The sequence below is a fragment of the Amycolatopsis thermophila genome (assembly GCF_030814215.1).
Lineage (GTDB): Bacteria > Actinomycetota > Actinomycetes > Mycobacteriales > Pseudonocardiaceae > Amycolatopsis_E > Amycolatopsis_E thermophila.
Genome location: NZ_JAUSUT010000001.1, coordinates 674289 through 729925 on the forward strand (window position 1 = coordinate 674289; position 55637 = coordinate 729925).

The window sequence follows — 55637 nt, forward strand, 5'->3', positions numbered from 1 at the left end:
CTGCTCGCGATCGGGCGCCGGCCGAACTCCGATCTGCTCGACGTGGCCGCGACGGGCGTGACGACGACCGAGGACGGGCACGTGATCGTCGACGACCACCAGGAGACGGCGGTCGAGGGCATCTACGCGCTGGGCGACATCTCCTCGCCGTACGAGCTGAAGCACGTCGCCAACCACGAGGCGCGCGTGGTGCAGCACAACCTGCTGAACCCCGACTCCCCGATGACGGCCGACCACCGGTTCGTGCCGCACGCGGTGTTCACGTCGCCGCAGATCGCCTCGGTCGGGCTGACCGAGCAGGAGGCGCGCTCGCGGGGCGTGACGTACGTTTCGTCCACACAGGACTACGCGGGGATCGCCTACGGCTGGGCGATGGAGGACACCAGCGGGTTCGCGAAGCTGCTGGCCGACCCGGACACCGGGCAGCTGATCGGCGCGCACATCATCGGACCGCAGGCCTCGACCGTCATCCAGCCGCTGATCCAGGCGATGAGCTTCGGCCTCGACGCGAAGTCCATGGCGCGCGGGCAGTACTGGATCCACCCGGCGATGCCCGAGCTGATCGAGAACGCGCTGCTCAACCTGCCACTGTGACGAGCGGCGCGGTCCGCTGCACGCGCGCCGCCGGGCCGCTGTGGGGAGCCCGGCGTGGCCGCGGCGGACTCCCCGGTACGGCAAGCCGCCGTCGCGGTCAGACGTAGCGTGGCCGGCCCGCGAAGAAGCCGAACACCATCTGCCCGACCACCACCGCGAGCAGCATCGCGAACGGCACGGTCCACCCGCCGGTCACGTCGTGCAGGAATCCGAACAGGAACGGGCCCACCGCGGCGAGCAGGTAGCCGATCCCCTGCGCCATGGCGGACAGCTTCGCCGTGTCCGCGCCCGTGCGGGCCCGCAACGCGATCGTCGTCAGCGCCAGCGAGAACACGGCCATCCCGATCCCCAGGAAGATCGACCACAGCAGCGGCGCGGCCCCCGGCGCGACCATCAGCCCGGTCACACCGGCGATCCCGAACACGCCGAGCAGCAGGATCCACCCGCTCTGGCTCCCGCTCTTCGCGGCCAGCGGTGGCACGATCAGGCTCACCGGCAGGCCCAGCAGCGACACCAGGCCGAGCAGCAGGCCCGCGTCGCCCCGGCTGACGCCGGCGTCCATCAGCACCTGCGGCAACCAGCCCATCACGATGTAGGCGAGACAGGCCTGCATGCCGAAGAAGACCGTCACGATCCACGCCAGCGGGCTGCGGAACAGCGAACGGCCCTCGGTCGCGTTCTGAGCCGACGTCACCGAGCCGGGGCGGGTGCGTGCGGCGGACAGCCACAGCACGAGCGCCAGCACGGAGAGCAGCGCCCAGCTGCCGAGCCCCGGGCGCCAGCCGCCGAACGCGCTGTCCAGCGGCGGCGTCAGCGCCGACCCGAGCGCACCCCCGGCCTGCAGCGCACCGGTGTACAGACCGGTCATCAGCCCGATCCGCGTCGCGAACGACTCCTTGACCACGACCGGGATCAGGACGTTGGCGAGCGCGATCCCGGCGGTCCCGATGAGCGTGCCGCCGAGCACGACCAGCTGGCCGTCGAGCACCCGCAGCACCAGGCCACCGGAGAGCAGGGCGAGCGCGACTCCCACCGCCGCCGCGACGCCCAGCCGCCGCGCGACGACCGGCGCGGTCAGGCCGGCGAACGCGAAGCACAGGCCCGGAACCGTGGTCAGCGCCCCGGCCCACGTCGCGGACGCGCCCAGCGTGTCGCGCATCTCGTCGAGCACCGAGCCGACGCTGGTCACCGCCGGGCGCAGGTTCAGCGCCGCCAGCAGGACCGCCGCACCGAGCAGCCCGGTGCCGATGAGCACGCGGGGCGCGGGGGTTCGCGTCTTTTCCTGCACCGATGCCTCATCATTGACCGTCACACAGGCTAGTATGACAAACATAGGATGATCGGGTGAAGGGACTATCCGGTGCCACTTGCCACCACTCGCCGGACCGGCCTCGTCGACCAGGTGATCGGACAGCTCAGGGACGCCATCGCGGAGGGCGAATGGCCGATCGGGCAGCGGATACCCACTGAGGCGGCGCTCGCCGAGAGCCTCGGCGTCGGGCGCAACACCGTGCGCGAGGCCGTACGCGCGCTCGCGCACGGCGGTCTGCTCGAAGTCCGCCAGGGCGACGGCACGTACGTGCGCGCCACGAGCGAGGTGTCCGGCGCGATCCGCCGGTTGTGCGGGTCGGAGCTGCGCGAGGTGCTGGGCGTGCGCCGGGCGCTCGAGGTGGAGGCGGCGCGCCTGGCGGCGACCGTTCGCACCGACGAAGAGGTGGCGACGATCAGGGAACTGCTGGACCGGCGCGACGCGGCCTACCGCGACGAGGATCTGGCGACCTACGTGCGGGCGGACACCGAGTTCCACCTGGCGGTCGTCCGGGCCGCGCACAACGCCCTGCTGACCGAGCTCTACCGCGGGATCCTGGAGGCCGTGACGGCGAGCGTCGCGGCCACGACGGACACCCGCCTGCCGGAGACCGAGGCGATCGGCCACCGCGGCCTGCTGGAGGCGATCGAGGCCCGCGACACCGAGCGAGCCATGGCCGAGGCTGCGGGCTTCCTGGACGACCTCATCGACGAGACCTGACCCGCCGCGGGCACGTCAGGGCAGCGTCAGGATCTCCGCGCCGTCGGCGGTCACCACCAGCGTGTGCTCGAACTGGGCGGTCCAGCTCTTGTCCTTGGTGGTGACGGTCCAGTCGTCGTCCCAGATGTCGTAGTCGATCGAGCCCAGGGTGATCATCGGCTCGATCGTGAAGGTCATGCCCTCCTCGATGACCGTCGTCACGGACGGGTCCTCGTAGTGCAGCACCGTCGGCGCCGTGTGGAAGGACGGGCCGACGCCGTGGCCGGTGAAGTCGCGCACCACGCCGTAGCCGAACCGCTTCGCGTAGGACTCGATCACGCGGCCGATCACGTTCAGCTGCCGTCCGGGGCGCACGGCCTTGATCGCCCGCATCGTCGCCTCGTGGGTGCGCTCCACCAGCAGCCGCACCTCCTCCGACACGTCACCCGCGCAGAACGTCGCGTTCGTGTCGCCGTGCACACCGCCGATGAAGGCCGTCACGTCGATGTTGCAGATGTCGCCGTCCTCGATCACCGTCGAGTCCGGGATGCCGTGGCAGATGACCTCGTTCAGCGACGTGCAGCACGACTTCGGGAAGCCGCGGTAACCCAGCGTCGAGGGGTAGGCGTGGTGGTCGAGCAGGAACTCGTGCACCACCTTGTCGACGTCGTCGGTGGTGTTGCCGGGCTTGACGGCTTTGCCGCCCTCCTCCAGCGCCTGCGCGGCGATCCGGCTCGCCACGCGCATGGCCTCGATGACCTCCGGCGTGCGGACCCCGTTGCCGTTGTCCCGCTTCGGCGCCGGCTTGTCCACGTATTCGGGACGCGGGATGCTGGCGGGCACGGGGCGGCGCGGCGTCTGGACGCCAGGGGTCAACGGAGCGCGGTGGGACATGGCTCCACCCTACGACGCGCGCGCGGACCGCGGCCGTGAGCCCGGTCAGAACAGCACGGTCGCGTACCGGCCGACCTGGTTGAACCCGATCCGCCGGTACGCCGCCAGTGCGGGGCTGTTGAAGCTGTTCACGTAGAGGCTGGCCGTGCGGCCCAGACCGTTGACCAGATGGCTCACCACGGCCGCGGTACCCGTCGTGCCGAGCCCGTGCCCGCGGCGGTCCGGCCGCACCCACACGCCCTGGATCTGGCCGACGCTGCGGGACAGCGCCCCGATCTCGGCCTTGAACACGACCTCGCCGTTCTCGAACCGGGCGAACGCGCGCCCGCCGGCGATCAGCTCCGCGACGCGGGCGCGGTAGCTGGCGCCGCCGTCCCCGGCGCGCGGGTCGACGCCGACCTCCTCGATGAACATCGCGATCGCGGCCGGCAGGTACCGTTCGAGCTCGTCCGGCCGGACCGGGCGCACCATCGGGTCGGGCCGGACGGACGGCTGCGCTTCCATCGCCATCAGCGGCTGGTCGTCGCGGACCTCGCGGGCCGGGCCCCACTCGCCCGCCAGCTCGTCCCACAGCCCGAGGACCTGCTCCGCCGGGCCCACCAGTGACGAGCAGACCCGCTGCTTGCGCAGGGCGCGGTCGGCGAACGACCGCAGCGCCGCCGCGTTGCCGCGCAACGGGATCAGGTTCGGGCCGGAGAAGCACAGCCCGGGCAGGCGCCCGCCGCGGGAACCGCGGTAGTCGGCCGCCCACAGCTCACCGCCGAGCCGCCACGGGTCCAGACCCGCCACCTCGACGCGCGCGCTGACCATGCAGCTGGCCACCGGGTCCGCCGCGAGCACGGCGCGGACCACGGGATGATCCCGATCACTGAGCAGCCGTGCACCGGCAAGCCGCAACACATCCACCAGATTGCCAGATGGAGTGGTGGAACGGGAAATCGTGGGCGATCAAGCAGCCCCTCGATAGGTCCCGAAGGTCCACAGGTTGCCCTCGGGATCGCGGGCGGTGAAGGTGTGCGAGCCGAAGTCGGTGTCGTGCGGGGGCGCGACGACCTCGGCGCCGGCGGCGCGGACGCGCTCGTGGATCTCGTCTACGTGATCAGTGACGACGTAGGCCGAGCCGGCGTTCTTCGCGTCGCCGTGGACGCCGTCGACGCGGCTGGTGCTGCCGAACATGAAGCCGCCGCCTTCGGGCCAGCGCAGCTCGCCGTGCACGATCTGCCCGTCCTCGCCGGGTACGACGAGCGCCTCGCGGAAGCCGAACACCTCGGTGAGGAACGTCAGCGCGGCGCGGGCGTCGTCGTAGCGGAAGGCGGGCCAGACGGTGGGTGGGTTCTCGGTCATGCTCGTCAGTCTGTGCCCGCGGCGGTGCCCGGGTCTTGGAGGAATGGGAGCTCCTCGGCGATCCAGGTGCGCGGCGAGCAGCCGGCGAGGGCGCGCCACTCGTTGGACAGGTGGGCCTGGTCGTAGAAGCCGCAGTCGGCGGCGAGGGTGGCCAGCGCGGTCGGGGCCCGCCGCAACCGGTCGGCAGCGCGCTCGAACCGCAGCACGCGGGCGGCCTGCTTGGGCGACAGGCCCAGCTCGCGGCGGAAGCGCTCGGCGAACTGGCGCCGGCTCCAGCCGATCTCGCGGGCGAGCGCCTCGACGCGGACCAGACCACCGGACCGGGCCAGGCGGCGCCAGGCCCAGGTGACCTCGCGGGACGGTTCGTGGTCGGCCAGCCCGCGGCGGAAGACGTCGTCCAGGACGGCGAACCGGTCGTCCCAAGTCGGTGATTCGGCGAGGCGTTCCGGGAGCTGGGCCGGGCCCAGCTCGGCGAGATCGACGACGTAGCCGGACAACTCGGCGGTGGGGACACCGAAGAGTGCGGGCACCCCGAGCGGGTCGATCTCGACCTGGACGCCGGACTGGAACTCCTCCTGCGCGATGAGGGCGGGCGCGGTGTGCAGGCCGCCGAGCGCGGCCGGCAGGCGCGCCGGGGACTGCCCCAGGGGCATTCCGGTGAACCGGATCGGCTCGGCGAGGCTGATGGCGAGTGTGACGTGGCGCGAGGGCAACCCGCGGTGGGTGGCGAGGGGCAGACCGTGCTGGGTGTAGCCGACGTACCGCGCGATCAGCCGCCGCAACTGCGGATGCGGCTCACGGACGGCCCACTCCGCGCCGGACACGGTCAGAGCCCGCAACCGTTCGCGGAACCGGCGAACACGGTGCTCATCGGCCTAGCTCACCGTGACAACCGGCTGGCCGCTTCCTTCCGCGTCACCCGACTCCTCGGCGATGCGCATCGCCTCTTCGATCAGCGTTTCGACGATCTGGTGCTCCGGCACGGTCTTGATGACCTGGCCCTTGACGAAGATCTGCCCCTTGCCGTTGCCGCTCGCCACGCCGAGGTCGGCCTCGCGCGCCTCGCCGGGGCCGTTCACCACGCAGCCCATCACCGCGACGCGCAGCGGGACCTCCATGCCCTCCAGGCCCGCGGTGACCTCGTCGGCGAGCTTGTAGACGTCGACCTGCGCCCGGCCGCACGACGGGCACGACACGATCTCCAGCTTGCGCGGCCGCAGGTTCAGCGACTGCAGGATCTGCTGCCCGACCTTGACCTCTTCGACGGGCGGCGCGGACAGCGACACGCGGATGGTGTCGCCGATGCCCTGCCGCAGCAGCGCGCCGAACGCGACCGCCGACTTGATCGTGCCCTGGAACGCCGGGCCCGCCTCGGTCACACCCAGGTGCAGGGGGTAGTCGCACTGCTCGGCCAGGAGCTCGTACGCCCGCACCATGATCACCGGGTCGTTGTGCTTGACCGAGATCTTGATGTCGTGGAAGTCGTGCTCGGCGAACAGCGACGCCTCCCACAGCGCGGACTCCGCCAGCGCCTCCGGCGTCGCCTTGCCGTACTTCTTCAGCAGCCGCGGGTCGAGCGAGCCGGCGTTGACGCCGATCCGGATCGGGGTGCCGTGGTCCTTCGCCGCCTGGGCGATCTCCTTGACCTTGTCGTCGAACTTCTTGATGTTGCCCGGGTTCACCCGCACCGCGGCGCAGCCGGCCTCGATCGCGGCGAACACGTACTTGGGCTGGAAGTGGATGTCGGCGATGACCGGGATCTGCGACTTCTGCGCGATCGCGGGCAGCGCGGCCGCGTCGTCGGCCGACGGGCACGCCACGCGGACGATGTCGCATCCGGCCGCGGTCAGCTCGGCGATCTGCTGCAGCGTGGCGTTCACGTCCGCGGTCAGGGTGGTGGTCATGGACTGAACCGAGATCGGGTGCTCACTGCCGACCCCGACCGATCCCACCATGAGTTGACGCGTCTTGCGGCGCTCGGCGAGCACCGGGGGCGGGAGGGCGGGCATACCAAGCTCGACGCTCATCGAATCCTCTGCGGCGTGAGACGGGCTGCTGACAAGACCAGCTTACCCACAGGCCGGGCCGCCCACGGTGGCGCCCGGCCGGAGCCGGTGTCCCCGGTCGCCGCCCTGACCTGCCCAAACGCCGGGTTATTGCAGCCTGATCGGGTTGACGATGTCCGCCGTGACGGTGAGCAGTGTTACGGCACCGCCGATCAGCACCAGCACCACGGTGACCGCGGAGAGCTTCGAGTAGTCGACCGGGCCACCGGCCGCCTTGCCACGCAGCTTGCGCACCCAGTCGCGCACCCGCTCGTACCAGACGATCGCGATGTGGCCGCCGTCCAGCGGCAGCAGCGGCAGCAGGTTGAACACGCCGACGAAGAAGTTCAGGCTCGCCAGCAGCAGCAGGAACAGCGACCACAGCCCCTGCTCGACGGCCTCACCGCCGATCCGGCTCGCGCCGACCACGCTGACCGGCGTGTTCGGGTCGCGCTCGCCGCCGAAGATCGACGACACCACGGCCGGGATGCGCTCGGGGAACTCCAGCAGCCGCTGCCAGGTCTGCACGAACATGTCGCCGGTGAAGGTGGCCGCGCCGCCGACGGCGGTGACCGCGTTGTACTGCAGCGTGCTCGGGAAGGTGACACCGATCGAACCCACCGAGACGATCTTCTGCGGGGCGTTCGGGTTGGCCGGATCGGTGACCGGACGGTCGACCCGCACCACGTCGACGGTCAGCGGCACGATCTGCCCGTTGCGCTCGACCTCGAAGCGGGTCGGGCCGGACAGGCCCTGGATGAGCGCGGTGACGTCGGCGTAGGTCTCGGTGCGCGTGCCGTTGACCGACACGATCTCGTCGCCCGGCTGGATCCCGCCCGTCTTCGCGGGAGCGGCGTCGCCCGGCCGGCAGACGGGATTGGCGAACTCCTGGTCGGTCTGCGCGCTGCGCACGCAGTCGGCGACCTGGGAGATCTCCGGCTTGCCGACGACCGCGTTGGGCAGGCCCATCGTGGTGGCCATCAGGTAGAGCACGACGAAACCGAGGATGAAGTGGGTGACCGACCCGGCGGCCAGCACGACGGTGCGCTTCCACGTCTTGAACCGCCACATCGCGCGCGGCGCCTCGTCCGGGGTCACCTCGTCGAGCGCGGTCATGCCGGCGATGTCGCAGAACCCGCCGAGCGGGATCCACTTCAGGCCGTACTCGGTCTCGCCGCGTCGGAAGGAGAAGACCTTCGGGCCGAACCCGATGAAGTAGCGGCGAACCTTCATGCCGAACGCCTTGGCGGTGAGCATGTGCCCCGCCTCGTGCAGCGCGACGGACACGCAGATGCCCAGCGCGAACAGCACGACTCCGAAAATGTAGGCGAGCACCCCGCTACTTCCCTCCGGTCACGATCTGCGCGGCCCTGGCGCGCGCCCACTCCTCGGCCGCCAGGACCTCCGCGACGTCGCTCGGCTCGCGACGCCACTCGTCGGCGGCCTCCACCACCTCGGTAACAGTGTCCACAATCGCCGTGAAGCCCGCGTTCTGCGCCAGGAACGCCTCGACGCACACCTCGTTCGCCGCGTTGTAGACCGCGGGCAGGCAGCCGCCTGCCGTGCCGACCTGCCTGGCCAGCTCGACCGCCGGGAAGGCCTCGTTGTCCAGCGGTTCGAACGTCCACGCGCTCGCCTCGTCCCACCGGCAGGCCGGGGCCGCGCCGGCTACCCGGTCCGGCCAGTTCAGCGCGAGCGCGATCGGCAGCCGCATGTCCGGCGGGCTGGCCTGGGCCAGGGTCGAGCCGTCGGTGAAGGTGATCATCGAGTGCACGATCGACTGCGGGTGGACGACCACGTCGATCTTCTCGCACGCGACGCCGAACAGCAGGCTCGCCTCGATCAGCTCCAGGCCCTTGTTGACCAGCGTCGCGGAGTTGATGGTGACGAGCCGGCCCATCGACCAGGTGGGGTGGGCCAGCGCGTCGGCGACCGTCACGTGCGCGAGGTCGGCGCGCTTGCGGCCGCGGAACGGGCCGCCGGAGGCGGTGAGCACGAACCGGTCGACCTCCTCCGCCCGGCCGCCGCGCAGGGCCTGGGCCATCGCCGAGTGCTCGGAGTCGACCGGGACCAGCTGGCCGGGTTTCGCCTGCTTGAGCACCAGCGGCCCGCCGGCGATGAGCGACTCCTTGTTCGCCAGGGCCAGGATCGCGCCGGTTTCGAGGGCGTGGAGGGTCGGTTCGAGACCCTGGGAGCCGGGCAGGCCGTTGAGGACGACGTCGACCCGCACCGCGTCGATCAGCTCGACCACGGCGCGGGGGCCCGCGAAGATGCGCGGCAGCTTGAACTCGCCCCGCGAGTAGCCGCGCTTCTGCGCCTCGGCGTACAGCGCGAGCTGCAGGTCCTCGACCACGGTGGGCTTCGTCACCGCGACCGCGTCCACCCCGTGGGCCAGCGCCTGCGCGGCGAGCAGCGCCGGGTCCGATCCGCCGGCGGCGAGGCCCGCGATGCGGAAAAGGTGCTGGTTGCGGGCGGCGACGTCGAGGGCCTGGGTGCCGATCGAGCCGGTCGAGCCGAGCACGAGGACGGTGCGGGGTGCGTTCATCGGGGACATTGTCCCGAACGCGTGTGACCGGGTCATCGGCGCGGGGCCGGTCGCGGTGTGGAATCATCCGGTTGGACGTTTGTGCAGGGCCTCAGAGGAGTGATCGTGGCGAGCAAGGCGGTCGAGAAGCGGCAGCAGGCCGCGCCGGCGAAGGTGGATCCCCGCGACGAGCCGTCGGCCGAGTGGGGCTGGCACGGCGGGTTCCCGAAGGGGTCGCGCATCGCCGGCTGGGTCACGGTCATCGTGCTGCTGGCGATGATCCACAACAACCATGAGAACAACACCGAGAACGTGTGGCTGGTCGGCCTCGCGATCGCCATCGTGATCGGGCTGCTCGTGGACATCAGGAAGAGGCGCACCGCCTGGCGCCGCTGACCCACCCGACGAAAAAAGGGGCCCCCGCCGAGGGGCCCCTTTTTCGTGCGCGTCAGCCTTCGGCGGCGAGCTGGCCGCACGCGGCGGCGATCTCCTGCCCCCGGGTGTCGCGCACGGTGCAGGCCACGCCGCCCTCGTTGACGCGCCGCACGAACTCGCGTTCGACCGGCTTCGGCGAGGCGTCCCACTTCGAGCCGGGCGTCGGGTTCAGCGGGATCACGTTGACGTGCACCAGCTGGTTCAGGTGCTTGCGCAGCCGCTTCGCCAGCAGGTCGGCCCGCCACGGCTGGTCGTTCACGTCGCGGATCAGGGCGTACTCGATCGACACGCGCCGGCCCGTGGTGTCGGCGTAGTAGCGCGCCGCCTCCAGCACCTCGTCCACCGACCAGCGGTTGTTGACCGGAACCAGCGTGTCGCGCAGCTCGTCGTCCGGCGTGTGCAGCGACACCGCCAGCCGGACCTGCATCTTCTCGTCCGCGAGCCGCCGGATCGCCGGCGCCAGCCCGACCGTCGACACCGTCACCGAACGCTGCGAGATGCCCAGGCCGTTCGGCGCCGGGTCGGTGATGCGGCGCACGGCCGCGACCACCCGCTTGTAGTTCGCCAGCGGCTCGCCCATGCCCATGAACACGATGTTCGACAGCCGCCCCGGGCCGCCGGGCATGAGGCCGTCGCGCATGACCGCGGCCGCCGACCGCACCTGGTCCACGATCTCCGCGGTCGACAGGTTCCGGGTCAGCCCGGCCTGCCCGGTCGCGCAGAACGGGCACGCCATCCCGCAGCCGGCCTGGCTGGAGATGCACAGCGTCGCCCGGTCCGGGTAGCGCATCAGGACGCTCTCCAGCAGCGTGCCGTCGTGCGCGCGCCACAGCGTCTTGCGGGTGGTGCCGTCGTCGCAGGCCAGCGCGCGCACCTCGGTCAGCAGCGGCGGCATCAGCTCGGACACCAGCCGCTCGCGCGAGGTGGCCGGGATGTCGGTCATCGCCTGCGGGTCGGCGGTCAGGCGGGCGAAGTAGTGGTTCGACAGCTGCTTGGCGCGGAACGGCTTCTCACCGAGTTCGCTCACGGCCGCCGCGCGTTCGGCGGCGGTCAGGTCGGCGAGGTGGCGAGGCGGCAGGCCGCGCCGGGGCGCGTCGAAGACCAGGGGGAGGGCAGTCATAGCCCTTCCATTGTTCCACGACCTGGGCAGTTGCCTTCCGACTGTTTCCGATATATCGTGAACATGTCGGAACACAACGGAAGGAGAACCGACATGAGGCACCACCCATTCCCCCCGCACCACGAGCGCCCGGCCTTCGGCCCGTTCGCCCGTGGTGGATTCGGGGACTTCCCCCCGGGCTGGGGCCCGGGCGGCCCGCGTGGCGAGTTCCGGGGGCGCGGCCCCCGCGGCCCGCACCGCGGACGGCGAGGACGCCGGGGCGACGTGCGCGCCGCGATCCTCGCCCTGCTGGCCGAACAGCCCCGGCACGGTTACGAGATCATCAGTGAGATCGCCGAACGCAGTGGCGGCTTCTGGCGGCCGAGCCCCGGCTCGGTCTACCCGACCCTGCAGCTGATGGCCGACGAAGACCTGGTCGTGGCCCGCGAGGACGGCGGCAAGCGCCTGTTCGAGCTGACCGACGCCGGTCGCGAAGCGGCCGCGAAGCAGGATTCGGCGCCGCCGTGGGAGCAGATCGCCCACGACGTCGACCCCACCGAGGTCGACCTGCGCAAGGCCGGCGCGATGCTGGCCGCCGCCGCCGTTCAGGTGTCCCAGGCCGGAACGCCGGGACAGAAGCGCCGCGCGGCCGAGATCCTCAACGAAGCCCGGCGCTCGATCTACGCCGTGCTCGGCGAGATCGAGACGGACGACGACGAGGACGACGACGAGTGACCAGGCAGCACGAGGCCGGCGGGCTTCTCGCGAACCAGAACGCGATAGCCCACCGGCACCGTGAAGCCCGCCGTGCCGGAGTGCCGGCCGTGCGATCCATTGTCCCGTAGGACATCCGCGATCGCCCGGTCGGCCACCGGTGGGCTGAATTCGATGCGCAGCACCGCCGCGACGCTTTCGGCGTCGGGGAACCACCACCGCGCCGTCACGCGGCGGCAGCGGAACCCCTGTGCCGCGAAGAAGGAATCGACCGCGGCCGGGTCGTAGTCGGGCAGATCGGCCCGCATCCACCGGCCGTACGGCTCACTGGACACGTCGAGGTCGACGATCGCCAGCGCTCCTCCCGGCCGCAGCACGCGATCCACCTCGCGCAGACCGGGTTCACAGCCCGGACCGAAGAAGTACGCCGTGCGCGCGTGCACCAGGTCGGCACTCGCGTCCGGCACCGGGATCGCCTGCGCGGAGCCCGGCAGCACCCGCACCGCGGGCAGCTCCGCGACGCGGCGTTCGGCCCGCCGCACCAACGGTTCGTGGGGTTCGACACCGATCACGGACTTCGCGGTCGTGGCGAAGCGGGGCAGGTGAAAACCGTCTCCGCAGCCGACGTCCAGCACGTCCCCGCCCGCCCAGTCGCACTCCTGCTCGAGAACCCGCCACAGGTCGCCGTCGACGTCCTGCGCGCGGTTCTCCAGCTCGTAGGTGTCGGGGTGGTACCAGATGTTCGGGCTCGGCAGGACCTCCGCCCGTGACGCGGAGCGCTGCCCACGCCGGGCGATCTTCCACACGCGGCAAGGATAGACGAGAGGGCGCCCGGAAAGCGCTTCGAATTCGGCTTAGACTGCTGCCCTCCCCACCGATCGGAGGCGGTATGTCCGTCGGACCTTCGGTCCCGTCCGCGCTCCCGTCCGGCGTGCCGTGCTGGGTCGAACTGGCCAGCGTCGACGAGGCGGCTTCACACCGGTTCTACGAAGGGCTCTTCGGCTGGACGTTCCTGCTCAGCCGCGATCCCGCGACCCGCACCGGCCGGTACCTGATCGGCACCCTCGACGGCGTGCCCGCCGGGGGGCTCTACCAGGCGGCGCCGGGACAGGCGAGCGCCTGGATGATCAACATCTCGGTGCACAACGCCCAGACGGCGGCGAACTGGGTGCAGCGGCTCGGCGGGGTCGTCACGCTCGAACCGACCGTGCTGCCCCACCGCGGCTGCATCGTGCACGGCATCGAGCCGTCCGGCGCGCCGTTCGTGCTGTGGCAGCCGCCGCCGGACTGGGCGTTCGCCACGGGGTACCCGAACACCTACTCAGGCGCCGACCTGAACACGCGCGACGGCGAGGCCGCGGACGGCTTCTTCTGCCGGCTCTTCCAGTACACGAGCCTGCAGGTGGGCGACAACCACGGCATCGACTACGCGGAATGGCGGCTGGACCAGGAGCCGGTGCTGTACCGGTACGTGATGGGGCCGGAGTATCCGCCGGAGGCGCCGCCGCACTGGATGGTGTACTTCAGCGTCGACCCGGCCCGCGGAACCGACGCCACGGCCGGGCACGCGCTCATGCTCGGCGGCACCGTGCTGGTCGAGCCGTACGACACGCCGCGCGGCCGGATCGCGATCCTCGCCGACCCGGCGGGGGCGGTGTTCTCGGTGATCGACCACTCGCGCGTGACCGAAGGCTGGGGCCGCGCCGAAGTGGACGACCCCTACGACGACTGAGCCGTCGCTCTCCCGAGCGTGCGATAGGTTCGCCGCCATGTTCGACACCTGGCCACCTGCTCCGATCAAGACCGAGCGGCTCGTGCTCCGCGAATCCGAGGCGCGGGACCGGGCGGCGTTCGTCGAGCTGTTCGCCTCGCCGGAGGTGGGCACCTACCTCGGTGGCTCACGAGCACGGGACGAGCTGGAGCGCACGGTGCCGGAGGTGCCCGGGCGGCGCCCCGGCCTGTTCGTGGCCGATCTCGACGGCGCGATGATCGGCATGGTCACGCTCGACCGCCACGACGCGGAGCGCCCGGGTCACGTCCGTCCGGAGGCGGGGGAGGCCGAACTCGGCTACCTGTTTCTGCCCCAGGCGTGGGGACACGGGTACGCCGCCGAGGCTTGCGCGGCGGTGCTCGGCTGGTTCGCTGGCACGGTTCCCGGCGAACCGGTGGTGCTGTGCACCCAGACCGCCAACGACCGCGCGATGCGTCTCGCGGCGAAGCTGGGCTTCACCGAGGTGGCGCGGTTCGAGGAGTACGGCGCCGAGCAGTGGTTCGGCGTGTGGTCGCGCTAGTTCAGGAACGCCGACAGCAGCAGGAACGACACCACGGCGGACGGCAGGAGCGAGTCGAGCCGGTCCATCAGGCCGCCGTGGCCCGGCAGCAACGTGCCCATGTCCTTGATCCCCAGGTCCCGCTTCATCAGCGACTCGACGAGGTCGCCGAGGGTCGCGGTGAGCACGATCGCGATGCCGAACACCACGCCCTGCCAGACGTGCCCGTCCAGCAGCAGCGTCATCGTCAGCGAACCGGCGACCACACCCGCGACGAGCGAGCCGCTGAAGCCCTCCCACGTCTTCTTCGGGCTGATCGACGGCGCCATCGGGTGTTTGCCCTTGAGCACACCCGCGATGTAGCCGCCGGTGTCGGACGCGACGACGCCGATCAGGAACGCGAGCACCCGGCCCACGCCGTCCGCGGGCGGCACCAGCATCGCCGCGAACGCGCCGAACAACGGCAGGTACGCGGCGGTGAACACGGACGCGCTGATGTCGCGCAGGTACCCGTCGGCCCCGCCGGGCAGCCGCCACAGCAGGCAGGCCAGGACGGTGAGCGCGAACGCGATCAGGGCGCCCCGGTAGCCGAACGGCCAGGCCAGCCAGATCATCGCCTGACCGCCCACCAGCAGCGGGACCAGCGCGAGGCGGATCTTCGCGGCACGCTGCAGCGCCTGCGCGAACTCGTAAGTACCGACCGCGATCGCCGCCGCGATGATCCCGATGAACAGGTACCGCACGGTCAGCAGCGACACGAGGATCGCCGCACCGAGCAGCAGCCCGACACCGATCGCCGCGGGAAGGTTCCGTCCCGCCCGCGACGTTTTCTTGGCCGGTTCGGCCGGCTCCGCAGAAGCCACGGGGGCCTTCTCGCGTTCTTCGCTCACCTGGGGCATCAGACCTCGAGAAGCTCGGCTTCCTTGTGTTTGACGAGCTCGTCGACCTTCGCCACGTAGTTGTCGGTCAGGTGCTGCAGTTCCTTCTCCGCGCGCGCGACCTCGTCCTCGCCGGCCTCGCCGTCCTTGGCGATGCGGTCGAGCTCCTCCTTGGACTTGCGGCGCACACCGCGGATGTGGACCTTGGCGTCCTCGCCCTTGGACTTGACCATCTTCACCATCTCCTTGCGCCGCTCCTCGGTGAGCTGCGGGATGGTGATGCGGATGATCTGGCCGTCGTTGGACGGGTTGACGCCCAGGTCGGACTCGCGGATGGCCTTCTCGATCGCGCCGAGCTGGCTCTGGTCGTAGGGCTTGACGATGACCATGCGGGCTTCGGGGATGTTGACGCCGGCCACCTGGTTCAGCGGCATGGTCGACCCGTAGGCCTCGACCGTGATGCGGGCGAACATGCCCGGGTTGGCCCGGCCGGTGCGCACCGACGACAGATCCTCCTTGGCGAAGGACACCGCTTTTTCCATCTTCTCCTCGGCCTCGAGGAGGGTCTCGTCGATCACGGCTACTCCCGTTGTCTGTGCTGTTGTTCCCGGTCCGTTCGGGGTCAGGCGCTCTGCCCGGCCCCGGGGGTGCTCACCAACGTGCCGATCCTCTCACCACGCACCGCCCTGGCGATGTTCCCCTCGGTGAGGAGGTTGAACACGATGATCGGCATGTTGTTGTCCATGCAGAGGCTGAAGGCGGTGGCGTCGGCGACCTTGAGCCCGCGCTCGAGCACCTCGCGGTGGCTGATCTCGTCGAACATCTTGGCGCTCGGGTCGCTCTTCGGGTCCGCGGTGAACACCCCGTCCACGGCCTTGGCCATGAGCACGGCCTCGCAGCCGATCTCCAGCGAGCGCTGGGCGGCCGCGGTGTCGGTGGAGAAGTAGGGCATGCCGGTGCCGGCGCCGAAGATCACGACGCGGCCCTTCTCGAGGTGCCGCTCGGCACGCCGCGGGATGTAGGGTTCGGCGACCTGGCCCATGGTGATGGCGGTCTGCACGCGGGTCGGCACGCCTTCCTTCTCCAGGAAGTCCTGCAGGGCGAGCGAGTTCATGACGGTGCCGAGCATGGCCATGTAGTCGGCCCGGTCGCGGTCCATGCCGCGCTGGGACAGCTCGGCGCCGCGGAAGTAGTTGCCGCCGCCGATGACGACGGCCATCTGCACCCCGGTGCGGACGACGTCGGCGATCTGCGCGGCCACGGAGTGCACGACGTCCGGGTCGAGGCCGAGCGCTCCCCCGCCGAACATCTCGCCACCCAGTTTCAGCAGCACCCGCCGGTAACCACCGTCGGCTCGTTTCGCCTCGCCCATGTCCGCCTCCGCCCGCTCGGGTGCCGTCTGTGAAGACCCTGCCTTCGCGAGTGTGCCCCGTCCCCGTGACCACGGAGACGGGGCACTCTCACGTCATGCCGTCGTGTTACGGCTGGCCGACCTCGAACCGGGCGAACCGGGTGACGGTCACGCCGGCCGCGTCGAGCAGCGCCTTGACGTTCTTCTTGTTGTCGAGGACCGACGGCTGCTCCAGCAGCACGGTGTCCTTGTAGAACGCGTTGACCTTGCCCTCGATGATCTTGGGCAGGGCCTGCTCGGGCTTGCCCTCGGCCCGGGCGGTCTCCTCGGCGATGCGGCGCTCGTTGTCGACCAGCTCGGCCGGCACCTCGTCGCGGGTCAGGTACTTCGGCTTGAGGGCCGCGATCTGCAGCGCCGCGTTGCGGGCCGCCTCGGCGGCGCCGTCGCCCTCACCGGTGTACTCGACCAGCACGCCGACCGCCGGGGGCAGGTCGGTGCCGCGGCGGTGCAGGTAGGTCGCGACCTGGCCGTCGAAGGCCACCACGCGGCGCAGGACGAGCTTCTCGCCGATCTTGGCGGCTAGCTCCTGGACGGCGTCGCCGACGGACTTGCCGCCCTCGAGCTCGGCCGCGGCCAGCTTCTCGACGTCGTCGGTCTGCAGGGTCTGCGCGACCTTGACGATCTTGTTGGCCAGCTCCTGGAACTGCTCGTTCTTCGCGACGAAGTCGGTCTCGGAGTTGATCTCGACCAGCACGCCGCCGTCGCCGGCGACGAGGCCCTCGGCGGTGGCGCGCTCGGCACGCTTGCCGACGTCCTTGGCGCCCTTGATGCGCAGGAACTCAACGGCCTTGTCGAAGTCGCCGTCGCTCTCCTCGAGCGCCTTCTTGCAGTCCATCATGCCGGAGCCGGTGAGCTCGCGGAGGCGCTTGACGTCCGCCGCGGTGTAGTTCGCCATCGTGCGTTGTCCGTTCCTCTCGGAAAGTCGTGGGTGGCCGCGCTCGGAAGCGCGGCCGTGCCGGAAAGATCAGGAGGCGGTGGTCTGCTCGGCCGGGGCCTCGCTGCCCTTGAGCAGGTCCTGCTCCCACTCGGCCAGCGGCTCGTCCGCGGCCGGCTCGGGCTTGTCCTGACCGTCGGCGGCCGGGGCGGCGCCGTTGCGGCTGCTGCGGGCCATCAGGCCGGCGGCGGCGGCCTCGGCGACCACCTTGGTGAGCAGCGCGGCGGAGCGGATCGCGTCGTCGTTGCCCGGGATCGGGTAGTCGACCTCGTCCGGGTCGCAGTTGGTGTCCAGGACCGCGACGACCGGGATGTTCAGCTTGCGCGCCTCGCCGACGGCGATGTGCTCCTTCTTGGTGTCCACGATCCAGACGGCGCTGGGCACCTTCTGCATGTCGCGGATACCGCCGAGGGTGCGCTCCAGCTTCTCCTTCTCGCGGGTCAGCGTGAGGATCTCACGCTTGGTCAGTCCCTGGAAGCCGCCGGTCTGCTCCTGGGCCTCGAGCTCCTTGAGGCGCAGCAGCCGCTTGTGGACGGTCTGGAAGTTGGTCAGCATGCCGCCGAGCCAGCGCTGGTTGACGAAGGGCATGCCCACGCGCTGCGCCTCGCGGGCGATCGCCTCCTGGGCCTGCTTCTTCGTGCCGACGAACATGATGGTGCCGCCGTGCGCGACGGTCTCCTTGATGAACTCGAAGGCACGGTCGATGTAGCTCAGCGTCTGCTGCAGGTCGATGATGTAGATGCCGTTGCGCTCGGTGAGGATGTAGCGCTTCATCTTCGGGTTCCAGCGGCGGGTCTGGTGCCCGAAGTGCACGCCGGAATCGAGCAGCTGCTTCATGGTGACGACGGCCATGGCCGGATTCGCACCTCTTCTGTGTTGTGCGTGCCCGCCGGGGGCACGCTGGCCGGTTCGTGTCGCCGTCGGCCGGGTGGCCGGCGACCCTGGTGCCGTGCCGGTGCCCGGACCTCGGGGATCGCTCCTCGGGGACCGCCGGGCGCCGTGGTGCTCCGCTCCCTGGGCCAGCGCTTCGGGAGGGAGACGTGCACGTACACGCGAAGTCGACCTGTCGGGACAGGCCGCGCGAACAGTGTACGCCCTGGCCGCGTGTGGTTCACCACGGGCAGCTGTCGCCTGCCTTGGTCACGGTGGAGTTGTCCACAGGCGGCGGAGTTGTCCACAGATTTCGTCGAGGCCCGTTCGCGGTCGTGGTTGTGGGCCAGGCTGGGGTGATGATCGTGAGGATGCGCCGCGTGGTGGGGATCGTGCTGGTCAGCGCTGGGGTGGCGGCCGGAACGCCGCTCGCGTCGGCGAGCGGGGTGGCGGCGTGGTGGGCACCGCGTCCGCCCGCGGCCCTGGGAGCCGAAGCGGGCGCGGCAACGCTCGTGGCGGGCCGGCTCGCCGGTGGACCCGTCGACGCGATGGCCGGGAGAACCGGGCCCCGAACGGACGCACCGCCCGCAGCCGCGCTTGGCGGGGAACAGCACGATGGGGCCGCCGGGACAAACAGCCCCCTCGGCGACGCACCACCCGCAACCACACCCGCCCGGGCGCAGCATGACGCGGCGGCCGCGGTAATCGGGCCCCTCAGCGACACGCCACCCCCCACCACACCTGCCAGGCCCCAGCATGACCCGGCCGCCGGGACAAACAGGCCCCTCGGCGACGCACCACCCGCCATCACACCCGCCAGAGCCCAGCACGACGGAGCGGCCGCGGCAATCGGGTCCCTCAGCGACGCACCGCCCGTCACCACGGGTGCCACGCCACTGCCCAGCAGGGCGGCCATCACCACAGGTGCCACGCCACTGCCCAGCCCGACGGCCACCCCACGCGTGCCCCGTTCAGACGCACCGCCCGCAGCCGCGCTCGCCGCAGCGTTGCCCGGCGGAGCGGGCGGGCCGAGTGGACCGCCCGCTCCGCCGGGATCCGGGCCGCGCCTGGTGGCGCTGGGAAGCGGGCCGGCGGGGCGGGATGGGCTGGAGCCGCGGTTCGGCTGGCCGTTGTCGCCGCGGCCGGTGGTCGTCCGGCCGTTCGAGGCGCCGTTGGGGCCCTACGGGCCGGGGCATCGCGGTGTCGACCTCGCCGCCACGCCCGGGCAACAGGTCCTCGCCGCGGGGCCGGGCGTGGTGGTCTTCGCGGGCCTGGTCGCCGGGCGGCCGGTCATCTCGATCGACCACGACGGCGGCCTGCGCACGACCTACGAGCCGGTCACGCCGACGGTTCCGGCAGGTACGCAGGTCTGGCAGGGCCAGCCGATCGGGCTCGTCCTGCCCGGGCACCCGGGCTGCCCGGTGGAGGCGTGCCTGCACTGGGGCGTCCGGCGCGGTGAGGAGTACCTGAACCCGCTCCCCCTGATCCAGACCGAGTCGAGGATCCGGTTGAAGCCGTGGACAGGGTGAACGGGCCCGGTCGCCGCTGGGCCCAGCCGCGGGGCGCCCCGTCGGACAGCTGCCGGCCTCCTCGGGAGACGGCATCCGCCCCTCGCCCGGCACAGGACGAGCCGGTCCGTCAACAACGGCCTGGTCGGCGGCCGATCCGCCAACCCCCGGGTCGGCCGCAGCGCGAAGCCGCGGCCCGGCTCGGCGGACACCAGCGCGCCCGGTCCAACCGAGCCGGCTCAGACACCGGCTTGCTCGGTCAACCGGGCACGCAGCCGGAGCACCGCCCGGGTGTGCAGTTGGCTCACCCGCGACTCCGTCACGCCCAGCACCCGGCCGATCTCGGCGAGGGTCAGCCGCTCGAAGTAGTAAAGGCTGACCACGATCCGGTCGCGCTCGGTGAGCTGCGCGATGGCCTCGGCGAGCTGACGCCGGTTGTCCCGGTCGACGAGGACGGCCACCGGGTCGACGGCGTCGTCGTCGGGCAGCGTGTCGACCAGCGAACCGCTCTCGCGGCCCGCCGCCATCAGGTCCTCGAGCGCGACGACGCTGGTCAGCTGGAGCTGGCTGTACAGGTCACGGAGCTCGTCGAGGGTGATGCCGAGTTCAGTGGCCACCTCGGTGTCGGTCGGCGTCCGGCGCAGGCGGCCACCGAGTCGCTCGAGCGCACGCTCGACCTCGCGGGCGCGGCTGCGCACGACGCGGGGCACCCAGTCCTGCGAGCGCAGGTCGTCGAGGATCGCGCCCCGGATGCGCTGCATCGCGTAGGTCTCGAAGCGCAGCCCGCGCTCGGGCTCGAACTTCTCGATGGCGTCGATCAGGCCGAAGATGCCCGACTGGATGAGGTCGCTGACGTCGACGTGCGTCGGCAACCCGGTGCCGACCCGGCCGGCCACGTACTTCACCAGCGGGGCGTAGTGCAGGACGAGCCGCTCCCGGAGTCGCTGCTCAGGACGATCTCGGAACTCGCGCCACACGGCCTGGATAGCGGCGTCGACGTCGCCATTCCGCGCTCCGGACGCCCCCGTCCCGGGCCGGGCGCCCTGGGCATCGCCGGACAACCTCGGTTCGGCGGCCGTCGATGCTGGAGGGCGGGGGCTCTCCGAGGAGGAAGCACTGCCGTTGGCGGTCGCCTCCCCCTCTGCGGTGCTGGAGAGCCCGTGGCCGTGCGCAGTGGTGTGCGGCGTGAGCCCGGTGGTCGCGGGCGGACCGGCCTTCGCCGCTGGTCCGGGCATGGGCAGGGCCGACCGTCCGTCCGGGGCGGGACCGGTCGGGCTGATTCGCGGATCGGCCTTCACACGGGAACCGTTCTCGGCAGCGGGCTCAGATCGTTCTCCGGGCGCGTACGGGGCGTGCGGTCTCCGCGATCCAGCCTGCCGTCCTCCGAGGTCATCGGGATCGGGGGTGGGCTTGGTCATGGATCGCCTTCAACCGCTCGACGGTCACGTGGGTGTAGAGCTGTGTCGTGGCAAGCGTAGCGTGACCGAGTAGCTCCTGAACGCTGCGAAGGTCGGCACCGCCCTCCAGCAGGTGCGTTGCCGCGGTGTGCCGTAACCCGTGCGGGCCCATGTCGCTCGCCGAGGGCACCGCGTCCAGGGCTTCGTGCACCACCCGGCGCACGGTGCGCGGGTCCACCCGCCCACCGCGCACCCCCAGGAACAGCGCGCTCGAATCCGGCTTCGTCGCCGCTGCGGCCACGGCCGGGCGTCCGTGGTCGAGCCAGGTTCGCAGCGCTCGATCCGCGGGCACGCCGAACGGCACCATGCGCTCCTTGCCGCCCTTGCCGAGCACGCGGACCAGCCGCCGTCCGAAGTCGACGTCGTCCACATCGAGCCCGCACAGCTCGGACACCCGCACCCCAGTGGCGTACAGGACTTCGAGCACCGCGTGATCCCGGAGTGCGACCGGCTCCTGCTGGGCGGCCCCGCTCCCGGCGGCTCCGAGCAGGTCCTCCGCCTCGTCGGGCCGCAACACCGGCGGCAGGGTCCGGTGCACCCGCGGCGCGACGAGCTTCGCCCCCGGATCGTGGTCCAGCGAGCCCCGTCGGCGGGCCCAGGCGGTGAACGTGCGCGCCGAGGCCGCACGGCGCGCCAGCGTGGTCCGGCCCGCTCCGCCGTTGCGCTGCTCGGCGAGCCACGACCGGAGCACCCCGATGTCCAGTCCCTCCAGCGCAGGCCTGTCCGGCGGCGCCTCCTCACCGTGCAGGAACGCCAGGAGCGACACGACATCACCCACGTAGGCCCGGACGGTGTGCGGGGACACGCCCCGTTCGAGTCCCAGGTGCCGTTCGTAGTCGCCGACCAGGCTCGCGGCGGCGCGCGGCAGGGCTTCCCGGAGGGCGTGCAGGTCGGTTCGGCGACCCCGAGATTCCCGTGCGGACATGGTTGTTCACGCTGCGCGAAGGGCGGCGCGTGGTCAAGCATCGCCACACCGGCGACAGATGACGATCACATCACCTCCGTACCTTGGCGCGCCAGCCGCTGTCGCAGCGCTCGGCGAACTCGTCGAGCTCGAGGGCGGGCAGCAGCGCCCGGACCCGGGCGACCGGCACCCCGGACTCGGCCGAGATCTGCTCCGCGGACTTGCCCTCCCGCCGGTGGAGCGCCTCGTGTACGCGCAGGGCGTCCGGGCCGAGGCCGTCGGTCGGCCGTTTCGAGCGCACCTTCTCGGGCCGGGACGTGCCCAGCCTGCCGACGGTTTCGACGACGTCGTCGACCGACGCGACGAGCGTCGCGCCCGCTTCGCGGATCAGCTCGTGACAGCCGATCGACATCCCCGAGCTGACGGGACCGGGAACGGCCATCACGACCTTGCCCAGCGCACCCGCCGTCGTCGCAGTGTTGCGCGCGCCGCTGCGATGGCCCGCCTCCACCACGATGGTGCCCTCGCTGAGCGCGGCGATCAGGCGGTTGCGGACCAGGAACCGGTGGCGGGCGGGAGGTGTGCCCGGCGGGTACTCGCTGACCACGAGGCCGCCGTGCTCGGCGATCTTGTCGAGGAGCACGACATGACCGGCTGGGTAGCCAGCGTCGAGGCCGCAGCCGAGCAGCGCGACCGTGGTGCCGCTGGCCGCGAGGGCACCCCGGTGGGCCGCGCCGTCGATGCCGTAAGCGGCGCCGGAGAAGATCGGCACCATCTGGGAGGCGAGCGCGTAGGCGAGTTCGCCGGCGACGTGCTCGCCGTACGTGGTGGCCGATCTGGCGCCGACGATCGCGACAGCCTGTGTGGTGGCGTCATCGAGCCGGGCCGCGCCGCGCACCCAGAGCGCGAGGGGCGGCGCGACGCCTGGCACGCCGCGGCTGCCGGCGAGTTCGAGGGACAGCAGGGCCCAGCCGGGCCAGTCGTCGTCCTCGGGGATGAGCAGGCGCATGCCGAGGCGGGCGCCTTCGTCGAGGTCACGCTGGGACAGGTCGTGGCTGCGGCGGGCGTCGGTCTCGTCCTGCACCCGCTTGGGGCAATCGCCGGCGCGAATCGCTTCGGCAGCCGCAACGGGACCGTGAGCGGCGACGAACTCGGCCACCGCGGGCGCCGGCGGTTCCGCGACGCGGAGGAGGTAGGCGCGGGCCAGGCGTTCGGCTTCGAGGTCAGCCATGGCTCGCTCCTTGGACGAGGTGGTGAGTGGCGCGAGGGGCGGCGGCCGGCGTTGCCAGCGTGCCGATACGGGGTGGGGAGGCGGGAGTAAGGCACCTGGCTTCGATGTCAACCATGGCTCGCTCCGGGCGGGACGTGGTGAGTGGGCGCGATCGCCGCTGCGATGGGAGGCCGCAGGTGGATTCCGATCGGAGTCGGCCCGCGCACCGGCCGTCCGACAGGGAGGTCAGCCCTCGCAGGGCGTGGGTGGCGGGCCGGCTGAGGTGGGAGGTGAGCGGCGTTGGTGCCTGCTCGATGTGCCGCAGGCGGTTGGCGTCGAGGGCGGCTTGATGCGCTCCGGGCCGGATGTGGTGAGCGGGTGCCGCGGAAGACCGCCGTTGGCTACCCGGTCGAAGCCTGTGCACGTGCCAGCCGCTCGCCTGCAAAGTCGTTCCTCGCGGGAGGTCCTGAACCGCGCACGGGGAGGTGAGAGGCGTTGGTGACTCTGCAACGTGCAGCCGGTCGGCCCGGCTCACTCCGTGCGGGCGCTCTGGGATGGAAGGCTGTGGGTCAGGTGGGGTGGGGGCGGTCATGCTGCTCTCCGGTCGCGGAACTCGAGGGCGGCGGCCACGTGGTCGGCGTCGGGCTCGTCGGTTTCGGCTAGGTCGGCCAGGGTCCAGGCGATGCGGAGACAGCGGTCGGCACCGCGGGCTGTCACCGTGCCGCGTTCGAGGCTGCGGTCGAGCAGTGCGGTCGTCGTGCGGGGGAGGGCGAACTCGCGGCGCAGCGCGGGACCCGGGACCTCCGCGTTGGTCTTCCACCCCTGCGCACTCCAGCGGGCGGCGGCGCGGTCACGGGCGGCCAGCACACGCTTGCGCACCACCTCGGTCGGCTCCGGCTCACCGGACTCGTGATTGCTCATCGCGGTCATCGGGCGCAGGCGGACGCGGAGATCCACGCGGTCCAGCAGCGGACCGGACAACCGGCTGAGGTAGCGGCGGCGCTCGGTCGGGGAACAGGAACAGTCGGCCTCCCGCGGCGGCGCACACGGGCACGGGTTGGTGGCCATGACCAGCTGGAACCGCGCCGGGTAGCAGACCGAGCCGCGAGCGCGGGCAATGCGCACCTCGCCCTCCTCCAGGACGGTGCGCAGGGAGTCCAGCCGCTGCGCCCCGAACTCGGGCGCCTCGTCCAGGAACAGCACCCCGCGGTGGGCACGGCTGACCAGACCGGGCGCCGCGATGCCCGCGCCGCCGCCGATCAGGGCCGCTTCGGACACCGAATGGTGCGGCGCGATGAACGGCGGGACCTTGATCAGCGGCGCCGACGGTGACAACGCTCCGTGCACCGAGTGCACGGCTGTGACCTCCAGGGACTCTTCGGTGCCGAGCATCGGCAGGAGCCCGGGCAGGCGTTTGGCCAGCATCGTCTTGCCCACGCCCGGCGGTCCGGACAGCAGCAGGTGGTGACCACCGGCGGCCGCGACTTCGAGAGCCCAGCGCGCTTCTGGTTGGCCGATGACGTCCGCCAGATCGGGCACTTCGGGTGGTTCCTGCTCGACGGGTGGGTCCGGCCGGGTGAGGGCGTTCTCGCCCTCGAGCCAGGCGACCACGTCCCGCAGACGCGCCGCGCCGTAGACCTCCAGGCCGTCCACCAGTGCCGCCTCGACCAGCGAGTGCGACGGGACGATGGCTCGTTTGACCCCGGCCTTGCGCGCCGCGAGCAGGCCGGGCAGGACGCCGCGGATCTCGCGGACCCGGCCGTCGAGCGCGAGCTCGCCCAGCAGCACGGTGCCGAGCAGGCGGGTGGCCGGAACCTTGCCCGCCGAGGCGAGGACGGCCACCGCGATCGCCAGGTCGTAGCCCGATCCCAGCTTGGGCAGGTTCGCAGGGAACAGGCCGAGGGTGAGCTTGTCCTCGGGCCAGTGCTGACCGGAGTTGCGGATGGCCGAGCGGACCCTGTCCTTGGCTTCGCGCAGGCCGGCGTCGGGCAGCCCGACGAGCTTGATGCCGGGCAGGCCGCCGCCCAGATCGGCCTCGACCTCGACCAGCCGGCCGTCCAGTCCGAGCAGGGCCACGGACCAGGCGCGTCCGATGGGCATCAGAACGCCCCCGGAATGTGCCGGACGCGGATCTCGCCACCCGGTTCGGCGTACACGGCGATGACGTCGAAGCGGATCCGGCACCAGCCGACGCGGTGGATGCTGAGCCACTGTCCGGTGAGGCGCCGGATGCGGGCGATCTTGTCCTCGGTGACGGCCTCGGCCGGGTCGCCGAAGCTCTCCCGGGTGCGGGTCTTGACCTCACAGATGACCAGGGTGCGCCCGTCGGTGGCGACGAGGTCGAGCTCGCCCTGGCGGCAGCGCCAATTGCGGGACAGCACGACGAAACCGAGCCGCTGCAGGTGGCGGGCGGCGACGTCCTCGCCCTTGCGGCCGAGCGTCAGGTGGCGGGCAGGTCTTGCCGCGGTGGTCATGGCTGGTCCCCCAGGTCGGTCGATCACGTGCCATCGACAGTGCCAGGACCTGCGGTTTCGCCGACAGATGCAGTTGCCGGGCCTGTGGACAAGTGGGGTGTTGTGGACAACCGCGGCGGATCGCGATGCGGGGCGGCGGGATTGTCGGCCCCCTCTGGTAGGGGCCGCGTTCGGGACCTCGGGGCCTGCGGTGCAGGTCGCGCAGCGCGGTGGGACAGCCCTGGACGCGGTGGCGCGACGAGGGGCGGGCCTTGGGGAACCGAAATGAGGGACGCCGTGGCCTGGGCGGCGGAGGCCGGGGACGGTGGAAAACGCTCGGGGAAGGTGCCCCGCGGTAGGGGCCGGCGGGGCTGCCGTGGAAGGAGCGCTTCGAGGCGCAAGCGTGGAGATCGCGGATGTGGGCGCGGAATGCGGGACCCCTCCGGCACCCGCGCGGGCGTCGGTGGGGGAAGAGGGCTGCCAGCGGTCCACGGGTTAGGCAGTGGTTTCGAGCCGAACGGGCGACGGAGACGACGGGCGTCGCGAACCACGGCGGGTGCAAGGCGCGGGACCGGTGGAACGCGCACGGATAAAAGGTGCCCCGTGAAGAGGGCCGGGGGTGCGATGGGAGGAGCGCTTCAAGGGCGCAAGCGTGGTAATCGCGGCGGGAAGGCCAGGAGCGGCGGCGGACACGGCGCGGCGGTGGCAGCGACAGCGGCGCGGCAGCGACGGGAGCGGCGCTGCGGCAGCGGCACGGCAGCAGCAGCGGGCGGCAGGAGCAGCGGCGGGAGGGACCCGCGGGCGAAGACTCCGCGGGCACAAAGACGAGGGACGTCCCCCGGCTGGAGGACGTCCCCGGCGAGACTGGCGAGCGCCTCAGCCCGAGAAGGGGCCCTCCTCGGGCAGGCGCAGCTCGGGCTTTTCCAGCTCCTCCACGTTCACGTCCTTGAACGTGATGACCCGGACGTTCTTGACGAAGCGGGCCGGCCGGTACATGTCCCACACCCAGGCGTCGGACATGCGGACCTCGAAGTAGACGTCTCCCCCGCTGTCCCTGACCTGCACGTCCACCGCGTTGGCCAGGTAGAACCGCCGCTCGGTCTCCACCACGTACGAGAACTGGCTGACGATGTCGCGGTACTCGCGGTACAGCGACAGCTCCATCTCGGTCTCGTACTTCTCGAGATCCTCTGCGCTCATGAAATCCGCGCCCCTCCTCGCGAGTTCGACCGGTCTCCGGCGGCGGAACTCCCATTCTGGACCACTGCGCCCTCCAGAGCACGCACCGGAGCATCGGACTGCCCCAACGCAGCAGCGGTGAGCATGACCTTCCGCGGCGGTCGCATGCCGTGCGCGGCGGCCGCCGCCGCCACGTTGGTGTACGACCACCGGTGTACCTCACACGGCCCGTGTTCGACGAGCGCCGCGCCGTGGTCCACGGTCGTGTACCCCTTGTGCACATCGAATCCGTACACCGGGAACTTCCCGTGCATCTCGGCCATGATGCGGTCCCGCGTCACCTTCGCCAGCACCGACGCGGCCGCCACGCACGCGACCGCCCGGTCCCCCTTGATCACCGGCACGCTCGGCGCCGGCAGACCCGGCACCTTGAAACCGTCCGTCAGCACGTAGCCCGGACACTCCCGCAACCCCGCCACCGCCCGGCGCATGCCCTCGATGTTGGTGACGTGGATACCGAGCTGGTCCACCTCTTCAGGTGAGATGACGACGATCGAGTAGTCCAGAGCCCGCACGAGGAGCCGCTCGTACACCCGGTCCCGGGCCAGCGGCGTGAGCAGCTTCGAATCGTTGAGCTCGGTCAGCCGGGCGGCGTCCCCCGGCCGGAGCACGCACGAGGCCACCACCAGCGGGCCCGCGCAGGCCCCGCGGCCCGCCTCGTCGACCCCGGCCACCGGGCCGAGACCGCGGCGGTCGAGAGCCGACTGCAGACTCCACGCCGTCTCGCCCCGGACGATCGCCCTGGGCGGGCGGAACGAGGTCGAGAACACCGTGGCCGAAGACCTACCCAACCTGGTTACCGCTTTCGCTCGACCGCCTCGCGCACCTTCGAGCCCAGCCGCCGCCCGCCCCGCACCACGGGCCACGCGGCGACGAAACCGAACCCGAGCGGGACGCCTTCCTGCCACGACGGAGCGCTCATCCCGAGCGCCACCGGCTGGGCGTCGGCCTGCGGGTTGTGGTCGCTGACCCCACCCCACCGGCTCGGCGGCAGCACGATGATCCTGGCCTTGCCGATGATGTTGTCGACCGGCACAGCCCCGCGGACACCGCCGCCGCCCTGGCAGCGCGAGTCACACGAGTCGTTGCGGTTGTCGCCCATCACCCAGACGTAGCCCTCCGGCACCGTCACCGGATCGAAGGAATCCTGCCGGTCCTCAGCGGGATTCTCCCAGTGGATGTAGGGCTCGTCCAGGGCCTTGCCGTCCACGACGACCCGGTTCTGGGCGTCACAGCACTGCACGGTCTGGCCGCCGGTCGCGATGATCCGCTTGACGAAGTCACGCTCGTCCGGCGGGGCCAGACCGAAGACCGATCCGACGTCCTGGAAGAAGCGCACCACGGCGTTGCCCGAGCGCTCGGTCGGAGCCTCGTTCTCGACCCACGGCTCGGGGCCCTTGAACACCACGACGTCACCCGGTCCCGGATCGGTGAAGTCGTAGGTGACCTTGTCGACGAGAACCTTGTCGCCGTAGCACCCGGTGCAGCCGTGCAGCGTCGTTTCCATCGATCCCGAGGGAATCGTGTAGACCCGCGCCAGGAAATGCTGGAACACGAATGCCAGCGCCAGCGCGACGACGATCAGAATCGGCAGTTCGACCCAGAACGAGCGCTGTTTCTTGGGTTTGCGGCGGCGCCGTTTCCCCTTTGCGCCGGCATCGGCACTCTCGTCCGGATTCGGGCGTTCGGGCTCGTCCTCAGCGGCGCTGGAAGGCACAGGTTCGACCACTTCGCCAGGCTATCGGAGAACGTCCGAGCCCTCAGGACGCGGTCGGGGCCTCGCGGCGCTCCTTGATCTTGGCGGCCTTGCCGCGCAGCTCACGCAGGTAGTAGAGCTTGGCGCGACGCACGTCACCGCGCTTGTGCACCTCGATCTTCGAGATGTTCGGGCTGTGCACCGGGAAAGTGCGCTCCACGCCCACACCGAACGAAACCTTGCGCACGGTGAAGGTCTCGCGAATACCGCCGCCCTGGCGGCGGATCACGACGCCCTGGAAAACCTGAACACGCTCACGGTTTCCCTCGATGACGCGAACGTGCACCTTCAGCGTGTCACCCGGGCGGAAGTGCGGAATGTCGGAACGCAGCGACTGAGCGTCCAGGGCGTCCAGGGTGTTCATCGGGAGTCCGTCCTCGTCCTTCGTCTGTCTGGCAGTCATCCGAGCACGCGCACACTCACTAGGCAGGCGACCCGGGGGCTTGTGGCAGGCACGCACCACTGGTACGGCCAACCTGTCAAGTATTGCAGACGCGTCCCCGGCCGGATCACCCGGCCTGCCGCTGCCCGGACCGGACACGGTCGAGCACGGCGAGATCGCGCTCGTCCAGCGTACCGTCCGGCAGCCGGTCGAGGAGATCGGGGCGGCGCAGCAGGGTGCGTTCCAGCGCCTGGTCGCGCCGCCAGCGGTCGATCAGCGCGTGGTTGCCCGAGCGCAGCACCTCGGGCACGGACAGGTCGCGCCAGACCTCGGGGCGCGTGTAACTGGGTCCCTCGAGCAACCCGTCGGAGAAGGAGTCCTGCTCGGCCGACACGGGGTTGCCCAGCACACCGGGCAGCAGCCGGACGGTGGCCTCGACCATGACCAGCACCGCGGCCTCGCCGCCGACCAGGACGTAGTCGCCGATGGACACCTCGTCGACCGGCATCCGGCGCGCGGCGTCGTCGATGACCCGCTGGTCGATGCCCTCGTAGCGGCCGCAGGCGAACACCAGGTGCTTCTCGCGGGCGTACGAATGTGCCACGTCCTGTGTGAACGGCCGGCCCGCCGGTGTGGGCACGACCAGGCGGGTGTCCGGTCCGCAGACCGCGTCCAGGGCGTCGCCCCACACCTGCGGCTTCATGACCATGCCGGGGCCGCCGCCGTAGGGGGCGTCGTCGACCGCGCGGTGCACGTCGTGGGTCCAGTCCCGCAGATCGTGCACCCCGACCTCGATCAGCCCGCGCTCGATGGCGCGGCCCAGCAGCGCGGCCCGCAGCGGGTCCAGGTACTCGGGGAAGATGGTGACGACGTCGATCCGCACGGCGCGAGGGTAACCAGCCCGTCAGCCGGCGTCGTCGAGCAGGCCCTCGGGCGGTTCGATGACGACGCGTCCGCCGGCGACGTCCACCACGGGCACGATCGCCTGCACGAACGGCACGAGCACGGTGCGGCCGTCGCGGTCGATCGCGAGCAGTTCCCCGTGCGGGGCGTGCACGACCTCCTGCACGGTGCCGACGACCTCGCCGTCGCCCAGCTCGGCACGCAGACCCTCGAGTTCGTGGTCGTAGAACTCGTCCGGGTCGTCGGTGGGCGGCAGGTCGGCGGTGTCGGCGAGCAGCAGGGCGCCGCGCAGGGCCTCGGCGGCCTCGCGCGTGACGACCTGCTCGAAGGTGACCAGCAGCCGCCCGCCGTGGGGGCGGGCGGCTGCGATGGTCAGCGGGCGCGTGGTGCCGTCGCGGAAGCGGGCGGTCACCGTCGCGCCGTCGCGGAAGCGTTCCTCGGGCGAGTCGGTCCGGATGTCCACGGCGAGTTCACCGCGGACCCCATGGGCCTTCGCGACCCGCCCGACGACGACGTCCACGGATGGGTCAGCGGTCGGTGTCGACGACATCCACGCGGACGCCGCGGCCACCGATGCCGCCCATGACGGTGCGCAGCGCGGTCGCGGTCCGGCCGCCACGGCCGATGACCTTGCCGAGGTCGTCCGGGTGGACGTGGACCTCGAGCGTGCGACCGCGGCGGGTGGTGATCAGGTCGACCCGGACCTCGTCCGGGTTGTCCACGATCCCGCGCACCAGGTGTTCGAGGGAGTCGGCGAGGAAGCTCACGCCTCGTCCTTGGCCGCCTCGTCGTCGGCCTTGCGGGCCGGCTTCTTCTTCGGCGTGGTGGCCTCGTTGGAGGGCTCGTCACCGGCCGCCGCGAGGGCCTGGTTGAACAGCTCCTCCTTGGTCGGCTTCGGCGGAGCGGTCTTCAGCGTGCCCTCGGCGCCCGGCAGGCCCTTGAACTTCTGCCAGTCACCGGTGATCTCCAGGATGCGCTGCACCGGCTCGGTCGGCAGGGCGCCGACGCCCAGCCAGTACTGGGCGCGCTCGGAGTCGACCTCGATGAAGCTCGGCTCCGACTTCGGGTGGTACTTGCCGATCGTCTCGATGGCCTTGCCGTCCCGGCGGGTGCGCGCGTCGGCGACGATGATGCGGTAGTACGGCGCACGGATCTTGCCGAGGCGCTGGAGCTTGATCTTGACGGCCACGGTGTGTGGGTACTCCTTGGTTCTCTGCTGTGCTCGCGGGTGTCGGGTCACGATCCGTGTGGGGACACCGGACGAGTACCCGAAGCTTTTCGGTCGCCACGGCACGGTGAGAGGGCCCGGCCGCAGCAGGCAAGCGACTATTCTGCCAGACCCGCTCGCGTGCCCTGCGACCGGCGTCTAGATGGACATCACGCCCAGGGCGGTCAGCAGCATCGCGACCGCGGGCAGGAAGTTGTTCATCTGGTGCGCGACGATGCTGCCCAGCAGGCGGCCGGTGAACAGCCGGGCCAGGCCGATCGGGATGGCGATGACCAGCAGCAGCGTGGTGCGCAGCGGCTCCAGGTGGCTGGCCGCGAAGACCGCAGTGGACAGCAGGAACGCCGCCAGCCGGGCCCACTTCTCCTGGCCCCAGTGCAGCCGTTCGACCGCGTTCCACAGCAGGCCGCGGTAGATGATCTCCTCGCAGATCGGCCCGAGCAGCCACAGGTAGGCGAACATCACGACCGCGGCGCTCACCGACATGGGTTGCTCCTCGACCAGCGCGCTGATCGCCGACCCGGCGTTGGCCTCGCCGACCACCTGGGTCCAGACGAACGCGCTGACCGTGGTCAGCACCAGGCCGAACGTGCCGAGCTTGAGCCCGAGCTTCACGTCGTCCCAGCGCCAGGACAGCCGCAGGTCGACCAGCGGCCCGTTGCCGCGCACCTTGGTGATCAGGATCGCGACCAGCGCGGCGAGGACGGTCGGGGCCATGGTGCCGATCAGGACGTCCCGCGCGGGCAGCGGCTGACCGGGCGGCGCCGGCCCGAGCAGGACGCTGACGAACGCGGCGGAGGCCAGCAGCACGGCCTCGACGACGAGGAACGCGCCGAACCCCCAGCGGTGCCCGGGGTGGGACGCGGCCTCCGCGGCGGGCAGATCAGGCTGATCCAGCTCGCCCGGGTGTGCCGTCACGGCGTGCCTCCCTCTCCACCTAGCCCAGCACCTCCCGAGCCTAGTCGCCATGGTCGTTCCGCTCAGGACCCGGTGAACAGCATCAACGCCGGGGCCAGGTTGTTCGCCGCGTGCGCGACGAAACTCGCCCCCACCCGCCCGGTGCGCAGCCGGGCCGCGCCGATCACCAGGCCCTGCGCGAGCAGGGCCAGCGTGCGCGTCGGCTCGCCGTGCAGGTACGCGAACACGACCGCGGTGAGCACGAGGATCACCCACCGCGGGATGCGGTGGTGCTCGAGCGCGCCCCACAGGGCGCCGCGCATGAGCAGTTCCTCGGCCATGGGGGTGGCGACCACGACGACGAGCGCGGCGAGCGCGAGCCACAGGACCTCGTCGGAGCCACCGTCCTCGGCGAGGTCGGTGAGGGGGCTGTCGGTGACGCGGTCGGTGCCGTAGATGCCCAGCAGCACGAGGTTGACCAGGTAGCCGGCGAGCAGGGCGAGGACACCGCAGGCCAGGCCCACCTTCACGTCCCGCAGGTCGGGCAGCCAGCCGAAGTCGGCCCGCGGACCGTTGCCCCAGCGGCGTGACGCGACCAGCGGGGCGAGACCGAGCAGCAGGCTGGGCACGAACGCGAGCAGCAGCACCGGGCCGACGTCGAGCAGTTCGAGCGGGTCGACGCTGGCGTGGCCGGACCGCATCGCGGTCATCACGACGGTGACGAGGTGGTAGACCCCGAGCCCGGCGAAGAACGCGAGGAACCCCCAGTGGGCACCGAGGACCGGCCGGGTGCGCGACGCCTCCCCGACGCCCTGGTTCACGGATCCCATGGAGCCAGGCTATGTGGCTGGGCGCGAGCATTCGACCCCGGGGCGTGAGCGGTGTCACCGGAACGGGGCGCCGGACGGGCCCGCCGGCAGCGTCCGCGCCTCAGCGGACGATCGCGCCGCGCAGGACGATGTGCCGTGGGTTGCGCAGGGCGGACAGGTCCTCGCGCGGGTCGGGGTCGAGGACCAGGAAATCGGCCGGCGCGCCCTCGGTCAGCCCGGGGTGGCCGAGCCAGTCGCGGGCCGCCCACGAACCGGCCGCCAGCGCCTGCTCGGCGGTCATCCCCGCGCGGTGCAACGCTTCCAGCTCGTCCACCAGGCGCCCGTGGGCGATCATGCCGCCCGCGTCGCTGCCCGCGTAGACCGCCACACCGGCGTCGAGCGCGTTGCCGACCAGATCGCCGACGCGGGCGTGCAGCGCGCGCATGTGGTCCGCGTACACCGGGTACTTGCCGGCCGAGTCGGCGATGCCCGGGAAGTTCTCGATGTTGATCAGCGTCGGCACCAGCGCCGTGCCGCGGCGGGCCATCTCGGCCAGCAGCGAGGTGTCCAGACCGGTGCCGTGCTCGAGGCAGTCGATGCCGGCGTTGATCAGTCCGGGCAGGGCGTCCTCGCCGAAGACGTGCGCCGTGACGCGGGCGCCGGCCTCGTGCGCGACCTTGATCGCCTCGGCAAGCACGTCGTCCGGCCACAGTGGAGCGAGGTCGCCGGCGGACCGGTCGATCCAGTCGCCGACCAGCTTGACCCAGCCGTCGCCGTCGGCGGCCTGCTCGGCGACCGCGGCGGGCAGCTGGTCCGGGTCCTCCAGGTCGAGGCCCAGGTTCGGGATGTACCGCTTGGGCCGCGCCAGGTGCTTGCCCGAGCGGATGATCCGCGGCAGGTCGGCGCGTTCCTGCAGGGGACGCGTGTCGATCGGCTGACCGCAGTCGCGGATCAGCAGCGTGCCCGCGTCCCGGTCGGCCAGCGCGTTCGCCACCGCGCCGTCGAGGCCGGTGGGACCGCCGGGACCGATCGCCGGGTGGCAGTGGGCGTCCACCAGTCCGGGCACCAGGAAACCGTCCTCGACGAGCGTGGCCGCGCCCGCCACCGGGGAGAACGTGACCCTGCCGTCGCCGACCCAGACGTCGCGCTGCTCACCGTCGGGCAGCACCACCGCGCGCAGGTGCATCTACTTGTTCTTCGGCAGCTTGAACTTCGACGGGTCGAAGCCGGGCACGTCGTTCATGCCACCGCCGAGCTGGGAGAGGTCGGGCATGCCACCACCGGCGCCGCCGGGCGGGAGCATCGGCATTCCGCCGGGGAACCCGCCGCGCACCTTGGGCTGCGTCGGGCCCTTGCCCTTCTTCCCCTTCTTGCCCTTCTTGCGCTTGGTCGCGCTGCCGCCGCCGAAACCGAAGCGCCCGGCCATCTGCTGCATCATCTTGCGGGCTTCGAAGAACCGGTTGACCAGGTCGTTGACCTCGCGCACCGTCACGCCCGAACCCTGCGCGATGCGCTGGCGGCGGGAGCCGTTGATCATCTTCGGATCGGCCCGCTCGGCGGGGGTCATGCCGCGGATGATCGCCTGCAGCCGGTCCAGGTGCTTGTCGTCGACCTGGGCGAGCTGGTCCTTCATCTGCCCGGCGCCGGGCAGCATGCCGAGCAGGTTGCCGATCGGGCCCATCTTGCGGACCGCGAGCATCTGCTCCAGGAAGTCCTCGAGGGTGAGCTGGCCGGTGCCCAGCTTCGCCGCGGCCTTCTCGGCCTGCTCCTGGTCGAAGGCCTGCTCGGCCTGCTCGATCAGGGTGAGCAGGTCGCCCATGCCCAGGATCCGGCTGGCCATCCGGTCCGGGTGGAAGGTGTCGAAGTCCTCGAGCTTCTCACCGTTGGAGGCGAACAGGATCGGCTGACCGGTGACCTGCCGCACGGACAGCGCCGCACCACCGCGGGCGTCACCGTCGAGCTTGGTCAGGACCACGCCGGTGAAGCCGACGCCGTCGCGGAACGCCTCGGCCGTGGTGACCGCGTCCTGACCGATCATCGCGTCGACGACGAAGAGGATCTCGTCCGGCTCGACCGCGTCGCGGATGTCCGCGGCCTGCTTCATCAGCTCCTCGTCGACACCGAGCCGCCCGGCGGTGTCGACGATGACGATGTCGTGCTGCGCGTGCCTGGCCTCGTCGATGCCGCGGCGGGCGACGTCGACCGGGTCGCCGACACCGTTGCCCGGCTCGGGCGCGAACGTCTGCACCCCGGCGCGCTCACCGACGACCTGCAGCTGCGTGACCGCGTTCGGGCGCTGGAGGTCGCACGCGACCAGCAGCGGCGCGTGCCCCTGCTTCTTGAGGAACAGCGCGAGCTTGCCGGCCAGCGTCGTCTTACCGGAACCCTGCAGACCGGCGAGCATGATCACCGTCGGCGGGTTCTTGGCCAGGCTCAGGCGGCGGGTCTCGCCACCGAGGATGCCGACCAGCTCCTCGTTGACGATCTTGATGACCTGCTGCGCCGGGTTGAGGGCCTCGGAGACCTCCGCACCCTTCGCGCGTTCCTTGACGTGCGCGATGAACTCCCGGACGACGGGCAGCGCGACGTCCGCCTCCAGCAGCGCGATACGGATCTCGCGCGCGGTGGCGTCGATGTCGGCGTCGGTCAGCTTCCCCTTGCCCCGCAGGTTCTGCAGGACCGAAGTGAGCCGGTCGGAGAGGGTGTCGAACACGGGTGTGCACGCTCCAGCTGGTCGTGGTTGTCCGCCTGCGGCGTCTCTCCAGGGTAGCCGCTGCGACCGGGCAGGCTGTCAGGCCCGCCGTTCGGCCAGCAGCCGCATCCCGCCGGGCTCCAGCAGCACCACGCACGGCACCAGCTCGGTGGTGTCGTACTCCGAGCCCAGCACCTGTTCGTGGATCACCTCGGCCCAACCGGAGTCCGCGCCCGCCACGACCAGCTCGTCCGGGCAGGGCAGGCCGACCACCAGCCGCTCCTCGCCGAGGTTGCGGGCCATCTGCTCGCCGAAGTCGTCCAGCGCGAGCGCCGAACCGGCCAGCCAGTCCTCCCGGGTCAGGTGCAGCAGGTCGCCGCGCTCGCCGCGGTGACCGGTGACGCGCAGACCGCGCTTGAGGTTCGCACCCGCCTCGGCCATCAGCTCCGCGAACGGCGGCGAGCCCGCCTCCTGGTAGCCGTGCGTGGTGAGATGGTTCATACCGAGCGTGCCGCGCGGGGTGGGCCCGACGTGGGCCAGGCCGACCGACAGCCGGCCGGGCACCAGCGGGTGGTGCGGGATCGAGCCGAGCAACTCGGCCCGCGGCGACGACGCGCTCCACAGCACCGGCAGCAGCACCGGCGCGGGCGCGGCCTGTTCCGCCAGCACGCGCTCGGCCTCGGCGAACGCGGCCGCCCAGCCGTCCGGGCCGGGGCGGTCGAAGCTGTAGGTGTGCCGGGCGCCGGGGAACATCAGGGCCACGAACCCGAGGTCTTCGGCGGAGGGTTCCCACTCGCTGTAGACGGCGGTGACGTCCGCGGGCTGGACCTGACGTTCGGCGCGCACCTGGGCCCACGCCTGCCGCAGGGCGTCGTCGGCCACGGTCGGGGCACTCGCGACGACCGGATCGTCCAAGCCGTGCGCCTGGAAGGCGACGAGGTTCTGCGTCACGTCCGTGTTCACGCCGCGCTCACCAGCCATGCCGGCGCCGGGTGGGCCGCCGCCTCGCTCGTCAGGCAGCTCGGAATCAGCAGATGCAGCATGCGCGACATCCAACCGCGCGGGGGGAAGCGCGGGTGGCCCGCCCCCTCGCCGGGCCACCCGCACACGCACGCCGCGGGCGCCGGTCCCCCGTGCTCGCCGAACCCCCAGTACCAGCGAGAGCCCCTCGGACATCCGTGGCGTGATGTCCTCAAGACTGCCGGTCCCACGAGGGCCGGGGCAGCGTGAAGACCCCCAAGTAGCCCTAGGTAGGTCTACTCAGGAACCGTGTGTGCGCAGGGGTGTGACCCACCTCGGCCGGGAGCGTGACGCGGGTTCGCGAAGAATTTTTCGGCGCCTCGACCGTGCCGCCGGCCTTGGTTCGCCAGGCGGCTACAGACGCGTGCTCTCGCCGGCGTTCACGGCGATGTAGGCGGCCAGCGGCTCGCTCTCGCCGAGCGCGTCGGCCGAATAGCCGAACGCCGCGCCCGCCGCCTGGAGGATCTCCACCAGCGCGGCCATTTCGGCCGGCGGCATCGCGGCCAGCGCGCCGTGACGCGCCTCGCCGAGCCGGCCGGCGAGCCCGGTGAGCGCGCCGGACAGGTGCCGCTGACCGGCGACGAGGTGCCTGAGGACGGCGACGATCTCGCCGAGGTCGGTTTCCGGCGCCCGGTCCAGCTCGGCGGCGCAGGCCTCCAGGTGGGCCGCGGCGACCGTGAGCGGCAGGATCGTCGACTCGGGCACGACAGCCATCCTGCCACCACCGATCGGGAAAACCGCGGCGACACCCCGCGGCGGATCATGACGCGGCGGTGAGCACCGCCTGCTCGACCCGCTGCCGCCACGCCGGGTCCACCCGGCCTTCGCGCGGCGAGACCGCGAACGAGTCGACGACCGCGGCGCCCAGGGTCGCCACCTTGGCCCACTTCACCTCGGCGCCGCAGGACTGCAGCGCACCGGCCACCCGGTAGAGCAGCCCGATCCGGTCGGTGGCCCGCAGCTCCAGCACGACGGTGCTGGGCCCGCTGGTCTCGTCGTCGAACCACAGCACCTTCGGCTTGGCCGCCACCCGGGTCGGCTGGTAGTCGCGTTCCTTCGCGGCGAGCTTCGCCTCGAGCGCGAGCCCGCCGGCGACCGCCCGCGCGAACTGTTCGCGCAGCAGCGACGGATCGGGCAGGGACCCGAACTTCGGGGACGCGGTGAAGATCCCTGCCCGGCCGCCGTCGTGGCCACGCAGCACGGCCGTGTGGACCTCCAGCGAGTGGAGGGCGAGCACCCCGGCCGCCGGGGCGAGCAGGTCGGTGCGGGCCGGCGCGGCGACCACGACCGTGGCCATCTTGCCGTCGTGGGTGATCAGCACCTCGCTGCGACCGGAGGCGACGGCCGCCGCGACCAGCTCGCGCCGTCGCGCGTCGAGCGGTTCGGGCGGGCTGAACCCCTTGCCCTGCACCACCTGACGGCAGCGGTTGACCAGGCCGGCGACCAGCCCGGCCTTCCAATCGGTCCACATGCCCGGCCCGGTGGCCAGCGAGTCGGCCAGCGTCAGCGCGTGCAGCAGCTCGAGCAGGACCACGTCGTGGTCGACGGTCTTCACCACGCGCGCCACCGTGGCCGGTTCCTCGATGTCGCGGCGGGTCGCGGTGTGCGCCAGCAACAGGTGGTGCCGGACCGCGGCCGAGACGAGCGCCGCGTCGGCGGCGGGCAGACCGATCCGCTCGGCCACCTGCAGCGAGATCGCCGCACCCAGTTCGGAGTGGTCGGCCTCGCGGCCCTTGCCGATGTCGTGCAGCAGCGCGGCCAGCAGCAGCAGGTCGGGCCGGGACACCGTGGTGGTGAGCTTCGCGGCCTCGACCGCGGTCTGCACGAGGTGCCGGTCGACGGTCCACGAGTGCACCGGCTCGCGCGGCGGCAGGTCCCGCACCGCGCCCCACTCCGGGAACAGCCGTGCCCACAAGCCGGTGCGGTCCAGCGCCTCGACCGCGTCGATCAGGCCCTCGCCCGCGCCCAGCAGCTCGGTGAGCGAGTCCCGCGCGTCAGCGGGCCACGGCGTGCGCAGCTCCGGCGCGGAATCGGCCAGGGTGCGCAGGGTGCCGTGCGAGATCGGCGTGCGGGTGCGGGCGGAGGCGGCCGCGACGCGCAGCAGCAGCGCCGGGTCCTTCGCCGGCACCGCGTCACGGGCCAGCGCGACTTCGGTGCCGTGCAGGACAACGCCGTCGTCCAGCGGGGTCCGGCTCGGCCGCCGCCCGAACCGCCCGCGTGGCGGCTCGGCGGTGGCGCGCAACGCGACGTCCACCGCGTACCCGACCGCACGGCCGGCGCCGGACAGCTTGCGCGCCAAGGTGAACCGGTCGCCGAAGCCGAGTTCGGCGGACACCAGTTCGGCGTCCACACCGGACAGCACGTCCCGGTCGCGCCGCAGTTCGCGGCGCATCTCGGTGCGGACGTCCAGCAGCAGCTCGCGCGCGTCCCGCAGCTCCTCCCCCGGGCGGTCGGTGAGCTGGGCCGCGGCGAGCGCCTCCAGCACCCCGAGGTCACGCAGACCGCCCCGGCCGTGCTTCAGGTCCGGCTCGGCGGACTGGGCGATCTCCCCGCTGCGCTGCCAGCGCCGGCGGGTCGACTCGGCCAGTTCCGGCAGGCGTTTGCGGGCCGTGCGGCGCCACTGGTCGCGCGCCGCGGTGGCGAGCCTGCCGGTCAGCTCGGCGTCCCCGGCGATGTGCCGGGCGTCGAGCAGACCCATCGCGGTCCGCAGGTCCTCCGAGGCGACCTGGAGGGCCTCCCCGGGTGTGCGGACCGAGTGGTCGAGGCCGATGCGCGCGTCCCACAGCGGGTACCACAGCGCATCGGCGATTTCGGCGATCCCCGGGTGCTGGTTGTGGACCAGAACGAGGTCCAGGTCCGAGAACGGCACGAGCTCGCGGCGGCCGAGACCGCCGACGGCGACCAGCGCGACACCGGGTTCGGCGGTGTCCACGCCGGCCGCCGCGGCGGCCTTGCCGAGCCAGAACTCGTACAGGTCCACCAGCGCGGCGCGCAGTGCGGACGCACCGAGCCTGCCGTGCCGGCCTTCCAGCAACCGGTTCGCCGCCTCGGCGAGTTGCCCCCCGACGACCATGTGGTGCGTCCCTACAGCGCGTCCGTACCGCGTTCGCCGGTACGGACCCGGACCACGGTCTCCACCGGGGTCACCCACACCTTGCCGTCACCGATCTTGCCGGTGTGCGCGGCGTTGACGATGGCCTCGATGACCTTTTCGACGTTCGAGTCGTCGGTGAGGACCTCGACCCGCAGCTTGGCCACGAAGTCGACGGCGTACTCGGCGCCGCGGTAGACCTCGGTGTGGCCCTTCTGGCGGCCGTAGCCCTGCACCTCGCTGACGGTCATGCCGAGCGTGCCCAGCTGTTCCAGGGCGGCGCGGATGTCGTCGAGGGTGAACGGCTTGACGATCGCGGTGATCAGCTTCATGCCTTGCTCCCTTCCAGTGCCGCGCCGTCCTTCGAGGGCAGCGAAGCGGGGATCGATCCACTGTGGCCGCCGATGCTGCCGCCCGCGAAGTCGTACGCGCTCTCCGCGTGCTGGGCCTCGTCGATGCCGGTGACCTCGTCCTCCTTGCTGACCCGGAAACCGCCGAGGAGCTTGATGACGCCACCGATGATGAAGGTCAGCACGAACGAGTACCCCATCACCGCGAAGGCCGCCGCGGCCTGCTTGCCCAGCTGGGTGAAGCCGCCGCCGTAGAAGAGGCCGTCCGCGCCGAGGGAGTTGACGCTGGTGGTGCCGAAGAAGCCGATCAGCAGCGTGCCGACCAGACCGCCGACCAGGTGGACGCCCACCACGTCGAGCGAGTCGTCGAAGCCCAGCTTGAACTTCAGGCTCACGGCGAGCGCGCAGATCGCACCGGCGATGACACCGATCGCGATCGAGCCGAGCGGCGTCACGAAACCGGCGGCCGGGGTGATGGCCACCAGTCCGGCCACCGCGCCGGAAGCCGCGCCGAGGGTGGTCGGCTTGCCGAAGCGCAGCTGCTCGACGATCAGCCAGCCCAGCACCGCGGCGGCGGTGGCGACGGTGGTGTTGGCGAAGGCGACACCGGCCAGGTCACCGGCGCTGAGCGCGGAACCGGCGTTGAAGCCGTACCAGCCGAACCACAGCAGACCCGCGCCCAGCAGGACGAACGGGACGTTGTGCGGGCGGCCGGTCTCGCGCGGCCAGCCGCGCCGCTTGCCGAGGACGAGGGCGAGCGCGAGGCCCGCGGCACCGGCGTTGATGTGGACCGCGGTGCCACCGGCGAAGTCGAGCGCCTTGAGCTTGTTGGCGATCCAGCCGCCGACGGCGTCCGGGCTCAGGAAACCGTCGAAGGCGAACACCCAGTGCGCCACCGGGAAGTACACGATCGTGACCCAGACGACGACGAACAGGGCCCAGCCCCAGAACTTGGCGCGGTCGGCGATCGCGCCGGAGATCAGCGCCGGGGTGATGATCGCGAACATGAGCTGGAACATGGCGAACACGAGCATCGGGATGCCGTCGCCGCCCGGCCACGGGATCTCCGGCGTCGTGCCGGTCGCCGCGGTGGCGAACCCGACCACGTGCCCCCACGTGTCGGCCAGGCCGGCGTGGCCGAAGTTGCCCAGCAGCCCACCGAACGCGTCGCTGCCGAAGGACATCGTGAACCCGTAGAGGGTCCACAGCACGGCGACGATCGCCAGGCAGATGAAGTTCATCATGAGCATGTTCAGGACGCTCTTCACGCGGACCATGCCGCCGTAGAAGAACGCCAGCCCTGGTGTCATGAGCATGACCAGCGCGGCGCTGGCCAACACCCACGCGGTGTCTCCTGCGTTCAGCACATCGTCCTCCCGTACCCGAGGTGGTGCCCGGGAGTGTTCGACTCCGGTGTTTCACCGGGACGCTTCCGACGTTTCCCCGAAGTGAACTGTGCCGCCGCTGTTGTTACGAGCACGTTTCGCGCGATCGGGGAAGATGTGCCTTGTTCGGAAACACAGCCGTCGGATACTCCCCGTCGCCGGTCACGGTGCGTCACAGCGGCGTGTGATGAGATGGGGGCATGACGAGGCCCGCCACATTGCCGGACGCCGTCGTCGGGGCGTTGCGGTGCCCCTTGTGCGCGGCGCCGTTCGCCCGCGACGGCCGGTCGCTGCGCTGCCCGTCGCGGCACTCGTTCGACCTCGCGAAGCAGGGTTACGTGAACCTCCTGCACGCCGGGGTCCCGGCCGGGACGGCGGACACGGCGGAGATGGTCGCCGCGCGGGTGGCCTTCCTCGACGGCGGGCACTACGCGGGGCTGCGGGACCGGCTCGCCGAGGTCACGGCGTCGGAGACCGGTGGGGAGGGTCTGGTCGTCGACGCCGGCGCGGGGACCGGTTACTACCTGGCCGGCGTGCTGGAGCGGCTTCCCGGGGCGGCCGGGCTGGCGCTCGACGTGTCGGCTGTCGCGCTGCGCCGCGCCGCGAAGGCGCACCCTCGCCTGGGTGCGGCGGTGTGGAACCTGTGGGAGCCGTGGCCGGTCGCCGACGGCTCGGCCGCGGTGGTGCTGAACGTCTTCGCGCCGCGCAACGGCCCGGAGTTCCGGCGCGTGCTGCGGCCCGGCGGTTCCCTCCTCGTGGTGTCGCCCGAACGGGGGCACCTGGCGGAACTGGCGTCGGTGGCACCGGTTCTCGAAGTGGACGCGCGCAAGGAAGAACGTCTCGACGCGGCGTTGTCGGATCATTTCGAACTGGTTTCGCGGGAGACGTTGCGGGAGCGGGTGGTGTGGAAACCGGACGACATCCGGCACGCCGTCCGGATGGGCCCCACCGGCCATCACCCGGACCGTCTCACCGCGCTCACGGACGTGACCGAGCCCGCCGAGGTGACGATCGCGTTCTCGCTGTCGCGGTACCGGAGGACGACGTGACGGCCGTGCCCGCCACCGCGATCACCGACCGGGACTGGCTGCGGGAGCAGCTGCGCCGCGCCGCCGTCCTGTACGGCGGCGGCGGGCCGGTGGTGATCGGCACGATCTGGTGGTACTCGGTGTCGGCGGTGCTCGTGACGCCCGCGCTGGACCCGCTGGTGGCGACGGGACGGGCGAGGGACCCGGCGCTGGAGGCGGTGACGCTGGACGTCATCCCCGACGGCCGGGTGCTCGACGCCCGGTCGTCGCGGCCGCTGGGATCGGACGTCGCGGTGATCGGCGAGGCGCTGGCCGGCGCGCTGGACGCCGGGATCGAGGCCGTGGCCGAGGTCAGCGGCGCCGGGACGCGGGCGTTGTGCGCCATCGCGACCGACTCGATCGCGAACGTCCTGCTGTGGGCGGGAAAAGCCGCGGGCGACCCGGCGCGCGGGGTGGAGCTGGCCGGGCCGGTGGTGGACGCCGTGGGCGACCACCTGCCCCGGCCGAGGTTCGTCGAGATCGGGTCCACACCGGTGGTGCGGCGGGCGTCGTGCTGCCTGATCTACCGCACCGGCCACCACGAGAAGTGCGTCAGCTGCCCGCGCCAGACACCGGCGGAGCGGCTGCACCGCCTGCGGCTGGCGTTCGGATGAGCGCGGTGGCGGCCGGGCTCCGCGGCTGACCGGCACCGCGGCGAGCGGTACCGGTCAGCCGCGGCGGCTCAGGAGCGTGCGGCGTGGCGCGCGGCGAGGTAACCGAACGTCAAGCCGGCCCCCACCTGGCATCCGGCGCCCGGGTACTCCGAGGCCATGATCGAGTTCGCGTCGTTGCCGCAGGCGTACAGGCCGCCCACCGGCTCGCCCGAGTCGCGCAGCACCTGGGCGTCGGTGTCGGTGCGCAGGCCCAGCGCGGTCGCCAGCGGGGTCGGCACCACCGCGATCGCGTAGAACGGGGCCTTGTCGATCGGTCCCAGGTTGACGTTCGGCGTGTGGGCGGGGTCGCCGTACTGGTGCCCGAACGGGCTCGACCCCTTGCCGTACTCCTCGTCCACCCCGGTGCGCGCGAACCGGTTGGCGTCGGCGACCGTGCGCTCCAGCCCCTCCGGGCCGACCCCGATCGACGAAGCCAGTTCCCGCAACGAGGAACCGGTGCGCAGGTAACCCGAGTCGATGTGCCGCTTCAGCAGCACCCGCGGCAGGTGCGGGTAGACCATCCCGAGCCCGTACGCACGGGCGCCGCGGTCGGCGACATGACCGCGGTGTGGGGCGTGCCGGTGCTGACGCCGCCCACCGCGCGGTACGACGGGCACCCGTCGGGTCGGATGGGCAACGTCGAGATGACGCTGCCCGGTTCGCTGACGGTCGACGCCACCGGGCGCCGGTTCGTCAACGAAGCCCTCAACTACCACGACCTCAACCGCGCGTTCGGCGCGATCGGCTCGTCCGCGTTCCTCGTGTTCGACCGCGCCTACCTGGACCGGTATCCCGTCGCGGGCGCCACGTCGCCGCAGCCGTGGATGATCCAGGCCGATTCGCTCGGGGAGCTCGCCAGGGCGGCCGGCATCGGCCCGGCTCTCGTCGCGACGGTCGAGGAGTTCAACGCGGGCGCGCGCCGCGGCGAGGACCCGGTGTTCGGCCGCGGCCGGAGCCCGCAGGACCGCCACCTCGGCGACCCGGCGATCACGCCCAACCCGTGCCTGGCGCCGGTGGAGCGGCCGCCGTTCTTCGCGGTGCCGGTGCACGCCGGGGTCCTCGGCACCGCCGGAGGCCTGGCCACCGACGCCGACGGCCGGGTCGTCGACCACGACGGCCTGCCGATCCCCGGCCTGTACGCGGCGGGCAACTGCGCCGCGACGCTGTTCCGGGACACCTACCCCGGCGGGGGCGCCACGCTGGGGTCGGCGGTGGTGCGGGCGTACCGCGCCGGGCGGCACCTCGCCCGCCACCCGGGAGAGCTGGCCCGGTCGGTGGACGGGCAGGTAGCGTCGGGCGGGTGAGTGAGCGCAGCTGGGGCTTCCGCACGCGCGCCCTGCATGCCGGCGGGACACCCGATCCGGTCACCGGCGCGCGTGCGGTGCCGATCTACCAGACGACGAGTTTCGTGTTCGAGGACGCCGCCGACGCGGCCAACCTGTTCGCGTTGCAGAAGTACGGCAACATCTACAGCCGGATCGGCAACCCGACGGTGGCGGCGTTCGAGGAGCGCCTGGCGAGCCTGGAGGGCGGCATCGGCGGGGTCGCCACCAGCAGTGGCCAGGCGGCGGAGTTCCTCACGTTCTCGGCCCTGGCCGAGGCGGGCGACCACATCGTGTCGGCCAGCGGGCTCTACGGCGGCACGGTCACGCAGCTGTCCGGCACGCTCAACCGCTTCGGCGTGGAGACCACGTTCGTGCCCGGCGACGACCTCGACGACTACGCCGCCGCGATCACCGACCGCACCCGGCTGATCTTCACCGAGGTCATCGGCAACCCGGGTGGCGGCATCGCGGACCTCGCCGGGCTGGCCGATCTCGCGCACAGTCACGACATCCCGCTCGTCGTCGACGCCACACTGGCCACGCCGTACCTGTGCCGTCCGATCGAGCACGGCGCGGACATCGTGCTGCACTCGGCGACGAAGTTCCTCGGCGGGCACGGCACGACGCTCGGCGGGATCGTGGTCGAATCCGGGAAGTTCGACTGGGGCAACGGGAAGTTCCCGCGCATGACCGAGGTCGTGCCCAGCTACGGCGGTCTCAAGTACTGGGAGAACTTCGGCGAGTACGCGTTCTGCACGCGGCTGCGGGCCGAGCAGTTGCGCGACATCGGCGCGGTGCTGTCGCCGCACTCGGCGTTCCTGCTGCTGCAGGGCGTGGAGACGCTGCCGCAGCGGATGGACGCGCATCTGGCGAACGCGCGGGCCGTCGCGGAGTTCCTGGACGCCGACGACCGCGTGGCGTGGGTCGGCTACGCCGGGCTGCCCGGGCACCGGCACCACGAGCTGGCGAAGAAGTACCTGCCGCTCGGGCCGGGCGCGGTGTTCTCCTTCGGTGTCAAGGGCGGCCGCGCGGCCGGGGAGAGGTTCGTCGAGTCGGTCGAGCTGCTGTCCCACCTGGCCAACGTCGGCGACGCCCGCACGCTGGTGATCCACCCCGCGTCGACCACCCACCAGCAGCTCTCCGACGAGCAGCTCGAAGCCGGCGGCGTGGGCCCCGACCTGATCCGGCTGTCGGTGGGCCTCGAGGACGCCGAGGACATCCTGTGGGACATCGACCAGGCCCTCACGGCGGCGGTGAAGGCCGCATGAGCCTGGAGACCACCGTGCCCGCCGGAGCCGTCCGGTCGGATTCGCCGCTGTCCTGGACGCCGCCGACGGCGCGGGAACGGCTCGCGCTGCTGTCGCGCACGAAATCCGTCACGATCGTCGGCGCGTCCGACAACCCGGCGCGGCCGAGCTACTTCGTCGCGACGTACCTGCTGTCCTCCAGCGAGTACCAGGTGAACTTCGTCAACCCGCGGCTGGAATCGCTGCTGGGTCACCCGGTGTACCCGTCGCTGGCGGACGTGCCGGGCGAGCCGGACCTGGTCAGCGTGTTCCGCAAGCACGCCGACCTGCCCGACGTCGCCGAGGAGGTCGTCAAGGCGGGCGCGCGGACGTTGTGGCTGCAGCTCGGCCTGTGGCACGAGCCGGTGGCGGAGCGGGCGAGTCAGGCGGGCCTGGACGTGGTGATGAACCGGTGCGTGAAGATCGAGCACGCGCGGTTCGCGGGCGGCCTGCACCTGGCCGGTTTCAACACCGGTGTGATCAGCTCCCGCCGGCGCCTGAGGCCCTGACCGGCGCACACACCGTCCAACCGGACGAATCGGGCGTTGCTCGCGGGCCCCGTGCCGGGCGGCGGGTTCGCCGTCCGGACGCCGATTGTGCCGGTCCGCTCGGCGAATCCGCGCCTCTCGCCCTCCACCGGAGACGCCCGATCGTGTCAGACTCGGTGGTGTGGCGGGAAGTTCCCCGTCTGGAGGTGGGTTGTTGTGGTCACGGCAGACAGTGTGAAGGTGACGTACGTAGGCGGCCCCACGGTGCTGCTGGAGATCGCCGGCAAGCGGTTCCTGACCGATCCGACGTTCAGCCCGGCGGGCGTGCACGAGACGACGCCCGGCCGCCCGCTGACCAAGACCGAGGACCCCGGGCTGTCCGCCGACGAGGTCGGGCCGGTCGACGCGGTGCTGCTGTCACACGACCAGCACGCCGACAATCTCGACCCGGCCGGGCGCGAGTACGTCGAGCGGGCCCTGCTGACGCTCACCACCCCGAGCGGCGCGCGGCGGCTGGGCGGCACCGCACAGGGGCTCGCGCCGTGGCACCAGCTGCACATCGGGCCCGTCGCGGTGACCGCGGTGCCCGCCCAGCACGGGCCCAAGGGCAGCGAGGAGATCACCGGCGAGGTCGTCGGCTTCGTGCTGACCGGCAAGGACCTGCCGACGGTGTACGTCAGCGGGGACAACGCCTCGCTCGACGTGGTGCGGGAGATCTCCCGGCGGCTGCGGAAACTGGATCTCGCGGTGTTGTTCGCCGGCGCGGCGCGGACCTCGCTGTTCGACGGCGCCCCGCTGACGTTGACCAGCGAGGACGCCGCGGAGGCCGCACAGGTCCTCCGGGCGCGGAACATCGTGCCCGTGCACACGCGCGGGTGGGGTCACTTCAGCGAGGGGCCCGACGAGGTGCGGAAGGCGTTCGCCGGGGCCGGGCTGGGTGACCGGCTGCACGTGCTGGAGCCGGGCGAGAGCGCGGTGATCGGGTAGCGATCCGCGCACCGGTTCCCGCTCACCCGGCGCTGTCGGTGAAACGGCGCTCCAGCGTCGCGCGCCCCTGGGCGGTGAGCGCGCCCCACAGCCGCAGACGCGCCATGCCGCCGTCCGGGTAGATGTCCAGGCGCAGTTCGGTCAGCTCACGCGGGTCCGGCACGCGGAAGCGGTGGCGGGTGTCCGGCTGGAGGCGGGTCCGGGGCAGCACCTCGAACCAGTCGCCGTCGAGACGGCCCCGCAGTGAAGCCCAGCCCGGCGCGTTGCCCTTGAAGTGCGTGGTGTCCAGCTCGGCCAGCCGGGGGACGCCGGCGCCCGCCAGCCGCACCGTCACCCAGTCGTTGCCGTCGTCGCGGCGGCGGGCGGTTTCCCATCCCTCGCCCATCACGGCGGCGAAACCGGGTGAGATCAGGTTGGCCGGCGACGAGTAGAACATGTTCGAGCAGTCCACCACGCGCGCGCCGTTCTCCAGTGCGGCCAGGTCCAGCGCGGCCGGGTCGACCAGGCGCGGGTCCGCCACCGGCGTCCCGTGCACCCGGAACCGGGCCACGCCGCCGTCCGGGTGGATCGTCAGCCGCACGTGCGTCCACCGCGTGCTCGAGGAGACCGCGAAGAAGTTCTCCGAGTCCCCGGCCAGGGCGGACTTCGGCACCAGCGGGGTCCACGCCAGCTCCGCCAGCTCGTCCGGGCTCGGGTACCCGTCGGCCGCCACCGCCTCCACCGACGCGAACGGCGGGTAGTTGCCCGTGAAGAACGCCGTGTCGACGACGACCCCGTGCACCACGCCGGGCAGGCCCAGCCGCACGATCGCCTGGTCCACCCCCGGTGAGCGGCGCCGCCGGGTTTCCCACCCGTCGTAGATCTGGCCCTTGTGCCCGAAGTTCCACGGCCGGAACTCGGCCGGCCCCGGCTTGATCAGGTTCTCCCGCTCGGCGAAGGCCTCGTCGTTGGCCCACACCACGCTCCCGCCGACCCGCCGCACCGCCAGGTCGGGTTCGCGAGTCCACTCCGGACGTTCGGTCACCACTGCCCCCTCCGCATCAGCTCACCCCGCGGATCGTCCCCGGAGACCTCCCGGCCGCGCAACCACGTCTGCCGCACCACGCCGCGCAGCGAACTGCCGTGATACGCGCTCACCGGGTTGCGGTGCCGCAGCTTCGCCACGTCGACCACGAACGCCTCGTCCGGTGCGAACACGCAGAAGTCCGCGTCGCAGCCCACCGCGATCCGGCCCTTGCGCGTGAGCCCGGCCAGCTCGGCCGGCCGCCGCGCCATCCAGCGCACCACGTCCTCCAGCGCGTGACCGCGCCGGCTCGCACCCGTCCACACCGCGGGCAACCCGACCTGCAGCCCGGCGATCCCGCCCCAGGCCGCGCCGAAGTCGCCGCTGTCGAACCGCTTCAGCTCCGGCGTGCACGGCGAGTGGTCGCTCACGACGCAGTCGATCACGCCGTCCGCCAGCCCCTGCCACAACAACTCCCGGTTGCCCGACTCGCGGATCGGCGGGCAGCACTTGAACTCCGTCGCGCCGTCGCGGATCTCCTCCGCCGCGAAGCTCAGGTAGTGCGGGCACGTCTCGGCGGTCAGCGCGACCCCGTCGGCCCGCGCCCGCGCGATCATCGGCAGAGCGTCCGAAGAGGACAGGTGCAGGACGTGCACCCGGGCTCCGGTGCGCCGGGCCAGCTCGATCACCCTCGCGATCGCCCGGTTCTCCGCCTCGCGCGGTCGCGAGGCCAGAAACCCTTCGTAGCGCGCGCCGTGCGGCCGCGGAGCGCTCTCGATCGTCGCAGCGTCCTCGGCGTGCACGATCATCAGCGCGCCCAGGTCGGCGAGGATCCGCAGATCGGCCTCCAGTTCGGCGTCGTCGAGCGGCGGGAACTCGTCGACACCGGAGTGCAGCAGGAAGCACTTGAACCCGAACACGCCCTGCTCGTGCAACGGCGCCAACTCGGCACCGTTGCCGGGCACCGCGCCACCCCAGAACCCGACGTCGACGTGCACACGGCCCCGCGCCGCCCGCCGCTTCACCTCCAGGGCCGCCGGATCCACCGTCGGTGGCACGCTGTTCAGCGGCATGTCCACGATCGAGGTGATCCCGCCGGCCGCGGCCGCGCGGGTGGCCGTCTCGAACCCCTCCCACTCGCTGCGGCCCGGATCGTTGACGTGCACGTGCGTGTCGACCAGCCCGGGCATCAGGACGACGTCCTCACCCAGCTCGACGACCCGGTCGCCGTCCAGCGACAGCCCCGGTTCGACGGCCACGATCCGTCCGTCGCCGACCCCCACCGAGTACGGCCCGGTGCCGGCGTCCGTGATCGCGCGCGGCGCGCGGAAGACCAGCTCCACCCCGGCACTCCTTTCGTTGCTTCCCGTTTCCCCGCCCGTGCCGTTACCGTGCGGACGTGGAACTGGAAGCCGAGTTCACCACCGAACCGTTCCGCGGCGAGGGCGAGCCGCCCGAGCACGCCGTCCGCGCGCGCACCGCCGCCGAGGAGGCCGGCCTGTCGGTGGACTTCGGCCCGCTCGGCACCACCGCCCGCGGCGACGCGGACGCCCTGCTCGACGCGCTCCCGGCGATCGCCAGGGCCGCGCTGGCCGGCGGCGCGAACCGCCTGACCCTGCAGCTGTCGACGCCGGCCGCCGCCCGTGAACCGGCCGGCACACCGCCCACCACGCTGGACCGGCTCATCACCGGCGTCGAGCGGGAACTCGGAGCCCGACTGGCCGACCTGGACCGGCCCGGCAAACAGCGCGCCGTGCGCCTGCTCGAGGAACGCGGCGCCTTCGCCCTGCGCAAGGCCGCGCCCACCGTGGCCGAGGCGCTCGGCGTCACCCGCTTCACGGTCTACAACTATCTCAACCGCGAGCCCTGAGTTCAACAAATTGTTGACGGCCGGAGAACGCGAACGTAACGTCCAGGCACCAGCATCGACAGGACCGTGATCCGGAGGAGCACTTGACTGTCACGCTCGCCGAGTTCAACAGCGCACCCCCGGACGAAGCCAGGGATCTGCTCACGGCCTGCCTGGACGTTCCGCGCTGGGTGGACGCGGTACTGGACGGGCGGCCCTATCCGGACCTCGCCGCGCTGACGGCGGCGGCCCGTCTCACCCTGACCGCGGACGAAACCCGGCGAGCCATCGCGGCGCACCCGCGGATCGGCGACAAGCCGTCCGGCGGCTGGTCCCGCGCTGAACAGTCCGGTGTGGACGACGATGCGGCCGCGAAGTTCCGCGCCGCCAACGCCGAGTACGAGGAGCGCTTCGGGCACGTCTTCCTGGTCCGCGCGAGCGGCCGCGGCGGCGCGGAACTGCTGGCGAACCTGCGCGAGCGCATGCACAACGACCCGGTCACCGAACTGGCCGTCGCCGGGCGGGAACTGGTCGAGATCGCCGTGCTGCGCCTGGAAAAGGCGGTGACGGCATGAGCCTGGTGACCACCCACGTCCTCGACACCGCCGCCGGGCGTCCCGCCGCGGGCATCGACGTGCGGCTGGAGGCGGCCGACGGCACGGAGATCGCGCGCGGGCGCACCGACGACGACGGCCGCATCCGCGAGCTCGGCCCGGACCGGCTCGAACCCGGCGTCTACCGGCTGGTGTTCGACACCGGCCCCCACCTGGGCCCGGACGCGTTCTTCCCCGAGGTCACGGTGTCCTTCCGCGTCTTCGACGGCACGCAGCACCACCACGTCCCGGTGCTGCTGAGCCCGTTCTCCTACTCGACCTACCGAGGGAGCTGACCATGGCGATCAGGCTGGGCCCCAACCAGTACGGCAAGGCCGAGGTCCGTCTCGTCACGGTGACCCGCACCGGCGCGGTGCACCACCTCAAGGACCTCACGGTGTCCACGGCGCTGCGCGGCGACCTCGCGAAGACGCACCTGACCGGCGACAACTCCGATGTCGTCGCCACCGACACGCAGAAGAACACGGTCTACGCCTTCGCCAAGGAAAGCCCGGTCGGCGAGATCGAGGACTTCGCGCTGCGCCTGGGCCGCCACTTCGTCCGCGAGTTCGCCCAGATCACCGGCGCCCGCGTGACGATCGACGAGCACGGCTGGGAGCGCATCACGGTCGGCGGCCGCCCGCACGACCACGCGTTCTCCCGCGCGGGCGAGGAAAAACGCACCACCGTCGTGACCGTCGAGAACGACCGGCACTGGGTTGTGTCCGGCCTGCGGGACCTGGTCGTGCTCAAGTCGGCCGGTTCGGAGTTCCACGGCTTCCCGCGCGACAGGTACACCACACTCGCCGAGACCCACGACCGCATCCTGGCGACCGCCGTCACCGCGCGGTGGCGCTACCAGGGCCGGGACGTCGACTGGCACAAGAGTTTCGCCGAGATCCGGCGGATCCTGCTGGAGACCTTCGCGACCAAGCACAGCCTGTCGCTGCAGCAGACCCTGTACGCGATGGGCGAGGCGGTGCTCGCCGAACGCGCCGAGGTGGCCGAGATCCGGCTGTCGATGCCGAACAAGCACCACTTCGCGGTGGACCTCGGTCCGTTCGGGCTCACCAACGACAACGAGGTCTTCCACGCCGCGGACCGTCCCTACGGTCTGATCGAAGGAACCGTCCTGCGCGACGACGCGCAGGACCCGGGCCCCGCCTGGGAGTAGCCCCGGGCAGTTGGGAGAACCGCGTGACCACGACCGCCGCGCCCGAGACGGAAGTGCATCCGGTCGATCGCAGGCCCCCGGCCCTGCAACTCGTCGTCGGGGGCGTGCAACACGTCGCCGCGATGTACGCCGGCGTCGTCGCCCCGCCGCTGATCATCGGCAGCGCCGTCGGCCTGTCCGGCGGTCAGCTGAGCCTGCTGATCAGCGCGAGCCTGTTCACCGCGGGCCTGGCGACCCTGCTGCAGACGCTCGGTGTGTGGCGGTTCGGCTCGCGTCTGCCGCTGGTCAACGGCGTCACGTTCGCCAACGTCGCCCCGGTGATGGCGATCGTGCAGCAGCACGGGCCCCGTGACGCGCTCGGGATCGTCTACGGCGCCACCCTCGTCGGCGCCGCGCTGATCGTCCTGGCCGCCCCGTTCTTCTCGCGGCTGACGCGGTTCTTCCCGCCGCTGGTGACGGGCACGGTGATCACGCTCATCGGGATCTCGCTGCTGCCGGTGGCGATCCAGTGGATCTCCAGCCAGCAGGATTCGGCCGACGGGCACGGCATCCTGCTGGCCGCCATCACCTTGCTGGCGGTGCTCGCGTTCAACCGGTTCCTGCCCGGGTTCTGGAGCCGGATCGCGCTGCTGCTCGGCCTGGTTCTGGGCACGCTGATCGCGTGGCCGCTCGGCGAGGTCGACACGTCGACCTTCCGCGAGGCGCCCGCGTTCGGGGTGGCGAGCCCGTTCCACTTCGGCACGCCCGCGTTCGACGTGGCCGCGATCGTCTCGATGGCGATCGTGATGGTCGTGATCATGGCGGAGAGCACGGCCGACATGCTCGCGCTCGGTGAGGTGGTCGGGCGGCCGGCCGGGCAGCGCACCCTGGCCGACGGTCTGCGCGCGGACGGCGTGGCCACCGCGGTGTCGACGGTCTTCGGCGGGTTCGCGTGCACCGCGTTCGCGCAGAACGTCGGGCTGGTCGCGCTGACGCGGATGGTCAGCCGGTACGTGGTGGCGGCGTGCGGGGCGATCCTGGTGCTGCTCGGCCTGTTCCCGGTCGCCGGTGGTGTGGTGGCGCTGGTGCCGCAGCCGGTGCTGGGCGGGGCCGGGCTGGTGCTGTTCGGCAGCGTCGCCGTCAGCGGCATCCGGACCCTGTCCACGGCGGCTTTCGACCGGCCGGCGAACGTGACGATCGCGGCCGCCGCGCTGGGCGTCGGCATCATCCCGATCGCCGCGCCGGAGTTCTACGCGCACTTCCCCTCGGCGGTGCAGACCGTGCTCGACTCCGGCATCAGCGCCGGCTGCATCGTGGCGGTGGTGCTCAACCTGATCTTCGGCTCGCGACGGGAACGAACTCCCGCAGCAGGGTCGTGAGCCGTTCCGGCTGGTCTTCGGGGACGAGCGTGTAGCTGTCGCCGACCTCGACGAGTCTGCCGTCGGGGAAGAGGTTCGCCAGACGCGGCCCGTGCTCGCGGGGCATCAGCTTGTCCTCCGTCGCCCACACGACGAGTACGGGCCCGGTGAACTCGCCGAGCCTGCCGGACCACTCCAGCAACGTCTCCTTCGGCGGTGTGGACAGCCCGTACTTCACGGTGTCACGCAGGATCGCGGGGTTCTCGCGGGCCGGGCCGAACCAGGTGTCCATGACCTCCGGCGGCACCGGGGTCTTGCTCATCCAGCCCCACGAGCCGGGCGCGCGCTGGACGACGCGGAACCGCAGCAGGTGCAGCAGGACCTTCATGCCGCCCGGAATCCGCGCGACGCGGACGAGCATGCGACCGGGCAGGCCGGGTGGGAAGTTGTCGAACGCCTCGCACGCGACGAGCACCAGCCGGGCGAGGCGGCCGGTCAGCCCCTCGGAGATCAGGAACTGGCCACCGCCCCAGTCGTTCAGGACCAGGGTGACGTCGCGGAGGTCGAGCGCCTCGAGGAACTCGGCGAGCAGCCGGACGTGGCCGCGCAGGGTCAGGTCGGCGTCGGGCCGCATCGGTTTCTTGTGCGCGCCCAGCGGCCAGTTCGGCAGGACGCAGCGGTATTCGGGCAGGCCGGGAACGACCTTGCGCCACACGGAATTGTCGATCGTGAGCCCGTGCAGGAGGACGATCACCGGGCCGTCGCCGCCGGTGTCGGTGTAGTCGATGGTGCCTGCGGACAGTTCGATCTCGGGCATCGCGTCGCCCCCAGATTTGATAGATCGCTCTAGTGAGGAGGCTAGCTAGGATCGGGGCGGTGGGCAACACCAAGGAGCGAATCCTGGCCGTGAGCGCCGAGCTGTTCCGGCGCAACGGCTACACCGGGACCGGCCTGAAGCAGATCGTCAGCGAGGCGAGCGCGCCGTTCGGTTCGCTGTACCACTTCTTCCCCGGCGGGAAGGAACAGCTGGCCGAGGAGGTCATCCGCACGTCGGGGATGGCGTACGGCAAGCTGTTCGACCTCCTGATCGCGCCGGCGCCGGACCTGGTCACCGGGCTGGAGCAGGCGTTCGCCGCCGCCGCCGTGACGTTGCGGGAAACGGACTACGCGGACGCCTGCCCGATCGCGACGGTCGCCCTGGAAGTCGCGAGCACGAACGAGACGTTGCGCCGGGCGACCGCGGACGTGTTCACCGCGTGGATCGCCACGGGCACGGCGGTGTTCGGACGGTTCGGCCTGTCCGAGGACGCCGCACGCCGGCTGACGATCGCGGTGATCACCGGCCTGGAGGGCGCGTTCGTGCTGAGCCGCTCGCTCCGGGACGTCGAGCCGCTGGCGGTCGCGGGCGAGGCCGCCGTCGCCACGGCACGCGAACTCCTCGCCGGCTGATTCCTTCCGCACCCCGGCGGTGACTGGTAGGAAGCAGGCATGCGCAACCCGTTCCGGCGCCGTCGGACTCCGCCGCCGCGCACCGAACCGGCCGCCGGCCCCCTGCCGGGCGGCGGGCTGGAACTGCGCGGGCACGGTGCGACCGTGTTCCGGGTGACCACCGTGCCGGCCGCCGACGGTGTGCCCGCTGGGCGCTGGCCTCCTGTGGCACGGACGGAGTGGCGCTGTGGGACCCGGACCGGATGGGCCGGGCGGGCTACGAACCCCGGCGGCTCACCGGGACACGGGCCTCGGCGCTGGCAGTGATCCCGGCGGAGCCACCGCTGATCGCGGTCGCGGAGCGGACGCGGTGCGGGTGGTCGACCCGGCGAGCGGCCGGCAGGTGTTCGGGTTCGAGCAGCCGCCGCATCCGCCGGGCCACGCGGGCGATCAGGTCCACCGGCTGACCGGTGTCCGCTTCGGCGCCACGGCGGGTTTCGCCGCCGCCCGCTTCGGCGGGACGCTCGAGCTGTGGGAGCAGGCCGGGGAGACCTGGCGCCGGTGTCCCTCGGGTCCACCGAGGTCATCGCCGCGGCGTTCCGCGAACACCGCGAGTGCGGTGTGCAGCTGTGGGACCCGCAGCGGCCGACCGCGCTCACCGCTCCGTCCAACCGGCACGGGCCCGCGTTCGGTCTTCCCGAGCCGGGCAGCGCGACGATCAACGACCTCACCGGCATCGCCCTCCCCGACGGGCCGGCCCGGATCGTCCGCGCGGCCAACGACGCCCGCGTACTGATCTCGGCGCCGCTCGGCGTCGGCGACCTGGTCGACGGGAAACGTGCCGGTGCGGCCCCGCCCCAGGGCGGCACCGGGAACTTCGCCAAGGTGCGCACGGCCGGCGGCGAGATCATCGGCCTGTGGTTCGCCGGCACCGACCACGCGAGCGACCGGGTCCTGATCGAAACCTGCCTGTTCGGCGAGGACCTCCTGCACCTCATGGGCGGCGAACACCGGGTGGTGCCCAACACCTACGACGACCGCGGCGGTGCGTTCGTCATGTCCGGCCGCCACCTGGCGCCCGGCGAACGCGGCCTCAGCCGATGATGTGCTCGGGCCGTACCGGGACCCGCGGCAGGTCCTTGCCCG

63 protein-coding genes (2 of these 63 cut by a window edge) are annotated in these 55637 nt (G+C 71.9%); 20 read left to right on the plus strand and 43 right to left on the minus strand.

Translation table 11 applies throughout. The features are described from left to right. Positions 1 to 594 carry the 3' portion of a mycothione reductase gene (locus FB470_RS03380; RefSeq protein ID WP_306988650.1) on the plus strand. Its footprint begins 798 nt before the window's first position, so only the last 594 of its 1392 coding nucleotides appear in the window; the start codon falls outside the window, past its left edge; the stop codon is at positions 592 to 594. A gap of 97 nt (positions 595 to 691) precedes the next feature. On the opposite strand, the gene FB470_RS03385 is transcribed toward FB470_RS03380, so the two are convergent. Then, positions 692 to 1927, minus strand: a complete 1236-nt coding sequence (locus FB470_RS03385; RefSeq protein ID WP_370876442.1) for a CynX/NimT family MFS transporter — start codon at positions 1925 to 1927, stop codon at positions 692 to 694. A gap of 27 nt (positions 1928 to 1954) precedes the next feature. Between FB470_RS03385 and FB470_RS03390 the strand changes: the two genes are divergently transcribed. Next, positions 1955 to 2623 (plus strand): FadR/GntR family transcriptional regulator, encoded by a 669-nt coding sequence (locus tag FB470_RS03390; RefSeq protein WP_306988654.1) that lies wholly within the window; start codon positions 1955 to 1957, stop codon positions 2621 to 2623. A gap of 15 nt (positions 2624 to 2638) precedes the next feature. Here the strand turns inward: FB470_RS03390 and map are convergent, their stop codons facing one another. The 7 genes from map to dxr form a co-directional block, all read right to left on the minus strand. Next, positions 2639 to 3496, minus strand: coding sequence for a type I methionyl aminopeptidase (map, locus tag FB470_RS03395; RefSeq protein WP_306988656.1), 858 nt, complete (start codon positions 3494 to 3496; stop codon positions 2639 to 2641). 45 nt (positions 3497 to 3541) lie between these two features. Beyond that, positions 3542 to 4396: a GNAT family N-acetyltransferase gene (locus FB470_RS03400; RefSeq protein ID WP_306988658.1), complete on the minus strand. Its 855-nt coding sequence runs from the start codon at positions 4394 to 4396 to the stop codon at positions 3542 to 3544. A 48-nt stretch (positions 4397 to 4444) separates the two neighbouring features. Then, positions 4445 to 4840, minus strand: a complete 396-nt coding sequence (locus FB470_RS03405; protein WP_306988660.1) for a VOC family protein — start codon at positions 4838 to 4840, stop codon at positions 4445 to 4447. A gap of 5 nt (positions 4841 to 4845) precedes the next feature. Further along, positions 4846 to 5664: a helix-turn-helix domain-containing protein gene (locus tag FB470_RS03410; RefSeq protein WP_306988662.1), complete on the minus strand. Its 819-nt coding sequence runs from the start codon at positions 5662 to 5664 to the stop codon at positions 4846 to 4848. 51 nt (positions 5665 to 5715) lie between these two features. Continuing rightward, positions 5716 to 6867 (minus strand): flavodoxin-dependent (E)-4-hydroxy-3-methylbut-2-enyl-diphosphate synthase, encoded by a 1152-nt coding sequence (ispG, locus tag FB470_RS03415; protein WP_306988664.1) that lies wholly within the window; start codon positions 6865 to 6867, stop codon positions 5716 to 5718. 126 nt (positions 6868 to 6993) lie between these two features. Further along, positions 6994 to 8220, minus strand: coding sequence for a M50 family metallopeptidase (locus FB470_RS03420; RefSeq protein ID WP_306988665.1), 1227 nt, complete (start codon positions 8218 to 8220; stop codon positions 6994 to 6996). Positions 8221 to 8224: 4 nt separating this feature from the next. Continuing rightward, entirely contained in the window at positions 8225 to 9430 is a 1206-nt protein-coding gene (gene dxr / locus FB470_RS03425; RefSeq protein ID WP_306988667.1) for a 1-deoxy-D-xylulose-5-phosphate reductoisomerase, read from the minus strand. Positions 9431 to 9535: 105 nt separating this feature from the next. Between dxr and FB470_RS03430 the strand changes: the two genes are divergently transcribed. Beyond that, a complete protein-coding gene (locus FB470_RS03430; RefSeq protein WP_306988668.1) occupies positions 9536 to 9805 on the plus strand; it encodes a DUF2631 domain-containing protein in 270 nt (89 codons plus the stop codon). A gap of 52 nt (positions 9806 to 9857) precedes the next feature. Here the strand turns inward: FB470_RS03430 and rlmN are convergent, their stop codons facing one another. After that, a complete protein-coding gene (gene rlmN / locus FB470_RS03435; RefSeq protein ID WP_306988670.1) occupies positions 9858 to 10964 on the minus strand; it encodes a dual-specificity RNA methyltransferase RlmN in 1107 nt (368 codons plus the stop codon). A gap of 93 nt (positions 10965 to 11057) precedes the next feature. On the opposite strand from rlmN, the gene FB470_RS03440 reads away from it, so the two are divergent. Further along, positions 11058 to 11678, plus strand: a complete 621-nt coding sequence (locus FB470_RS03440; RefSeq protein WP_306988672.1) for a PadR family transcriptional regulator — start codon at positions 11058 to 11060, stop codon at positions 11676 to 11678. Here the strand turns inward: FB470_RS03440 and FB470_RS03445 are convergent. Next, a complete protein-coding gene (locus FB470_RS03445; protein ID WP_306988674.1) occupies positions 11624 to 12463 on the minus strand; it encodes a class I SAM-dependent methyltransferase in 840 nt (279 codons plus the stop codon). The genes FB470_RS03440 and FB470_RS03445 overlap by 55 nt on opposite strands. A gap of 83 nt (positions 12464 to 12546) precedes the next feature. On the opposite strand from FB470_RS03445, the gene FB470_RS03450 reads away from it, so the two are divergent. Next, positions 12547 to 13389, plus strand: coding sequence for a VOC family protein (locus FB470_RS03450; protein ID WP_306988676.1), 843 nt, complete (start codon positions 12547 to 12549; stop codon positions 13387 to 13389). A gap of 37 nt (positions 13390 to 13426) precedes the next feature. After that, entirely contained in the window at positions 13427 to 13948 is a 522-nt protein-coding gene (locus tag FB470_RS03455) for a GNAT family N-acetyltransferase (protein ID WP_306988678.1), read from the plus strand. Here FB470_RS03455 and FB470_RS03460 read toward each other — a convergent pair. From FB470_RS03460 to rpsB, 5 genes are all read right to left on the minus strand, one after another. Next, on the minus strand, positions 13945 to 14826 hold the full coding sequence (locus FB470_RS03460; RefSeq protein WP_306988680.1) for a phosphatidate cytidylyltransferase: 882 nt from the start codon (positions 14824 to 14826) through the stop codon (positions 13945 to 13947). The genes FB470_RS03455 and FB470_RS03460 overlap by 4 nt on opposite strands. Then, positions 14826 to 15383 carry a ribosome recycling factor gene (frr, locus tag FB470_RS03465; RefSeq protein WP_306988682.1) on the minus strand — a complete coding sequence of 186 codons (558 nt, stop codon included), beginning with the start codon at positions 15381 to 15383 and terminating at the stop codon, positions 14826 to 14828. The genes FB470_RS03460 and frr overlap by 1 nt, the downstream gene beginning before the upstream one ends. A 44-nt stretch (positions 15384 to 15427) precedes the next feature. Continuing rightward, positions 15428 to 16177, minus strand: a complete 750-nt coding sequence (pyrH, locus tag FB470_RS03470; RefSeq protein ID WP_306988684.1) for a UMP kinase — start codon at positions 16175 to 16177, stop codon at positions 15428 to 15430. Between the two features lie 106 nt (positions 16178 to 16283). Beyond that, on the minus strand, positions 16284 to 17111 hold the full coding sequence (gene tsf / locus FB470_RS03475; protein ID WP_306988686.1) for a translation elongation factor Ts: 828 nt from the start codon (positions 17109 to 17111) through the stop codon (positions 16284 to 16286). Between the two features lie 69 nt (positions 17112 to 17180). Next, positions 17181 to 18002 carry a 30S ribosomal protein S2 gene (rpsB, locus tag FB470_RS03480; RefSeq protein ID WP_306988687.1) on the minus strand — a complete coding sequence of 274 codons (822 nt, stop codon included), beginning with the start codon at positions 18000 to 18002 and terminating at the stop codon, positions 17181 to 17183. A 1088-nt stretch (positions 18003 to 19090) separates the two neighbouring features. Here rpsB and FB470_RS03485 point away from each other — a divergent pair. Continuing rightward, on the plus strand, positions 19091 to 19549 hold the full coding sequence (locus FB470_RS03485; RefSeq protein ID WP_370876443.1) for a M23 family metallopeptidase: 459 nt from the start codon (positions 19091 to 19093) through the stop codon (positions 19547 to 19549). 218 nt (positions 19550 to 19767) lie between these two features. Here FB470_RS03485 and FB470_RS03490 read toward each other — a convergent pair whose 3' ends face one another. The 22 genes from FB470_RS03490 to FB470_RS03595 form a co-directional block, all read right to left on the minus strand. Next, complete coding sequence (locus FB470_RS03490) at positions 19768 to 20763, minus strand: FliA/WhiG family RNA polymerase sigma factor (protein WP_370876444.1); 996 nt, start codon at positions 20761 to 20763, stop codon at positions 19768 to 19770. Positions 20764 to 20917: 154 nt separating this feature from the next. Further along, the gene (locus FB470_RS03495; protein WP_306988691.1) at positions 20918 to 21910 is read right to left on the minus strand and encodes a tyrosine recombinase XerC; all 993 of its coding nucleotides are present in this window, start codon (positions 21908 to 21910) and stop codon (positions 20918 to 20920) included. Between the two features lie 70 nt (positions 21911 to 21980). After that, positions 21981 to 23120: a DNA-processing protein DprA gene (dprA, locus tag FB470_RS03500; RefSeq protein ID WP_306988693.1), complete on the minus strand. Its 1140-nt coding sequence runs from the start codon at positions 23118 to 23120 to the stop codon at positions 21981 to 21983. A 567-nt stretch (positions 23121 to 23687) separates the two neighbouring features. Next, complete coding sequence (locus tag FB470_RS03505; protein WP_306988695.1) at positions 23688 to 25199, minus strand: YifB family Mg chelatase-like AAA ATPase; 1512 nt, start codon at positions 25197 to 25199, stop codon at positions 23688 to 23690. After that, a complete protein-coding gene (locus FB470_RS03510) occupies positions 25199 to 25573 on the minus strand; it encodes a YraN family protein (RefSeq protein ID WP_306988696.1) in 375 nt (124 codons plus the stop codon). Before FB470_RS03510 ends, FB470_RS03505 begins: the two co-directional genes overlap by 1 nt. An 855-nt stretch (positions 25574 to 26428) precedes the next feature. Beyond that, positions 26429 to 26752: a DUF2469 domain-containing protein gene (locus FB470_RS03515; RefSeq protein WP_167098488.1), complete on the minus strand. Its 324-nt coding sequence runs from the start codon at positions 26750 to 26752 to the stop codon at positions 26429 to 26431. Then, complete coding sequence (locus FB470_RS03520) at positions 26749 to 27528, minus strand: ribonuclease HII (RefSeq protein ID WP_306999041.1); 780 nt, start codon at positions 27526 to 27528, stop codon at positions 26749 to 26751. The genes FB470_RS03515 and FB470_RS03520 overlap by 4 nt, the downstream gene beginning before the upstream one ends. A 59-nt stretch (positions 27529 to 27587) precedes the next feature. After that, complete coding sequence (gene lepB / locus FB470_RS03525) at positions 27588 to 28520, minus strand: signal peptidase I (RefSeq protein WP_306988700.1); 933 nt, start codon at positions 28518 to 28520, stop codon at positions 27588 to 27590. Positions 28521 to 28551: 31 nt separating this feature from the next. Further along, complete coding sequence (rplS, locus tag FB470_RS03530; RefSeq protein ID WP_306988701.1) at positions 28552 to 28911, minus strand: 50S ribosomal protein L19; 360 nt, start codon at positions 28909 to 28911, stop codon at positions 28552 to 28554. 145 nt (positions 28912 to 29056) lie between these two features. Continuing rightward, positions 29057 to 29812: a tRNA (guanosine(37)-N1)-methyltransferase TrmD gene (trmD, locus tag FB470_RS03535; RefSeq protein ID WP_306988703.1), complete on the minus strand. Its 756-nt coding sequence runs from the start codon at positions 29810 to 29812 to the stop codon at positions 29057 to 29059. Positions 29813 to 29833: 21 nt separating this feature from the next. Next, a complete protein-coding gene (gene rimM / locus FB470_RS03540) occupies positions 29834 to 30352 on the minus strand; it encodes a ribosome maturation factor RimM (RefSeq protein ID WP_306988705.1) in 519 nt (172 codons plus the stop codon). A 7-nt stretch (positions 30353 to 30359) separates the two neighbouring features. Then, complete coding sequence (locus FB470_RS03545; RefSeq protein ID WP_179771345.1) at positions 30360 to 30599, minus strand: RNA-binding protein; 240 nt, start codon at positions 30597 to 30599, stop codon at positions 30360 to 30362. Further along, complete coding sequence (gene rpsP, locus FB470_RS03550) at positions 30596 to 31021, minus strand: 30S ribosomal protein S16 (protein ID WP_306988707.1); 426 nt, start codon at positions 31019 to 31021, stop codon at positions 30596 to 30598. The genes FB470_RS03545 and rpsP overlap by 4 nt, the downstream gene beginning before the upstream one ends. Before the next feature lie 177 nt (positions 31022 to 31198). Next, positions 31199 to 31975: a CPBP family intramembrane glutamic endopeptidase gene (locus FB470_RS03555; protein WP_306988709.1), complete on the minus strand. Its 777-nt coding sequence runs from the start codon at positions 31973 to 31975 to the stop codon at positions 31199 to 31201. 62 nt (positions 31976 to 32037) lie between these two features. Then, the gene (locus FB470_RS03560) at positions 32038 to 32784 is read right to left on the minus strand and encodes a CPBP family intramembrane glutamic endopeptidase (protein ID WP_306988711.1); all 747 of its coding nucleotides are present in this window, start codon (positions 32782 to 32784) and stop codon (positions 32038 to 32040) included. A 100-nt stretch (positions 32785 to 32884) separates the two neighbouring features. Next, a complete protein-coding gene (locus FB470_RS03565) occupies positions 32885 to 33949 on the minus strand; it encodes an amidohydrolase family protein (RefSeq protein WP_306988713.1) in 1065 nt (354 codons plus the stop codon). Next, a complete protein-coding gene (gene ffh, locus FB470_RS03570) occupies positions 33950 to 35476 on the minus strand; it encodes a signal recognition particle protein (protein ID WP_306988715.1) in 1527 nt (508 codons plus the stop codon). 78 nt (positions 35477 to 35554) lie between these two features. Beyond that, positions 35555 to 36418 carry a hypothetical protein gene (locus FB470_RS03575; RefSeq protein WP_306988716.1) on the minus strand — a complete coding sequence of 288 codons (864 nt, stop codon included), beginning with the start codon at positions 36416 to 36418 and terminating at the stop codon, positions 35555 to 35557. Positions 36419 to 36829: 411 nt separating this feature from the next. Continuing rightward, complete coding sequence (locus FB470_RS03580) at positions 36830 to 37189, minus strand: hypothetical protein (RefSeq protein WP_306988718.1); 360 nt, start codon at positions 37187 to 37189, stop codon at positions 36830 to 36832. 46 nt (positions 37190 to 37235) lie between these two features. Then, positions 37236 to 39548: a [protein-PII] uridylyltransferase gene (locus tag FB470_RS03585; protein ID WP_306988720.1), complete on the minus strand. Its 2313-nt coding sequence runs from the start codon at positions 39546 to 39548 to the stop codon at positions 37236 to 37238. Between the two features lie 11 nt (positions 39549 to 39559). Beyond that, positions 39560 to 39898 (minus strand): P-II family nitrogen regulator, encoded by a 339-nt coding sequence (locus FB470_RS03590; protein ID WP_179771355.1) that lies wholly within the window; start codon positions 39896 to 39898, stop codon positions 39560 to 39562. Further along, positions 39895 to 41283 (minus strand): ammonium transporter, encoded by a 1389-nt coding sequence (locus tag FB470_RS03595; RefSeq protein WP_306988721.1) that lies wholly within the window; start codon positions 41281 to 41283, stop codon positions 39895 to 39897. The genes FB470_RS03590 and FB470_RS03595 overlap by 4 nt, the downstream gene beginning before the upstream one ends. Before the next feature lie 218 nt (positions 41284 to 41501). Here FB470_RS03595 and FB470_RS03600 point away from each other — a divergent pair, with 218 nt between their 5' ends. Both FB470_RS03600 and FB470_RS03605 read left to right on the plus strand, forming a co-directional pair. Continuing rightward, positions 41502 to 42350 carry a putative RNA methyltransferase gene (locus FB470_RS03600; protein WP_306988722.1) on the plus strand — a complete coding sequence of 283 codons (849 nt, stop codon included), beginning with the start codon at positions 41502 to 41504 and terminating at the stop codon, positions 42348 to 42350. Continuing rightward, positions 42347 to 42982 (plus strand): (2Fe-2S)-binding protein, encoded by a 636-nt coding sequence (locus FB470_RS03605; protein ID WP_306988724.1) that lies wholly within the window; start codon positions 42347 to 42349, stop codon positions 42980 to 42982. Before FB470_RS03600 ends, FB470_RS03605 begins: the two co-directional genes overlap by 4 nt. Positions 42983 to 43050: 68 nt before the next feature. Here the strand turns inward: FB470_RS03605 and FB470_RS03610 are convergent, their stop codons facing one another. Then, positions 43051 to 43542, minus strand: a complete 492-nt coding sequence (locus tag FB470_RS03610; RefSeq protein ID WP_370876445.1) for an FAD-binding protein — start codon at positions 43540 to 43542, stop codon at positions 43051 to 43053. Here FB470_RS03610 and FB470_RS03615 point away from each other — a divergent pair. The 4 genes from FB470_RS03615 to FB470_RS03630 all read left to right on the plus strand — a co-directional run bounded on the left by FB470_RS03615 (position 43528) and on the right by FB470_RS03630 (position 47107). Beyond that, positions 43528 to 44325 carry an FAD-binding protein gene (locus tag FB470_RS03615; RefSeq protein ID WP_306988727.1) on the plus strand — a complete coding sequence of 266 codons (798 nt, stop codon included), beginning with the start codon at positions 43528 to 43530 and terminating at the stop codon, positions 44323 to 44325. The genes FB470_RS03610 and FB470_RS03615 overlap by 15 nt on opposite strands. Further along, complete coding sequence (locus tag FB470_RS03620; RefSeq protein WP_306988729.1) at positions 44322 to 45614, plus strand: O-acetylhomoserine aminocarboxypropyltransferase/cysteine synthase family protein; 1293 nt, start codon at positions 44322 to 44324, stop codon at positions 45612 to 45614. The genes FB470_RS03615 and FB470_RS03620 overlap by 4 nt, the downstream gene beginning before the upstream one ends. Continuing rightward, complete coding sequence (locus FB470_RS03625) at positions 45611 to 46141, plus strand: CoA-binding protein (RefSeq protein ID WP_306988731.1); 531 nt, start codon at positions 45611 to 45613, stop codon at positions 46139 to 46141. The genes FB470_RS03620 and FB470_RS03625 overlap by 4 nt, the downstream gene beginning before the upstream one ends. Positions 46142 to 46354: 213 nt before the next feature. After that, positions 46355 to 47107: an MBL fold metallo-hydrolase gene (locus FB470_RS03630; protein ID WP_306999043.1), complete on the plus strand. Its 753-nt coding sequence runs from the start codon at positions 46355 to 46357 to the stop codon at positions 47105 to 47107. 22 nt (positions 47108 to 47129) lie between these two features. Here the strand turns inward: FB470_RS03630 and alc are convergent, their stop codons facing one another. Together alc and allB are read right to left on the minus strand one after the other, a co-directional pair. Beyond that, positions 47130 to 48134 carry an allantoicase gene (alc, locus tag FB470_RS03635; protein ID WP_306988733.1) on the minus strand — a complete coding sequence of 335 codons (1005 nt, stop codon included), beginning with the start codon at positions 48132 to 48134 and terminating at the stop codon, positions 47130 to 47132. After that, positions 48128 to 49453: an allantoinase AllB gene (gene allB, locus FB470_RS03640; protein ID WP_306988734.1), complete on the minus strand. Its 1326-nt coding sequence runs from the start codon at positions 49451 to 49453 to the stop codon at positions 48128 to 48130. Before allB ends, alc begins: the two co-directional genes overlap by 7 nt. 56 nt (positions 49454 to 49509) lie before the next feature. Between allB and FB470_RS03645 the strand changes: the two genes are divergently transcribed. The 5 genes from FB470_RS03645 to FB470_RS03665 all read left to right on the plus strand — a co-directional run bounded on the left by FB470_RS03645 (position 49510) and on the right by FB470_RS03665 (position 53084). Further along, complete coding sequence (locus tag FB470_RS03645; protein ID WP_306988736.1) at positions 49510 to 49980, plus strand: helix-turn-helix domain-containing protein; 471 nt, start codon at positions 49510 to 49512, stop codon at positions 49978 to 49980. An 83-nt stretch (positions 49981 to 50063) separates the two neighbouring features. After that, positions 50064 to 50534, plus strand: coding sequence for a 2-oxo-4-hydroxy-4-carboxy-5-ureidoimidazoline decarboxylase (uraD, locus tag FB470_RS03650; protein ID WP_306988737.1), 471 nt, complete (start codon positions 50064 to 50066; stop codon positions 50532 to 50534). Beyond that, positions 50531 to 50848, plus strand: a complete 318-nt coding sequence (uraH, locus tag FB470_RS03655) for a hydroxyisourate hydrolase (RefSeq protein ID WP_306988739.1) — start codon at positions 50531 to 50533, stop codon at positions 50846 to 50848. The genes uraD and uraH overlap by 4 nt, the downstream gene beginning before the upstream one ends. Before the next feature lie 2 nt (positions 50849 to 50850). Further along, entirely contained in the window at positions 50851 to 51726 is an 876-nt protein-coding gene (gene pucL / locus FB470_RS03660; RefSeq protein ID WP_306988740.1) for a factor-independent urate hydroxylase, read from the plus strand. A gap of 23 nt (positions 51727 to 51749) precedes the next feature. Further along, positions 51750 to 53084 (plus strand): nucleobase:cation symporter-2 family protein, encoded by a 1335-nt coding sequence (locus tag FB470_RS03665; protein ID WP_306988742.1) that lies wholly within the window; start codon positions 51750 to 51752, stop codon positions 53082 to 53084. Here the strand turns inward: FB470_RS03665 and FB470_RS03670 are convergent. After that, the gene (locus FB470_RS03670) at positions 53032 to 53880 is read right to left on the minus strand and encodes an alpha/beta fold hydrolase (RefSeq protein ID WP_306988744.1); all 849 of its coding nucleotides are present in this window, start codon (positions 53878 to 53880) and stop codon (positions 53032 to 53034) included. The two genes, FB470_RS03665 and FB470_RS03670, sit on opposite strands and share 53 nt — an antisense overlap. A 59-nt stretch (positions 53881 to 53939) precedes the next feature. On the opposite strand from FB470_RS03670, the gene FB470_RS03675 reads away from it, so the two are divergent. Continuing rightward, positions 53940 to 54512, plus strand: coding sequence for a TetR/AcrR family transcriptional regulator (locus tag FB470_RS03675; RefSeq protein WP_306988746.1), 573 nt, complete (start codon positions 53940 to 53942; stop codon positions 54510 to 54512). Positions 54513 to 54768: 256 nt separating this feature from the next. Here the strand turns inward: FB470_RS03675 and FB470_RS03680 are convergent, their stop codons facing one another. Next, the gene (locus tag FB470_RS03680) at positions 54769 to 54951 is read right to left on the minus strand and encodes a hypothetical protein (protein ID WP_306988748.1); all 183 of its coding nucleotides are present in this window, start codon (positions 54949 to 54951) and stop codon (positions 54769 to 54771) included. A gap of 101 nt (positions 54952 to 55052) precedes the next feature. On the opposite strand from FB470_RS03680, the gene FB470_RS03685 reads away from it, so the two are divergent. Beyond that, positions 55053 to 55595: a hypothetical protein gene (locus tag FB470_RS03685; RefSeq protein WP_306988750.1), complete on the plus strand. Its 543-nt coding sequence runs from the start codon at positions 55053 to 55055 to the stop codon at positions 55593 to 55595. On the opposite strand, the gene pucD is transcribed toward FB470_RS03685, so the two are convergent. Then, positions 55585 to 55637, minus strand: partial view of a xanthine dehydrogenase subunit D gene (gene pucD / locus FB470_RS03690; RefSeq protein WP_306988751.1) — the final stretch only. The gene runs 2209 nt beyond the window's last position; only the last 53 of its 2262 coding nucleotides appear in the window; its start codon lies off the right edge, out of view — the gene reads right to left on this strand; the stop codon is at positions 55585 to 55587. The two genes, FB470_RS03685 and pucD, sit on opposite strands and share 11 nt — an antisense overlap.

Coding starts and splice junctions, on each gene's coding strand:
- FB470_RS03385 (WP_370876442.1), bottom strand. CDS start 1,927: ATGTTTGTCATACTAGCCTGTGTGACGGTCAATGATGAGGCATCGGTG.
- map (WP_306988656.1), bottom strand. CDS start 3,496: ATGTCCCACCGCGCTCCGTTGACCCCTGGCGTCCAGACGCCGCGCCGC.
- FB470_RS03405 (WP_306988660.1), bottom strand. CDS start 4,840: ATGACCGAGAACCCACCCACCGTCTGGCCCGCCTTCCGCTACGACGAC.
- ispG (WP_306988664.1), bottom strand. CDS start 6,867: ATGAGCGTCGAGCTTGGTATGCCCGCCCTCCCGCCCCCGGTGCTCGCC.
- dxr (WP_306988667.1), bottom strand. CDS start 9,430: ATGAACGCACCCCGCACCGTCCTCGTGCTCGGCTCGACCGGCTCGATC.
- rlmN (WP_306988670.1), bottom strand. CDS start 10,964: ATGACTGCCCTCCCCCTGGTCTTCGACGCGCCCCGGCGCGGCCTGCCG.
- FB470_RS03440 (WP_306988672.1), top strand. CDS start 11,058: ATGAGGCACCACCCATTCCCCCCGCACCACGAGCGCCCGGCCTTCGGC.
- FB470_RS03450 (WP_306988676.1), top strand. CDS start 12,547: ATGTCCGTCGGACCTTCGGTCCCGTCCGCGCTCCCGTCCGGCGTGCCG.
- FB470_RS03455 (WP_306988678.1), top strand. CDS start 13,427: ATGTTCGACACCTGGCCACCTGCTCCGATCAAGACCGAGCGGCTCGTG.
- FB470_RS03460 (WP_306988680.1), bottom strand. CDS start 14,826: ATGCCCCAGGTGAGCGAAGAACGCGAGAAGGCCCCCGTGGCTTCTGCG.
- pyrH (WP_306988684.1), bottom strand. CDS start 16,177: ATGGGCGAGGCGAAACGAGCCGACGGTGGTTACCGGCGGGTGCTGCTG.
- tsf (WP_306988686.1), bottom strand. CDS start 17,111: ATGGCGAACTACACCGCGGCGGACGTCAAGCGCCTCCGCGAGCTCACC.
- rpsB (WP_306988687.1), bottom strand. CDS start 18,002: ATGGCCGTCGTCACCATGAAGCAGCTGCTCGATTCCGGCGTGCACTTC.
- FB470_RS03490 (WP_370876444.1), bottom strand. CDS start 20,763: ATGCCCGGACCAGCGGCGAAGGCCGGTCCGCCCGCGACCACCGGGCTC.
- FB470_RS03495 (WP_306988691.1), bottom strand. CDS start 21,910: ATGTCCGCACGGGAATCTCGGGGTCGCCGAACCGACCTGCACGCCCTC.
- dprA (WP_306988693.1), bottom strand. CDS start 23,120: ATGGCTGACCTCGAAGCCGAACGCCTGGCCCGCGCCTACCTCCTCCGC.
- FB470_RS03505 (WP_306988695.1), bottom strand. CDS start 25,199: ATGCCCATCGGACGCGCCTGGTCCGTGGCCCTGCTCGGACTGGACGGC.
- FB470_RS03510 (WP_306988696.1), bottom strand. CDS start 25,573: ATGACCACCGCGGCAAGACCTGCCCGCCACCTGACGCTCGGCCGCAAG.
- FB470_RS03515 (WP_167098488.1), bottom strand. CDS start 26,752: ATGAGCGCAGAGGATCTCGAGAAGTACGAGACCGAGATGGAGCTGTCG.
- rplS (WP_306988701.1), bottom strand. CDS start 28,911: ATGAACACCCTGGACGCCCTGGACGCTCAGTCGCTGCGTTCCGACATT.
- FB470_RS03560 (WP_306988711.1), bottom strand. CDS start 32,784: ATGGGATCCGTGAACCAGGGCGTCGGGGAGGCGTCGCGCACCCGGCCG.
- FB470_RS03565 (WP_306988713.1), bottom strand. CDS start 33,949: ATGCACCTGCGCGCGGTGGTGCTGCCCGACGGTGAGCAGCGCGACGTC.
- FB470_RS03580 (WP_306988718.1), bottom strand. CDS start 37,189: ATGGCTGTCGTGCCCGAGTCGACGATCCTGCCGCTCACGGTCGCCGCG.
- FB470_RS03585 (WP_306988720.1), bottom strand. CDS start 39,548: ATGGTCGTCGGGGGGCAACTCGCCGAGGCGGCGAACCGGTTGCTGGAA.
- FB470_RS03590 (WP_179771355.1), bottom strand. CDS start 39,898: ATGAAGCTGATCACCGCGATCGTCAAGCCGTTCACCCTCGACGACATC.
- FB470_RS03600 (WP_306988722.1), top strand. CDS start 41,502: ATGACGAGGCCCGCCACATTGCCGGACGCCGTCGTCGGGGCGTTGCGG.
- FB470_RS03610 (WP_370876445.1), bottom strand. CDS start 43,542: ATGGTCTACCCGCACCTGCCGCGGGTGCTGCTGAAGCGGCACATCGAC.
- FB470_RS03625 (WP_306988731.1), top strand. CDS start 45,611: ATGAGCCTGGAGACCACCGTGCCCGCCGGAGCCGTCCGGTCGGATTCG.
- uraH (WP_306988739.1), top strand. CDS start 50,531: ATGAGCCTGGTGACCACCCACGTCCTCGACACCGCCGCCGGGCGTCCC.
- pucL (WP_306988740.1), top strand. CDS start 50,851: ATGGCGATCAGGCTGGGCCCCAACCAGTACGGCAAGGCCGAGGTCCGT.
- FB470_RS03670 (WP_306988744.1), bottom strand. CDS start 53,880: ATGCCCGAGATCGAACTGTCCGCAGGCACCATCGACTACACCGACACC.